52 protein-coding genes are annotated in these 53,738 nt (G+C 70.5%); 33 read left to right on the forward strand and 19 right to left on the reverse strand.

The window, feature by feature from the left end; genetic code table 11:
- The 3 genes from ABR571_RS14995 to ABR571_RS15005 all read left to right on the forward strand — a co-directional run.
- Window positions 1–198, forward strand: a 198-nt coding sequence (locus ABR571_RS14995) for an aconitase family protein (RefSeq protein ID WP_409454009.1), incomplete at its 5' end; no start/stop codon positions are given.
- 9 nt (window positions 199–207) lie between these two features.
- Entirely contained in the window at window positions 208–801 is a 594-nt protein-coding gene (leuD, locus tag ABR571_RS15000; protein WP_409454010.1) for a 3-isopropylmalate dehydratase small subunit, read from the forward strand.
- A gap of 114 nt (window positions 802–915) precedes the next feature.
- Window positions 916–1,626 (forward strand): HU family DNA-binding protein, encoded by a 711-nt coding sequence (locus ABR571_RS15005; protein WP_409454011.1) that lies wholly within the window; start codon window positions 916–918, stop codon window positions 1,624–1,626.
- Window positions 1,627–1,675: 49 nt separating this feature from the next.
- On the opposite strand, the gene ABR571_RS15010 is transcribed toward ABR571_RS15005, so the two are convergent.
- From ABR571_RS15010 to cofC, 3 genes are read right to left on the reverse strand one after another with little or no spacing between them, the layout of a single operon-like run.
- Entirely contained in the window at window positions 1,676–2,590 is a 915-nt protein-coding gene (locus ABR571_RS15010; protein ID WP_409454012.1) for an NUDIX hydrolase, read from the reverse strand.
- Window positions 2,591–2,592: 2 nt separating this feature from the next.
- The gene (locus ABR571_RS15015) at window positions 2,593–4,728 is read right to left on the reverse strand and encodes an RNA degradosome polyphosphate kinase (RefSeq protein WP_409454013.1); all 2,136 of its coding nucleotides are present in this window, start codon (window positions 4,726–4,728) and stop codon (window positions 2,593–2,595) included.
- Window positions 4,729–4,745: 17 nt separating this feature from the next.
- A complete protein-coding gene (gene cofC, locus ABR571_RS15020) occupies window positions 4,746–5,357 on the reverse strand; it encodes a 2-phospho-L-lactate guanylyltransferase (protein ID WP_409454014.1) in 612 nt (203 codons plus the stop codon).
- Between the two features lie 83 nt (window positions 5,358–5,440).
- Here cofC and ABR571_RS15025 point away from each other — a divergent pair, with 83 nt between their 5' ends.
- Genes ABR571_RS15025 through ABR571_RS15035 form a run of 3 tightly spaced genes read left to right on the forward strand, consistent with a single transcriptional unit; the run spans window position 5,441 to window position 8,365 of the window.
- Window positions 5,441–6,220, forward strand: coding sequence for a lysophospholipid acyltransferase family protein (locus ABR571_RS15025; protein ID WP_409454015.1), 780 nt, complete (start codon window positions 5,441–5,443; stop codon window positions 6,218–6,220).
- A 10-nt stretch (window positions 6,221–6,230) separates the two neighbouring features.
- The gene (locus ABR571_RS15030) at window positions 6,231–7,232 is read left to right on the forward strand and encodes an NAD(P)H-dependent glycerol-3-phosphate dehydrogenase (protein WP_409454016.1); all 1,002 of its coding nucleotides are present in this window, start codon (window positions 6,231–6,233) and stop codon (window positions 7,230–7,232) included.
- Between the two features lie 47 nt (window positions 7,233–7,279).
- On the forward strand, window positions 7,280–8,365 hold the full coding sequence (locus ABR571_RS15035) for a D-alanine--D-alanine ligase family protein (RefSeq protein ID WP_409454017.1): 1,086 nt from the start codon (window positions 7,280–7,282) through the stop codon (window positions 8,363–8,365).
- A 14-nt stretch (window positions 8,366–8,379) separates the two neighbouring features.
- Here ABR571_RS15035 and ABR571_RS15040 read toward each other — a convergent pair whose 3' ends face one another.
- Together ABR571_RS15040 and ABR571_RS15045 are read right to left on the reverse strand one after the other, a co-directional pair.
- Window positions 8,380–10,029: an alpha-amylase family protein gene (locus tag ABR571_RS15040; protein WP_409454018.1), complete on the reverse strand. Its 1,650-nt coding sequence runs from the start codon at window positions 10,027–10,029 to the stop codon at window positions 8,380–8,382.
- A gap of 144 nt (window positions 10,030–10,173) precedes the next feature.
- Window positions 10,174–10,665, reverse strand: a complete 492-nt coding sequence (locus ABR571_RS15045; protein ID WP_409454019.1) for a carboxymuconolactone decarboxylase family protein — start codon at window positions 10,663–10,665, stop codon at window positions 10,174–10,176.
- A gap of 64 nt (window positions 10,666–10,729) precedes the next feature.
- Here ABR571_RS15045 and ABR571_RS15050 point away from each other — a divergent pair, with 64 nt between their 5' ends.
- Window positions 10,730–11,782 carry a GAF domain-containing sensor histidine kinase gene (locus ABR571_RS15050; protein WP_409454020.1) on the forward strand — a complete coding sequence of 351 codons (1,053 nt, stop codon included), beginning with the start codon at window positions 10,730–10,732 and terminating at the stop codon, window positions 11,780–11,782.
- An 18-nt stretch (window positions 11,783–11,800) separates the two neighbouring features.
- Here ABR571_RS15050 and ABR571_RS15055 read toward each other — a convergent pair whose 3' ends face one another.
- Window positions 11,801–12,598, reverse strand: coding sequence for a DUF5995 family protein (locus ABR571_RS15055; protein WP_409454057.1), 798 nt, complete (start codon window positions 12,596–12,598; stop codon window positions 11,801–11,803).
- Between the two features lie 195 nt (window positions 12,599–12,793).
- Here ABR571_RS15055 and ABR571_RS15060 point away from each other — a divergent pair, with 195 nt between their 5' ends.
- Window positions 12,794–14,515: a PAS domain-containing protein gene (locus ABR571_RS15060; RefSeq protein ID WP_409454021.1), complete on the forward strand. Its 1,722-nt coding sequence runs from the start codon at window positions 12,794–12,796 to the stop codon at window positions 14,513–14,515.
- A gap of 11 nt (window positions 14,516–14,526) precedes the next feature.
- Here ABR571_RS15060 and ABR571_RS15065 read toward each other — a convergent pair whose 3' ends face one another.
- The 8 genes from ABR571_RS15065 to ABR571_RS15100 all read right to left on the reverse strand — a co-directional run bounded on the left by ABR571_RS15065 (window position 14,527) and on the right by ABR571_RS15100 (window position 22,705).
- Window positions 14,527–15,510, reverse strand: coding sequence for a hypothetical protein (locus ABR571_RS15065; protein ID WP_409454022.1), 984 nt, complete (start codon window positions 15,508–15,510; stop codon window positions 14,527–14,529).
- A complete protein-coding gene (locus ABR571_RS15070) occupies window positions 15,503–16,036 on the reverse strand; it encodes an RNA polymerase sigma factor (protein WP_409454023.1) in 534 nt (177 codons plus the stop codon). The genes ABR571_RS15065 and ABR571_RS15070 overlap by 8 nt, the downstream gene beginning before the upstream one ends.
- A gap of 58 nt (window positions 16,037–16,094) precedes the next feature.
- Complete coding sequence (locus tag ABR571_RS15075; protein WP_409454024.1) at window positions 16,095–16,490, reverse strand: DUF3037 domain-containing protein; 396 nt, start codon at window positions 16,488–16,490, stop codon at window positions 16,095–16,097.
- On the reverse strand, window positions 16,487–17,296 hold the full coding sequence (locus tag ABR571_RS15080; protein ID WP_409454025.1) for a HipA family kinase: 810 nt from the start codon (window positions 17,294–17,296) through the stop codon (window positions 16,487–16,489). The genes ABR571_RS15075 and ABR571_RS15080 overlap by 4 nt, the downstream gene beginning before the upstream one ends.
- A gap of 99 nt (window positions 17,297–17,395) precedes the next feature.
- On the reverse strand, window positions 17,396–18,028 hold the full coding sequence (locus tag ABR571_RS15085; protein WP_409454026.1) for an NADPH-dependent F420 reductase: 633 nt from the start codon (window positions 18,026–18,028) through the stop codon (window positions 17,396–17,398).
- Window positions 18,029–18,079: 51 nt separating this feature from the next.
- Window positions 18,080–19,198, reverse strand: a complete 1,119-nt coding sequence (locus ABR571_RS15090; protein ID WP_409454027.1) for a CaiB/BaiF CoA transferase family protein — start codon at window positions 19,196–19,198, stop codon at window positions 18,080–18,082.
- A gap of 104 nt (window positions 19,199–19,302) precedes the next feature.
- Entirely contained in the window at window positions 19,303–21,459 is a 2,157-nt protein-coding gene (locus ABR571_RS15095) for a 3-hydroxyacyl-CoA dehydrogenase NAD-binding domain-containing protein (RefSeq protein ID WP_409454028.1), read from the reverse strand.
- Window positions 21,460–21,493: 34 nt separating this feature from the next.
- The gene (locus ABR571_RS15100; RefSeq protein WP_409454029.1) at window positions 21,494–22,705 is read right to left on the reverse strand and encodes an acetyl-CoA C-acetyltransferase; all 1,212 of its coding nucleotides are present in this window, start codon (window positions 22,703–22,705) and stop codon (window positions 21,494–21,496) included.
- A 152-nt stretch (window positions 22,706–22,857) separates the two neighbouring features.
- On the opposite strand from ABR571_RS15100, the gene ABR571_RS15105 reads away from it, so the two are divergent.
- Together ABR571_RS15105 and ABR571_RS15110 are read left to right on the forward strand one after the other, a co-directional pair.
- Window positions 22,858–23,574: a MerR family transcriptional regulator gene (locus ABR571_RS15105; RefSeq protein ID WP_409454030.1), complete on the forward strand. Its 717-nt coding sequence runs from the start codon at window positions 22,858–22,860 to the stop codon at window positions 23,572–23,574.
- 104 nt (window positions 23,575–23,678) lie between these two features.
- The gene (locus ABR571_RS15110; protein ID WP_409454031.1) at window positions 23,679–24,569 is read left to right on the forward strand and encodes a hypothetical protein; all 891 of its coding nucleotides are present in this window, start codon (window positions 23,679–23,681) and stop codon (window positions 24,567–24,569) included.
- A gap of 42 nt (window positions 24,570–24,611) precedes the next feature.
- Here ABR571_RS15110 and ABR571_RS15115 read toward each other — a convergent pair whose 3' ends face one another.
- A complete protein-coding gene (locus ABR571_RS15115) occupies window positions 24,612–25,142 on the reverse strand; it encodes a DUF3515 domain-containing protein (protein WP_409454032.1) in 531 nt (176 codons plus the stop codon).
- A 76-nt stretch (window positions 25,143–25,218) separates the two neighbouring features.
- Complete coding sequence (locus tag ABR571_RS15120) at window positions 25,219–25,455, reverse strand: Lrp/AsnC ligand binding domain-containing protein (protein WP_409454033.1); 237 nt, start codon at window positions 25,453–25,455, stop codon at window positions 25,219–25,221.
- Window positions 25,456–25,626: 171 nt separating this feature from the next.
- Here ABR571_RS15120 and ABR571_RS15125 point away from each other — a divergent pair, with 171 nt between their 5' ends.
- Together ABR571_RS15125 and ABR571_RS15130 are read left to right on the forward strand one after the other, a co-directional pair.
- A complete protein-coding gene (locus ABR571_RS15125; protein ID WP_409454058.1) occupies window positions 25,627–26,565 on the forward strand; it encodes a thiamine-phosphate kinase in 939 nt (312 codons plus the stop codon).
- Between the two features lie 32 nt (window positions 26,566–26,597).
- Window positions 26,598–27,077: a GNAT family N-acetyltransferase gene (locus ABR571_RS15130; RefSeq protein WP_409454034.1), complete on the forward strand. Its 480-nt coding sequence runs from the start codon at window positions 26,598–26,600 to the stop codon at window positions 27,075–27,077.
- Window positions 27,078–27,140: 63 nt separating this feature from the next.
- Here ABR571_RS15130 and rpmB read toward each other — a convergent pair whose 3' ends face one another.
- Window positions 27,141–27,332: a 50S ribosomal protein L28 gene (gene rpmB / locus ABR571_RS15135; RefSeq protein ID WP_409454035.1), complete on the reverse strand. Its 192-nt coding sequence runs from the start codon at window positions 27,330–27,332 to the stop codon at window positions 27,141–27,143.
- Between the two features lie 175 nt (window positions 27,333–27,507).
- On the opposite strand from rpmB, the gene ABR571_RS15140 reads away from it, so the two are divergent.
- The 15 genes from ABR571_RS15140 to ABR571_RS15210 all read left to right on the forward strand — a co-directional run bounded on the left by ABR571_RS15140 (window position 27,508) and on the right by ABR571_RS15210 (window position 44,509).
- Entirely contained in the window at window positions 27,508–29,073 is a 1,566-nt protein-coding gene (locus tag ABR571_RS15140; protein WP_409454036.1) for a DAK2 domain-containing protein, read from the forward strand.
- Between the two features lie 10 nt (window positions 29,074–29,083).
- Window positions 29,084–31,276 (forward strand): ATP-dependent DNA helicase RecG, encoded by a 2,193-nt coding sequence (gene recG / locus ABR571_RS15145; protein ID WP_409454059.1) that lies wholly within the window; start codon window positions 29,084–29,086, stop codon window positions 31,274–31,276.
- 109 nt (window positions 31,277–31,385) lie between these two features.
- Window positions 31,386–31,949, forward strand: a complete 564-nt coding sequence (gene rsmD / locus ABR571_RS15150; protein ID WP_409454037.1) for a 16S rRNA (guanine(966)-N(2))-methyltransferase RsmD — start codon at window positions 31,386–31,388, stop codon at window positions 31,947–31,949.
- Entirely contained in the window at window positions 31,946–32,461 is a 516-nt protein-coding gene (gene coaD, locus ABR571_RS15155) for a pantetheine-phosphate adenylyltransferase (protein ID WP_409454038.1), read from the forward strand. Before rsmD ends, coaD begins: the two co-directional genes overlap by 4 nt.
- Before the next feature lie 13 nt (window positions 32,462–32,474).
- Window positions 32,475–33,200: a hypothetical protein gene (locus tag ABR571_RS15160; RefSeq protein WP_409454039.1), complete on the forward strand. Its 726-nt coding sequence runs from the start codon at window positions 32,475–32,477 to the stop codon at window positions 33,198–33,200.
- Window positions 33,201–33,411: 211 nt separating this feature from the next.
- Window positions 33,412–33,870 carry a YceD family protein gene (locus tag ABR571_RS15165; RefSeq protein WP_409454040.1) on the forward strand — a complete coding sequence of 153 codons (459 nt, stop codon included), beginning with the start codon at window positions 33,412–33,414 and terminating at the stop codon, window positions 33,868–33,870.
- A gap of 5 nt (window positions 33,871–33,875) precedes the next feature.
- Window positions 33,876–34,055, forward strand: a complete 180-nt coding sequence (gene rpmF, locus ABR571_RS15170) for a 50S ribosomal protein L32 (RefSeq protein ID WP_409454041.1) — start codon at window positions 33,876–33,878, stop codon at window positions 34,053–34,055.
- A 20-nt stretch (window positions 34,056–34,075) separates the two neighbouring features.
- On the forward strand, window positions 34,076–34,798 hold the full coding sequence (rnc, locus tag ABR571_RS15175) for a ribonuclease III (protein WP_409454042.1): 723 nt from the start codon (window positions 34,076–34,078) through the stop codon (window positions 34,796–34,798).
- 9 nt (window positions 34,799–34,807) lie between these two features.
- The gene (gene mutM / locus ABR571_RS15180) at window positions 34,808–35,701 is read left to right on the forward strand and encodes a bifunctional DNA-formamidopyrimidine glycosylase/DNA-(apurinic or apyrimidinic site) lyase (protein ID WP_409454043.1); all 894 of its coding nucleotides are present in this window, start codon (window positions 34,808–34,810) and stop codon (window positions 35,699–35,701) included.
- Between the two features lie 216 nt (window positions 35,702–35,917).
- Window positions 35,918–36,103, forward strand: a complete 186-nt coding sequence (locus ABR571_RS15185; protein ID WP_409454044.1) for a hypothetical protein — start codon at window positions 35,918–35,920, stop codon at window positions 36,101–36,103.
- Window positions 36,104–36,233: 130 nt separating this feature from the next.
- Window positions 36,234–39,821 (forward strand): chromosome segregation protein SMC, encoded by a 3,588-nt coding sequence (smc, locus tag ABR571_RS15190; protein WP_409454045.1) that lies wholly within the window; start codon window positions 36,234–36,236, stop codon window positions 39,819–39,821.
- A gap of 82 nt (window positions 39,822–39,903) precedes the next feature.
- The gene (locus ABR571_RS15195) at window positions 39,904–40,896 is read left to right on the forward strand and encodes a L,D-transpeptidase (RefSeq protein ID WP_409454046.1); all 993 of its coding nucleotides are present in this window, start codon (window positions 39,904–39,906) and stop codon (window positions 40,894–40,896) included.
- 91 nt (window positions 40,897–40,987) lie between these two features.
- Window positions 40,988–42,145, forward strand: a complete 1,158-nt coding sequence (gene ftsY / locus ABR571_RS15200; RefSeq protein WP_409454047.1) for a signal recognition particle-docking protein FtsY — start codon at window positions 40,988–40,990, stop codon at window positions 42,143–42,145.
- A 143-nt stretch (window positions 42,146–42,288) separates the two neighbouring features.
- Window positions 42,289–43,320 (forward strand): L-threonine 3-dehydrogenase, encoded by a 1,032-nt coding sequence (gene tdh / locus ABR571_RS15205; RefSeq protein ID WP_409454048.1) that lies wholly within the window; start codon window positions 42,289–42,291, stop codon window positions 43,318–43,320.
- Between the two features lies 1 nt (window position 43,321).
- Window positions 43,322–44,509, forward strand: coding sequence for a glycine C-acetyltransferase (locus ABR571_RS15210; protein WP_409454049.1), 1,188 nt, complete (start codon window positions 43,322–43,324; stop codon window positions 44,507–44,509).
- Window positions 44,510–44,589: 80 nt separating this feature from the next.
- Here the strand turns inward: ABR571_RS15210 and ABR571_RS15215 are convergent, their stop codons facing one another.
- Window positions 44,590–45,363, reverse strand: a complete 774-nt coding sequence (locus tag ABR571_RS15215; RefSeq protein WP_409454050.1) for a MerR family transcriptional regulator — start codon at window positions 45,361–45,363, stop codon at window positions 44,590–44,592.
- 122 nt (window positions 45,364–45,485) lie between these two features.
- Entirely contained in the window at window positions 45,486–45,686 is a 201-nt protein-coding gene (locus ABR571_RS15220; RefSeq protein WP_409454051.1) for a hypothetical protein, read from the reverse strand.
- A gap of 66 nt (window positions 45,687–45,752) precedes the next feature.
- On the opposite strand from ABR571_RS15220, the gene ABR571_RS15225 reads away from it, so the two are divergent.
- The 6 genes from ABR571_RS15225 to ABR571_RS15250 all read left to right on the forward strand — a co-directional run.
- Window positions 45,753–45,959: a hypothetical protein gene (locus ABR571_RS15225; protein WP_409454052.1), complete on the forward strand. Its 207-nt coding sequence runs from the start codon at window positions 45,753–45,755 to the stop codon at window positions 45,957–45,959.
- A gap of 164 nt (window positions 45,960–46,123) precedes the next feature.
- Window positions 46,124–47,509, forward strand: coding sequence for an ammonium transporter (locus ABR571_RS15230; RefSeq protein ID WP_409454060.1), 1,386 nt, complete (start codon window positions 46,124–46,126; stop codon window positions 47,507–47,509).
- Window positions 47,506–47,844 (forward strand): P-II family nitrogen regulator, encoded by a 339-nt coding sequence (locus tag ABR571_RS15235; RefSeq protein WP_409454053.1) that lies wholly within the window; start codon window positions 47,506–47,508, stop codon window positions 47,842–47,844. Before ABR571_RS15230 ends, ABR571_RS15235 begins: the two co-directional genes overlap by 4 nt.
- Window positions 47,819–50,146, forward strand: coding sequence for a [protein-PII] uridylyltransferase (locus ABR571_RS15240; protein WP_409454054.1), 2,328 nt, complete (start codon window positions 47,819–47,821; stop codon window positions 50,144–50,146). Before ABR571_RS15235 ends, ABR571_RS15240 begins: the two co-directional genes overlap by 26 nt.
- A 54-nt stretch (window positions 50,147–50,200) precedes the next feature.
- The gene (locus ABR571_RS15245) at window positions 50,201–51,550 is read left to right on the forward strand and encodes a hypothetical protein (protein ID WP_409454055.1); all 1,350 of its coding nucleotides are present in this window, start codon (window positions 50,201–50,203) and stop codon (window positions 51,548–51,550) included.
- A 235-nt stretch (window positions 51,551–51,785) separates the two neighbouring features.
- Window positions 51,786–53,738, forward strand: a 1,953-nt coding sequence (locus ABR571_RS15250; protein ID WP_409454056.1) for a glutamate synthase central domain-containing protein, incomplete at its 3' end; no start/stop codon positions are given.

Genomic DNA, 53,738 nt, shown 5'->3' on the forward strand with positions numbered 1-53,738 from the left:
GAGTGGCGGCAGGCCGGCTGCTCGATGTGTCTGGGCATGAACCCCGACCAGCTGGCTCCGGGCGAGCGCAGCGCCTCGACGTCGAACCGCAACTTCGAAGGGCGCCAGGGCAAGGGCGGCCGCACGCATCTCGTGTCGCCCCTGGTCGCCGCCGCAACGGCCGTGACTGGCCACCTCGCCAGCCCAGCTGACTTGTAGGAGACCCACATGGACGCATTCACCGTGCACACCGGAACTGCGGTTCCGCTGCGCCGCAGCAACGTCGACACAGACCAGATCATCCCGGCCGTCTACCTCAAACGGGTGACGCGCACCGGCTTCGAGGACGGGCTGTTCAGCGCCTGGCGCGTGAACGAGCCCGACTTCGTCCTCAACCAAGCGCAGTACGACGGCGCGACCGTGCTGGTCGCCGGACCCGACTTCGGCACCGGCAGCTCCCGCGAGCACGCGGTGTGGGCGCTGCTCGACTACGGCTTCAAGGTGGTCGTGTCGCCTCGGTTCGGTGACATCTTCCGCGGCAACTCGCTCAAGGCCGGACTGCTCACGGTGGAGCTGCCCGAGAAGATCGTCCAGAGGTTGTGGGACGACATCAGCGACGATCCGGCGACGCAGGTGACCGTCGACCTCGTCGACCGCCAGGTGCGGTGGAGCGGCGAGGTGCACGACTTCGCGCTGGACGACTACACGCGCTGGCGGTTGATGGAAGGCCTCGACGACATCGGTTTGACGCTGCGCCACACCGACGCCGTCGATGCGTACGAGCACACTCGCAAACCCTGGCTGCCGACCGCGACCGTCTGACTCGAGCAACAAATCTCCTGCGACACAGCCTGAGCACGTTGTTCACCGCAGTCCAACCGCATAGCGTGTCGAAGCGAACGACCATCGTGGCCGACACACGTCCCGGGAGGACCCGTGCCAAACAAGGCTCAGTTCGTCGAGATGCTCGCTGAGCGTCTTGACGGCGACAGGAAGCGCGCAGCAGCTGCGCTCGACGCGGTGATCGACAGCGTCTATGCCGCGATCTCGCGTGGCGAGAAGGTTGCGATCACCGGCTTCGGCGTATTCGAGCGTCGTGACCGCGCTGCGCGCACCGCACGCAACCCCGCAACGGGCGCGCGGGTGGACGTCGCCGCGTCGCGCGTTCCGGCGTTCCGCGCCGGTGCCGAGTTCAAGGCGATCGCCAGCGGTGCCCGCGACTTCACGCAGGAACGCACCGCCCGGGCGCAGGCCGCTGTCAGCAAGGCCGCCGACACCGTGCGGGATGCGCCGGCCCGGGCCGCCGCTGTGGTGAGGGACGCGCAGGACCGTGCGACGGCCGCAGTGCGCGACGCGGCCGACGCGGTGCGCGAAGCGCCCGGTCGCGCCGCGGCCGCGGTGAAGAAGTCGCCGTCGACCGCGGCGGCGGGCAGTTCCGCGCCGGCCAAGAAGTCGGCGGCCAAGAAGTCCGCGCCGGCCAAGAAGTCGGCGGCGAAGAAGGCGTCGAGCGGCAAGTCTGCGGCCGGCCGCACGCTGGCCTCCGATGGTCCCAGGAAGGCGGCCAAGAAGGCAACGGCCAAGAAGCTGGCCAGCAAGTCACCGGCCAAGAAGTCGGCCGCGAAGAAGGCTCCGGCCAAGAAGAAGTAGCCCGCGCTGCGCAGAGGGGGCGTCGGCCGCGGCCGGCGCCCCTTTCGCGTCAGCTCGACACGTCGCGAGTGGCGCGAGTGGCGCGAGTGGCGTCGTCGTAGTAGTCGGCGGACACGACGGTGCCGTCGACGACCGACAACGCCCAGGCCGCGCCTTTCTTCGTGTCCGTGTCGCGCAGTCCGCGACCGAGCCGGTCGACGAGGCGCGGGATCGTCGTGCCCTGGCTGCAGACCACCGTCACGCGGCCCGGCTTGGCCAACGACATGAGCGCGTCCTCACTGGCCGACGGCGACGCGGCGTGCGACCGGTCGGCGAAAACCGGATCGACCTGGACGTCGAGACCCAGCCGCTCGGCGAGGGGCTGGACGGTGTCGATGCAGCGGACGAGGTCGGCCGAGACGATCCGGTCGGGCGCGAAGAAGGCCAACAGCTCGGCGAGCCGCCGCGCCTGCGCCTGCCCCGAGAGGTCGAGGGGCCGGTCGTCGTCGTCGCCGGCCCAGTCGCCTCGCTTGCCGGCCCTGGCGTGGCGGACGAGCAGGATCACCGAGTCGGGAATCGGCACCGCGGCGAAGTCGGCCATGACCCGGCGGTCGACGTCGTAACTCAGCCGGTCGCGCGCTGCCTTGGGCCGCAGCCACTCGACGTCGTCGATCTCGGCGCCTGCGCTGAATTCGCCCCCGACATGGCGCATCACCCAGTAGGTGAGCGACTTGCGTCCGTCGGGCACGGTGTAAGTGACGTCGCCGATGCGTCGCGACACGGCGACGTGAGACCCGAGCTCCTCGGCCACCTCGCGCACCGCGGCGGCGAGCTCGGTCTCGCCGTCCTCGAGCTTGCCCTTCGGCAGCGACCAGTCGTCATAGCGAGCGCGGTGGACGAGAGCCACCTCGACGTGGCTCTTACGCACCCGCCAGACGACTCCGCCGGCCGCGCGGATCTCCGACGCCGCTCCCCGACGCAGCACGCCTACTCGCCGCGGTCGGCCAGCCGCTTCATCAGCAGCTCTTGATAGTCGGTTTGGGCACGGCCGGAGCGTACCCACTTGCCGTCGCTGTGCAGGTCCCAGGCCGCCGTGTCCTCGTCGAAGGCGAGATCGAGGCAGTCGTCGAGGTGGGCCCGGGCCTGCCGGTCGGACACCCGGCACAGCACCTCGACCCGGCGGTCCAGGTTGCGGTGCATGAGATCGGCCGAGCCGACCCAGAACTCCGGGTCGCCGCCGCCACCGAAGTAGTAGATACGCGAGTGCTCGAGGAAGCGGCCGAGGATCGAACGCGCCCGGATGTTGTCCGACAGCCCGGGAACGCCGGCGCGGATCGTGCAGAACGTGCGCACCAGGAGCTCGACCTTCACACCCGCCTGCGACGCCCGGTACAGCGCGTCGATCGTCTGCTCGTCGACGAGATGGTTGGTCTTGAACCGGATGTGGGCGGGGCGGCCGCTGCGGGCGAATTCGACCTCACGCTCGATGCGTTCGAGCAGCCCGGCCCGGATTCCCTGCGGGGCCACGAGCAACGAGCGGTACTCGGTCTGCCGCGAGTAGCCCGTGAGGACGTTGAACAGGTCGGTCAGATCGGCGCACACCTCCTCGTCCGCCGTGAACACGCCGAGGTCCTCGTACGCCCGAGCCGTCTTCGGGTTGTAGTTGCCGGTTCCGATGTGGGCGTAGCGCTTGATCTGATTGCCTTCTTGCCGGACGACAAGCGCGGTCTTGCAATGGGTCTTGAGCCCCATGAATCCGTAGACGACGTGACAGCCGGCGCGCTCGAGCGCTCTCGCCCATTTGATGTTGGCCTGCTCGTCGAACCGGGCCTTGATCTCGACCAGCGCCACGACCTGCTTGCCGGCCTCGGCCGCGTCGATCAGCGCGTCAACGATGGGGGAGTCACCGGACGTGCGGTACAGCGTCTGCTTGATGGCGAGTACCCGGGGATCGGCGGCGGCCTGCTCGATGAAGCGCTGCGTGCTCGTGGCGAAGGACTCGTAGGGATGGTGGACCAGGACGTCGCCGTCACGCAGGGTGGCGAACACCGACTTCGGGGTTTCCCCCTCGGCGAAGCGCGGGTTCGTCAACGGCATGAACGGACGCTCCTTGAGCGCCGGCCGGTCGATGTCGTACACCTGCTGCAGCGCGCTCAGGTCGAGCAGCCCGCGGATGCGCAGCACGTCGTCGGGCTCCACGTCGATCTCGCTGACCAGTAGTTCGACGACCTCGTCATCGATGTCGTCGGCGACCTCGAGCCGAACGGCCGGGCCGAAGCGGCGGCGCATGAGTTCGCGCTCGAGGGCTTGCAGCAGATCCTCGTCGCGGTCCTCATCCACCTCGAAATCGGCGTTGCGGGTCACCCGGAACAGGTGATGCTCGACCACCTCCATGCCGGGGAACAGCATCGACAGGTGAGCGGCGATCAGGTCTTCGAGCGGCAGGTACTCCGCCTCGACCGGACTCTGCGACACGACGACGAAGCGCGGGACGTTGTTGGGCACCTTCACCCGCGCGAAGCGCTGGATCTCACCGTCCGGATCGCGGACGAGCACGGCGAGGTTCAGCGACAGACCGGAGATGTAGGGGAAGGGATGGGACGGGTCGACGGCCAGCGGGGTGAGGACAGGGAACACCTTCATCTCGAAGTACTCGGCGAGACGGCCCTGCTCCTCGTCGTCCAGGTCGTCCCAGCGGCGGATGTGGATGCCCTCGGACTCGAGCCCGGGTGCGACGACCTCCGCGTAGCACCGGGCATGCCGTTCGACGAGTTCCCGGGTGCGGGCCGAGAGCGCGGTCAGAACCTCGCGGGGGGACAGGCCGTCGGCCGAGCGCACCTGCAGACCCATGTCGGCCCGGCGCTTGAGCCCGGCGATGCGCACCATGTAGAACTCGTCGAGGTTGCTGGCGAAGATCGCCAAGAACTTCAGCCGTTCGAGCAGTGGCTGGTCGCGGTCCTCGGCCAGCGCCAGCACGCGCTCGTTGAAAGCGAGCCAGGACAGCTCGCGGTTGGCAAACCGGTCGTCGGGCAGATCGTCGACGTGCTGGATCCCGGCGGTGTCCTCGTCCTCAAGAGCGGAGTCGGTCGCGGTGATGTCCGTCGTCGTCAGGGCTTCGCTCACCGCTCAATGATGCCCCGTCAAGATGAACGGACGGGAACCTCGGCCGCACGGAGCACCGCGGCCGTCGCGGCTCCGAGTCCCAGGCCGGCCGCCTCGCGCAGGTCCTCGGCGGTGTCCACGTCGTGCCGCAGGCCCCGGCCGCCCTCGAGTTGCGCGCCCCCGTCGGCATGCCGGGCGGCCGAGCCGGCGCCGAACCGGGGGTCCAGCGAGGTCCCGGGCGTCACCGCCAGCAGTGTGGTGCCGGTGCCCGGGGCGTCGGCCACGAAGGATCGGGGGTGCTGGGCCGCAGCCGACAGCGCCGCTGCCAATTCGTCCGGGCGCAAGGCCGGCAGATCGCCCACCAACGCGACGATGCCGTCCTCGGGCCAGGATCGGGCCGCGTACTCGGCGGCTTCACGCAGCGCCGCGTTCAGGCCCGGCTGCCGTTGCACGAGCGCGTCCGGGTCGCCCATGCGATCGGTGACGACCAGGACCCGGGCGACGCCCTCAGCGGCACCGGCGGCTGCGAGGGTGTCGGCCCGGATCGCCTCGACAAGGTGGCGGTGGGCGGCGGCGTCGGCGCTGGCGGGCAGCAGCCGGCTCTTCGCCTCGGGAAGTGCCTTGGCCGGGATGACGACGGTCCAACGCACGGTTGGGAGTCTACGAACCCGGTGGGTGCCGGGCGTCACGGGTCGATACGGCAGACTGCATCGGGGACCGAGAGGAGTAGCGGGTGGCGAGGCTCCACAAGTTACGCAGGCCGGGGCACGGCGAGAAGCTGGGCTTCGGCTGGCGGGTCGTCTGGTGCATCCTGTACTACCCGGTGTCCGGAGCGTTCAAATCCCGTTACCGCAACATCGAGCGGATTCCCCAGCAAGGGCCGATGATCATCGTCGTGAACCACGTGTCACACGTGGACCCGTTCCTGATCGCCAAGTTCGTTTTGGACGCCGGCCGGGTCCCGCGCGTGCTGGCCAAGGAGTCGATCTTCGACGTCCCGGTCGTCGGCGCGGCCATGCGGACGATGGGCCACATCCCGGTCAAGCGCGGAACGGTCGACGCCCGCCAGTCGCTGGCGGCCGCCGTCGACGCGCTGCACGCCGGCAAGGTGATCGTCCTGCACCCCGAGGGGACCGTCACCCGTGACCCCGAGGGCTGGCCGATGAACGGCAAGACCGGCGCCGCCCGGTTGGCCCTGCTCGCCCCGGACGTGCCGGTCATCCCCGTCGCCCAGTGGGGCGTGCAGGAGAAGTGGGATTTCTACAACAAGCACGTCCGCCCGTTGCCGCGGGCCAAGCACGTCATGTCGGTCGGCGAGCCGATCGACCTGAGCGCCTGTCGCGGCGTCAACCCCACGCCGAAGGTGCTGCGCGAAGTGACAGACGTGATCATGCGTCGCCTGCGCGACGACGTCGCCGCGCTGCGCGGGCAGTCGGCGCCGACCGGCGAGCTGTACCGCTGGCGGCGCAAGTCCGACGGCCTCGAAGCGACCGATCCGGGCGATGCGGCATGAGGCCACGACAATGACCCGCGCCGCGGTGCTGGGTGCCGGTAACTGGGGGACCACGTTCGCGAAGGTGCTGGTCGACGCGGGTAACGACGTCACCCTTTGGGCGCGCCGGCCCGAGCTCGCCGACGACATCAACGCGGTCCACCGCAACGACGACTACCTGCCGGGCATCGAGCTGCCGCCGGCACTGGTCGCCACCCACGATCCGGTTGCCGCCCTGCGCGGTGCCGACCTCGTCGCCTTCGCCATCCCGTCGCAGTCGCTGCGCGAGAACCTCGCCGCCTGGGCGGCACACCTGCCCCCGGACGCGACGCTCGTGAGTCTCATGAAGGGTGTGGAGCTCGGCAGCGCGAAGCGGATGAGCGAGGTCATCGCCGAGATCTCCGGCGCGCCGGCCGAGCGGATTGCCGTCGTCAGCGGACCGAACCTCGCCCGCGAGATCGCGGAGGAACAACCGACCGCCACCGTCGTCGCCTGCGTGGACGAGGCCCGGGCCGAGTCGGTGCAAAAGCTCTGCGGCACGTCGTACTTCCGTCCCTACACGAACTCCGACGTCGTCGGCTGCGAGCTGGGCGGAGCGGTCAAGAACGTCATCGCCCTGGCGTGCGGGATCGGCCAGGGGATGGGTTTCGGCGACAACACCGTCGCGTCGATCATCACCCGCGGCCTGGCCGAGACGGCGCGGCTCGGTGAGTGCCTCGGCGCCGATCCGTTGACGTTCGCCGGTCTGGCCGGGCTGGGAGACCTGGTGGCCACCTGCAACTCCCCGCTGTCCCGCAACCGCAGCTTCGGCGAGCGTTTGGGTCGCGGCGAGTCCCTGGATGAAGCGCAGGCGGGCACGCGGGGACAGGTCGCAGAGGGGGTGAAGTCGTGCCGGTCGGTGCTGGAGCTGGCCAAGAGGCACGATGTCGACGTGCCCATCACCGCCGCCGTCGAGGCGGTCTGCTTCAGGGGCATGACTCCGCCGCAGATGCTCGAGCTGCTCATGTCGCGCTCGATGAAGTCGGAGAGCTGATCCGAACCCCTTGGGTAGGGTCGGACCGTGAGCGAGCGTAGCGAGCGTTGACCGTGAGTCGGCGGATCCGGGTGGCGGTGGTGTACGGCGGCCGCAGCAGCGAGCACGGCGTCTCGGTGGTGTCGGCCGGCAGCGTCCTGGCCGCGCTCGATCCGGCCAAGTACGAGGTCGTCCCCGTCGGGATCACTCCGTCCGGGCAGTGGGTGCTCACCGACGCGACCCCGGAGTCGCTGCAGATCAGCGAACGCACGCTGCCCGAGGTCGAGAAGGGCACCAACGTCGTCATCTCTCCCGATCCGTCGTCCTCGACGCTGGTCGCCGTGGACCCCGGGGAGGCGGTGACCTTCCTGGAATCGGTCGACGTCGTCTTCCCTGTGCTGCACGGGCGCTTCGGCGAGGACGGCACGATCCAGGGACTGCTGGAGATGGCGGGCGTTCCCTACGTGGGCCCGGGCGTCTTCGCGAGCGCCGCGGGTATGGACAAGGAGTTCACCAAGATCTTGCTTCGGGCCGCCGGTCTCGAGGTCGGCCGGTTCGCCGTCCTGCGCCGCGGCCGGCCCTACTCGGCCGTCGACCTGCATCCCCTCGGCCTGCCGGTCTTCGTCAAGCCTGCGCGAGGCGGCTCGAGCGTCGGCATCAGCAAGGTCGACGACTGGACGGACCTCGATGAGGCGGTGCAGCTTGCGTTCGCCCACGACTCGAAGGCGCTGATCGAGGCGGCGGTGACCGGCCGCGAGATCGAGTGCGGCGTCCTGGAGAACGCCGACGGCCTCCCCGAGGCGAGTGTTCCCGCCGAGATCCGGCTGCGACCCGGCCACGACTGGTACGACTTCGATGCGAAATACCTCGACGACGCGTGCGAATTCGACATCCCGGCGCAGGTCTCGGCCGAGGTGATCGCCGACATCCAGGACGCGGCCTGCCGGGCGTTCACCGCGCTCGACTGCAATGGGCTCGCCCGCGTCGACTTCTTCGTCACGCCCGACGACGTCGTCGTCGTCAACGAGATCAACACGATGCCCGGTTTCACGCACATCTCGATGTATCCGAAGATGTGGGCCGCGTCCGGCGTCGACTACCCGACGCTCGTCGATCGATTGATCACCGCCGCGCTGCGCCGCGGCGTGGACTGACCCGGTCGATCCTGCTAGCTGCCCCGACGCAGGCGCAGCCAGCGGTACCCGTAGGCGCCGAGCGCAACCTTCGAACGGTCCCCGGTCACCGGCGAATACTCGGAATCGGCGAACACCTCATGGGGATCCCGGCCGAGGTCGACCGAGCCGAGGTCGAGCGAGACCGGCGAATCGGCCAGATTGTGCAGAAGCAAGATCGCGCCCTCGGGCGCGTCGAACCGATGAACCAGTACCGAGCGGGGCACCGGTACGTCGACGACATCGGGTGTGCCCACTCCGATCTCCGGACACTCGCGGAGGACGTCGATCAGCTGTTGGAACCACCGCAACAGGGATTCCGGATCCCGGCTCTGGGTTCGGACGTTCACCTTGCCCGCTGCGTAGGTCCCGCGGTTCAGCACCGGCCGTACGAGTTTCGCCGGCGGCGCGGTCGAGAACCCGGCGCTGGGCCCACCCTCCCACTGCATGGGAGTACGGATCGATTCGCGCCCGTCCAGTCGTAGGTTTTCCCCCATGCCGAGTTCCTCGCCGTAGCGGAGCACGGGAGTACCCGGCATCGTGAACTGCAAGGAGTAGGCCAGCTCGATGCGTCGCCGCTCGCCGGCCAGCATCGGAGCCAACCGACGCCGTATGCCGCGGTTGTAGATGCGCATGTCGGGCTTGGGCGCGAAGGCGGCCATGACGTCGTGGCGCTGCTCCTGGGTCAGCTTGCTGAGGTCCAACTCGTCGTGGTTGCGCAGGAACGTCGCCCACTGGGCCATCGCCGGCATGCGGGGCATGTCGCCGAGATATTCCACGAGGGGCTCCGCGTCGCTGCGGGCCAACGCCAACCACAGCTTCGCGTTGAGGTCGAAGGCGAACATCATGTGCGCGCGGTCGTTCGGACCGTCGGCGACCGCCGCGCAGTAGCTGGCCACGTCCTCGCGAGCCACGTTGGCCTCGCACAGCAGGACGGCATCCGCGCTGTGCCACTGCACGTCCTGGCGCCAGTCGTTCAGGATCGTGAAGTCCAGTGGACCGGGATCGACATCGGGCGAGACCTGTTCGAGCACGAACGGCGCGGCGTCGATCCGGAAACCGGAGGCACCGAGCTGCAACCAGAAGGCCATCACCTTCTTGATCTCTGCCCGGACCGCGGGGTTGGACCAGTTCAGGTCCGGTTGGAAGTCGTAGAAGCGGTGGAAGTACCACTGCTTCGCGACCGCGTCGCAGGTCCATGTCTCGGTCTGCTCGCCCGGGAAGACGATCCCCTGCCGCCGATCGGCCGGTTCGTCACGGCTCCACACGTACCAGTCCCGATAAGGCGATTGCGGGTCGCTGCGAGCGGACTGGAACCACGGGTGCTGATCGGAGGTGTGGTTCACGACGAGGTCGAGCAGTAGCCGGATGCCTCGCGCCCGCGCCTGTAGCGCCAGCTCGACGAAGTCGCCCAGGGTCCCGAGGCGTGGGTCGACGCCGTAGTAGTCGCTGATGTCGTAGCCGCTGTCGCGTTGAGGGGAGGGGTGTATCGGGTTGAGCCACAGGCAGGTGACGCCCAGCCGGGCCAGGTAGTCCAGCCGGCTCGTGAGACCGGCCAGGTCACCCCAGCCATCTCCGTTCGAGTCCTGGTAGATGTCGACGTCGAGGCAGTAGACAACTGCCTCCTTGTACCAGCGCTCGGACACCATTGGCTCCTCGGTCAGGCCCGGTTCATGTCTTCGGGTGCGGGCGCCCGTGTTCGGTGACGACGCGCTCGACCCGGCGGTCCGGCAGTAGCCAGATGAGCGCCTTCAGCATGCTGTCAGGTTACTGGCGAGCCAGTGCTGCGCCTATGTGTCGTGCAGGACCAGGTGGCACGACTGTGCGACGTCGAGCACGCGCATCAGCCGGCCGTTCCCGAGCCACATGCCGCAGCTGACCCCGAGCGCAAGGATCTCCCCGTCGTCGAAGTGTTCGTGCGCGCGGGCCCAGAAGTCCTCGTCGGCCCGCAGGCCGCGGTGGTCCTGGGCGAATCGCTCGGCGAACTCCGCCGCGATGCGCTCACGCGCGCTGTAGCCCGGCCAGGTGCGCCACTCGAGGACGTGATCGTAGAACGGCTCGTCGGCGCCCTCGGCCTCGCCGTCCGCCTCCCGGGTGTGCCGGCAGACCTGACACTCGTTGTCCTCGGCGATGCGCATGCGGGCGATCTCACGGACCCGCAGCGGGAGCTCGCTGTGGTTGTAGACGGCGTCGGCCAGTCCGCCGACCGCCTTGGCCAGCCGGGGACGCGGGGCCAGCCAGCCGGCGAGGTCGTTGTCGCTGCCGCTCGCGATGCGGGACATGGCCCGAGCGTAGCGGCTGGCTAGAACACGTTCCACTTCGTGCCGACGCGAGTACTGTCTCGGCGTGCCCGGGCATGGACTCGACCTCATCATGCGCAGCGCCATGCACGGGGCGCAGGGGGACTTCGCGCTGGTCGCGCTCCGGGCCGATCAGGAGCGCCTCATCATCCAGGCCGGAGCCGGACCGCTGGCCGAGAACATGGTCGGCAATCTGATGGCCATCCGCGACAGCGTCGCCGCTCCGGTGCTGTTGACGGGTGCGCCGCTGCTGGTCGCGGACTATCCCCGGCAGGGTGCAGCGGCGCCCGACGTCCGCGCGCAGATCGGTTCGGTCATCATCGTCCCGCTCGTCGCTGAGGAGCGGGTCGAAGGTGCGCTGGCCGTGGGCCGGCTCGCCGGCCGTGCGAGTTTCGCCCAGGCGGAGCTGGATGACCTGGCCGATTTCGTCCACCGCACCGGCACGGCGCGAGAACTCCAGGGTGCGCGTGAGGAGCGCCGGGCCGCCCGTCTCGTCGAAGAGCGGTCACGAATCCGCGACGACCTGCACGACAACGTGATCCAGGAACTGTTCGCCGCCGGCATGGCGCTGCAGGCCGCGGCCACTCGCATCGACGACGCCGAGGTGCGCGACCTGGTCACGGCGCAGGTCGACGCGCTGGACGCGACGACCACCCGGATCCGGTCCTTGATCAGCGACATGCCGTCGAGCGGCCTCGACGCTCCCGCGTTGCCGCTGCCGAAGCGGGTGATCGCGATCGTCGACAGCATGACCCCCGCCCTGAAGTGCCTGCCGACCGTCGTGTTCGGCGGCCCGGTGGAGTCGACCGTTCAACCGAACATCGCCGGTGATCTGGAGGCGGTCCTCCGCGAAGCTCTGTCGAACGTCGCGCGGCACGCACACGCGTCGGCCGTGCACGTGCGAGTCGTGCTGGACGGCCACACGTTGACCCTGTCCGTGATCGACAACGGTCGTGGGCTCGGCGACCCGGGGCGCTCGAGCGGGCTGGCGAACATGCGCCGTCGGGCCGTTCGGCATAACGGCAACCTCAGCGTCTCGGGCGCTCCGGGGGGCGGCACCGAACTGAAGTGGAGCGTCGAAGCGGGAGGCGCCCTCTGACGCGCGAACCGGGCGACGTCAGTTGATCTTGTTGCCGTACGGGGTCGGCGTACCCATCGGATACGGGCCGGGTGCCGTGTCGCCGTTGTGGGCGGCGCAGTAGGCGTCGCGCGCTGCGTTGCCTCCGCCACCGAGAAGCGGCAGGGGATTGACCGCGAACGAGGTCAGGAAGTTGCGCGCGATGACGTTGCTGCTGTTCTCGATGTTCTGGGCAACCACCGCCCGCGCGGCGTCGTTCGGGGCGGCGGCCAGCAGTTCGGCATTGCGCCACGCTCCTTCGCGCCAGGCCGACACCATCTGGAACGTCAGGTAGTTGACGAGCGGGTTGGTCGTGTCGTCGATGGTCGGATCGAAGCGCTGAGCCTCCTCGGCCAGCAGCGGAGCCGTGTCGTCGTTGAGCCACCTCTCCACGGCGTCGTAGTCGGCCTTGCCCGAAACCCCGCTCGAGTTGACGAGGCCGGAGGCGTACAGGACGAACGGCAGGTCCCGGTTGATGTGCGCGTTCATGCCGAGGAAGAGATCGCCGGCGCCGGTCACCGTCTTGTTCTGCGCCGCGTCGAAGGCGTACAGCCATGCTTGCGGCACGCCGGCCCGGTTGCCGCCGGCCCAGTTGTAGTACGCATCGGTGTAGTACCGAGCGAAGATGGCGTCCATATGGTTCATGTACGGGACGTCGCTGTAGTACCCGGGCTGGTCGCGCGTCCACCCGTAGGTCTGGGTCATGCGGATGTAGGCAAGGGGGAAGATCGCGAGATGCGAGCAGGACTGCGCGTTGCCCGTGAAGACCCGGAGCTCTTCCTTGAGCGTTGCGTTCAGGCAGTTCGGCCCACCGGCGGCACAGTCGTTGTCGCTTCCAGGGACGAGCTGATCGGGTCGTGTGTGCGTCCCCGTCCGCCGCCGACACCACTACCTACACCCCTTGGTCCTCGCTACTGCCGGGCTGGAGAAAGGAGCAGGACAGATGGTGCCGAGCGGGTCCCCTTAGTGTCAAGATGCTGTTAAGGTATCGCCGTGCGAACGCGTTCACCGGCCGGGCAAATGCATCTGAATCAGACCAGTTTCAGCGACGAGCTCCTCGAGCTGCTCGACGCGCTGCCTGCTTCAGTTGCGCTTTGGGACCGCGACGTGCGACTTCGCTATGGCAATCGGCGTTCTCTGACCCGGTTCAACCGCCCCCACGAAGAGCTCCTCGGCGCCCACCTCTCCCACCTCGTGCAGCGGCATGCCGTGGAGATGAGCGCCCAGTACATCGACGGTGCGTTGGCCGGGCAGCCGACCCAGGTCGAGCGAGCGATGGTCGGGTCGGACGGGCAGCGCTACAACGCCCATCAGGTGACGCACATCCCCAACATCGTCCGGGGCACGGTCTACGGGTACTGCGCACTGGCGGTCGACATCACCGCCTCCATCGAGGGCTACGAACTGGCGCGGCGCGCTCGCGAGCAGGCCGCCCTGCACGCCGAGCGCGCCCGCATCGTGGGCGACCTCCACAGTCACCACGTGGTCGACGACCTCGGGTCGGCCCTCGAGCGTCTCGACGCCGCGCTGGAGCTTGCCGCCGACACACTGCCCGTCCTGACCACGACCGCCGACGCGATCGAGCGAACGATCGGCGAACTACGCGCGACCGTTCGGGCGTGGATGCACACCGGGCTCCGGGACGAGGAACCGCGGGTGAGCTTTCCGAACGCGTCCCAGGCATCCATCGATGTCGAGGTGTCGGCCGGCGTGCCCTGGCCTCCGGACATCACCGGGCGGGGCTGGTCGGCCGATGAGCTGTGCGCGCTGCTCGATCTCATCCCGGCCGAGATCGCGATCTGGGACACGTCCTTCCGCAATGTGTTCGCCAACCGCGCGGCCGTGCGTTGGTTCGGCCGGGCCGACCGTGCGGAGGTCGCCGGCGTCCACGCTCAGGACCTCCTCGGCCCGGAGCTGTACATGGCCGCGAACATCGCGTATTCGGAGGCTGCACTTCTCGGTGAACCGCAGCAGTTCGACCGCACGGTGGTGCACCCCAGCGGGCTGCGTCACCTTCAGGTGTACTGCGCACCGCGGATGCACGGCGACGAGGTGACAGGTATCTACAGCTTCGTCGTGGACGTCACCCACCGGGTCGAGGCTGAGCTGGCCCTGCAAGAGGCGCGGGCTGAGCTCGCTGCGGCTCGGGAGCGGGAGCGGATCGCCGACGACCTGCACAATCTCGTCATCCAACGGCTGTTCGCGGCCGGTCTGGCGGCCACGTCACCGGCCGACGTCGCCGACGCGCAGGTCCGCGCCGTTCAGGACGGGATCCTCGCCGCACTGGACGACCTCGAGGCCGCGATGACGACGCTGCACGAGAACGTGGCACTGCTCGACCTGTTGCCCGACCTCGTGCACGTCGTGCACGCGGCGACGCAGCCGCGGGGCATCGCCGCGACCGTCGAGAACGTGGGCTCGGTGGAGTACGTGCCGGCCGCGGCCGGAGTCGAACTGCTCGCCGCCGCCGAAGCTGCTCTGGCCGACGTCGCCGCGCATTCCGAGGCGAGCCACGTCGTCGTCACGATTGCGGCCGACGCGTCGAGTGTCTGGCTGCGCGTCGCCGACGACGGGCGGGGGCTCGGCGGCGACGCGACCGGCCAGGGCATGGCCGAGATAACCGCACGTGCCGAACGGCTCGGTGGCACCTGCACCTGGCGGGCCAACGAGCCGTCCGGGATCGTCCTCGACTGGCGGATCCCCACGCCCGAGTGATCGCGCAGTGATCAGTGCAGGCTGCGGGCGACCGCCAGCAGGTCCTGCTCGTCCAGCACGGTGCCGGTCGCAGCACCTCGGATCCCGCCGACGTCCGAGCAGACCTGCAGCCCGCTGTCGGGCGTCGGTGCCCAGGTCACGCACCGCGTAGTGGCGGTCTCGGTCACCGTGGCGTCATGCCCGTCGACGGTGGTCGTGTCGACGACGGCGGCGCCGGGGACGACGTCGGCCGACGGTGCCGCGACCACGGTCAACCGGTCGCCGGCCGCGTTACGGTAGAACCGCCCCAAGGTGATCGGCGACAGTGCCCCAGGACGATAGTCCAGCGTGGCCGACGACATGGGGTCGGTCGCCTGCGGGTAGGGCTCCGAGTAACCATCTGGGAGGTAGCCGGCCGACGGCACGATCGTGGTGAACACCGCGATCGGCTTGCCGGTGGCCGCGTCGACCAAGCGCCGGGAACCGAGCGGCGTGTCCGTCCCGAGCACCGCGGCAGTGTAGGGATCGCTTCCACACCCGTGACCGACGCTGACCGGTGGGCGCGTGGGAGCGGCGCCACCTGAGACGGATACCTCGATCTCCTTGGCCGGGACGGCGCTGCCGCTCTCGAGCGTGCGGCTCGTCAAGAGGACGGTCACCTCGGTCGCGGTTTCCTGCACGCTCACGTCCGCCTGCTGGCAGGTCCCCGCCGGTTGGCTGATCACGATCATGAGCTGCTTGGGCGCATTGGAGGTGGCCGAGGTGATCGCGCCGATGATGGACGGCGCGTCCGACGGGCCGCCCGACGCCGGAGTGGCGGCCTGGTGCGAGTCCGATCCGCGGGCAACGGCGACGAGCCCGGCGCCGCCGGCGACCACGACGACGACTGCGGCCGCCGCCCACCACGCGGTTGACGGCCGCCGAGATCGCGTCGCCGCGGCGAACGCGGCGGCGAAGTCGGGTACTGACGGGGTCCGATCGGCGTCGGCCCGCAGCCGGGTGTCGAGGTCAGTCATCGCGGTAGTCCTCTCCGAGTTCTCGGCGTAGCCGGGCTCGGCCGTCGGCGAGCGTCGACTTGACGGTGCCGGCGCTGCAGCCCATCGCCTCGGCGATGTCGGCGACCGGCAGGCCGGCGTAGTAGTGCAGGGCGACCATGGTTCGTTGCCGTTTGGTGAGTCGGAGCAGTGCGCGGCGCAGATCGACGTCACCCTCGGTGTCGATCGAGGCAGCGGTGCCGTCGAGGAGCACGGCATCGGACCGGACGCGGCGGTATCCCTTGCGCGCCTGGTCGGCGACGATCGCGAGTAGCCAGTTACGCGCCGTGCCGCGCTCCGGGTCGAACTGTGACCACTTGCGCCAGGCCGCGGACAGGGCTTCCTGCAGCACGTCCTCCCACTGCCCGGCCGGGGAAAGCACCCGCGCGAGCCGGGCCATGTCTGGCCAGTGCGGCTCGGCGGTCGACGCGAAGGCGCGCTCCTGCGCGCTGGTTCGCGCCGCGGGACGGCCGGAGGCGATCACGTCGATGTCTTTGATCGCTTCCACACCCCTATCTACCCGCGCGGGGCCCGATCGGTTGGGTCGGCGCTCGGGCGAACCGCGCTCACCCGGGTACGGGCATGACCAGGACCTCGAGCAGGTGCAGCAGCTCGGCCGCCGGATCGGCGGTGAGTCCGGTGTGTACCGGTCCGGGCTGCACGACCGTGCTGCGCGGTGCGGTGAGCCAGCGGAACCGCCGCCCGATGTCCTCGGCCGCGGCGGGGCCTGCGCCCGAGGCGGTGCAGGTGTCGGCCAGCGAGTGCAGGACGGAGTCGATCTGGGCGACGTCGGCGTCGGGATGCAGGTTCTGCAAGCGCGCGGCGTCCAGGTGTACCGCGGCGCCCAGGTAGTCCAGGTCGCGGCAGTAGACCAGCACGCCGGCGTTGATCGACTCGCCGCGTTCGACCCGCGGGACGACCCGCAGCGTCGCGTACTCGAACGGGAAGCGGGCGCCGGTCATCGCAACCGCCATGGCCGAGCGGCGCGGCGCTCCCGGCGCTGCGGCCCGGCGGCGACCGCGTCACGAAGCGGGGGCAACCAGCCGTCCCGCGCGGCCAGCCGCGACCGGAAGAAATCGAGGTAGGCCGCACGCACGTCGGCCGGTGACCCGAAGCCCGGCTCGCCGGCCAACCACTCCTCGGGGACCTGGTCGACAGCAGCGGCGACCACCGGATCGCTGATCGTCAGTTGGCCGGCGGCGCCGAGGTCGGGCTTGGAGCCGATCAACACGTGCTCGCTCGCGTCGTAGGGGCGGGCTGCCGCCTGCTCGGCGGAGGGCCAGTTGTGGTGGAACGTCAGCGCCGCGCCGTGGTCGATGAGGTACGGACGGCCGTGCCAGAACAGCATGTTGGGGTTGCGCCAGGACCGGTCGACGTTGGCCACCAGCGCGTCGAACCACAGCACCTGCCCGGCGAAGCCCGGGTCGATGTCGAATGCCTTCGGGTCGAGGTCGAGGGCACCGGGCAGGAAGTCGACACCCAGGTTGAGCCCGGCGCTGGCCCGAAGCAGGTCCTGCACCTCTTCGTCCGGCTCGTTGGCCGCCAGGACGGGATCGACCTCGACCGTCACGAGAGCGGGGACGGGCAGGCCGAGGGCAGCGGCCAGCGAGCCGACGATCACGTCGGCGATCAGTGCCTTGCGCCCCTGGCCGGCGCCGATGAACTTCACGACGTAGGTGCCCAGGTCGTCGGCCTCCATGAGCCCGGGCAGCGAGCCGCCCTCACGCAGCGGCGTGACGTAGCGCGTCGCGGCGACCGAAGGGAGCACGGTCCCGGAGCCTAGTGGCCTCGCGGAGTTCGTCGATCTTCCTGCATCTCCAGCCTGGTCGGGCTGCTGCTGTAGGAAGATCGTTCTGCAGTGAACTGATCAGCTTGCCGCGGCCAGTGCCTCGCGAAGTTCGTCCGCCGTCAGAGGCGCGCCGTACGCGGGCTGGTCACGGTCGAATCGGCGCCCTTCTGCGAGCGGCCCGGCGTCGACGACATCGAAACCGAAGCCCTCGATGAGGTCGCGGACGAACTGCTTGGCACCGTCGTCATCGCCGGCGATGGGCAGTGCGCGCCGGTTCGGCGTTCCGGCCGGCCTGGCGTGGTCGCCGATCTCGGCCGCGCGGATGCTGTTGAAGGCCTTGACCACCTTCGCGCCGGCGAGGTGCTCGGCCAGCTTGCCGCTCGCGGTGGCCGCGCCACCGTCGACGTCGGGGTAGTGACCGTCGCGCTCGAAGTAGTAGTTGTTGGTGTCGATGACGATCTTGCCGACCAACGGCTCCACCGGCACCTGCGGGTAGTTCTTGAAGGGAATCGTCACGACGACGATGTCTCCGGCGGCAGCGGCCTCGTCGCTGGTCGCCGCCCGCGCCTGCGGTCCGAGTTCGGCGACCAGATCGGCCAGCGTCTCAGGGCCGCGTGAGTTGCTGAGCACCACCTGGTGCCCGTGCGCGATGGCCTGCTTCGCAATTGCGTGACCGATGTGGCCGCTGCCGATGAACCCGATCGTTGTCATGGCCGCACAACGCGGTGCGCGGCGAGTGCTATTCCGGTCGCCGGTCCCGGTTCAGGCGATCGCGCCGGCGTTGCGGAGTTCGGCCAGTTCGCTCTCGCCGTACCCGAGCTGCGCGAGGAGGTCCGCCGTCGAGCTGCCGATCTCCGGCACCGGCCCGGCCGCGCCGGGCGTCACCGAGAAGCGGGGCGCGGGACCGGGCATCGGCGCGCCCGCCACCGACGTGAACGAGCCGCGAGCCACGTTGTGCGGATGTTCGAGCGCCTCGGCCAGCGTGAGCACGGGCGCCACACAGGCATCGAGCGGCTCGAACACCGCGGCCCACTCATCGCGCGTCCTGGTGCGAAACGTCTCGGCGAGCACCTTCTTGCACTCGTCCCAGTCCTGCGGGGCATACGGCGTGGGGGTGCTCGCCTCGTCCAGCTGCAGCGCGGCGAGGAGCGCTGACCAGAACTGCGGCTCGATCGCGCCGACCGCCACCCACTTGCCGTCCGCGCATTCGTAGCAGCGGTAGTTCGGCGCGCCGCCGTCGAGCATGTTGGCCTCGCGCTCGTCCTTCCACCCGCCGCGGGAGACGAACGTGCGCGTCATCGAGCCGAGGTAGGACGCACCCTCGGTCATCGCCGCGTCCACGACCTGCCCCTCGCCGGTGGCCCGTGCGTGCAGCAGCGCGGCGAGCAGGCCGGTCGCCAGGAACATCGCCCCGCCGCCGAAGTCGGCGACGTAGTTGGCCGGGGGAACGGGCGGTCCCTCGGCCGGACCGATGCCGTGCAGCAGCCCGGTGATCGCGAGGTAGGTGATGTCGTGCCCCGCTGTCGGGGCGAGCGGGCCCGACTGCCCCCAGCCCGTCATCCGCCCGTAGACCAGCCTCGGGTTGGCGGCCAGCACTTCGTCCGGGCCGAGGCCCAGCCGTTCGGCGACGCCGGGCCGGAAGCCCTCGATCAGGGCGTCGCACGACGCGGCCAGCTTGAGCGCGACGGCGGCGCCGCCGGGCTTGCGCAGGTCGAGCGCGATGGAGCGGCGACCGCGGCCGAGCGGGCTGGCGGCCAAGGCATCGCCCAGACCCGCCGCGCCGGGCAACCGGTCGATCCGGATCACCTCGGCGCCCAGGTCGGCCAGCAGCATGCCGAGGAAGGGCACCGGCCCGATGGCCGGCAGCTCGAGAACTCGCACTCCGTCAAGCGGACCGGCCACAGCCACCCTCACCTTTCGACGTTGTCCCGGCCCCGTCCGGACCTACGCGGACGAGGCCGGGACAACTCGCGGAGACCTGGAGGTCAGAACGTCTCGTTGTTCTCGGCCTTCTTGCGCAGCAGCGGGTTCGGCTCGAAGCGCGCGCCGTACTTCGCGGCGAACTCGTCGGCGCGGGCGACGAACGCCGCCACGCCGCCGGGGAAACCGTTGATGTACTGCAGCACCCCGCCGGTCCACGGCGGGAAGCCGATGCCCATGATCGACCCGATGTTGGCGTCGGCCGTCTCGATGATGACGTTCTCCTCGACGCAGCGCGCCGATTCGACGGCCTCGATGACCAGCATCCGCTCCTCGAGCTCATGGATGTCGACCTTGGACGGGTCGCCCTGGATCGGGAAGTGCTCGGCGAGCCCCGGCCACAGACCGGTGCGCTTGCCCGACTCGTCGTAGTCGAAGAAACCGGCGCCGCGCAGGCGGCCCGGGCGGCCGAGCTCGACCATCTTCTCGACGATCGCCTCGGCCGGGTGGGCGACGTAGCCGTCGCCCGCGGCCTCCTTGGCCTCGTTGCGGATCTTGAGGAACAGCTCGAGGTTGAGCTCGTCGGCCAGCTGCAGCACCCCGACCGGGTAACCGGCCTGCGTGGTCGCCTGCTCGATCGTCGACGGGGCGATGCCCTCACCCAACATGGCCAGGCCCTCGTTGACGAACGTGCCGATGACCCGTGAGGTGAAGAACCCGCGGCTGTCGTTGACGACGATCGGCGTCTTCTTGATCTGGGCCGAGTAGTCCAGCGCGCGGGCGAGCGCCTCGTCCGAGGTCTGCTCGCCGCGGATGATCTCCAGCAGTGGCATCTTGTCGACCGGAGAGAAGAAGTGCAGCCCGATGAAGTCCTGCTTGCGCTGCACGCCGTCGGCCAGGATCGTGATCGGCAGGGTGGACGTGTTCGAGCCGAGCAGCGCGTCCGGGTTGACGACGCCCTCCGTCTGCTGGAAGACCTCGTGCTTGAGCGAGACCTTCTCGAAGACCGCCTCGACGACGAGGTCGCAGCCGGCCAGCGCCGCGTAGTCGTCTGTCGGCGTGATCCGGGCGAGGATCTCGTCGGCCTTGTCCTGCGCCATCTTGCCGCGCGACACCGCCTTGTCGAGGATCTTCTGTGAGTACGCCTTGCCCTTCTCGGCCGCTTCGAGGGAGACGTCCTTGAGCACGACGTCGATGCCGTTGCGCGCGCTGACGTAAGCGATGCCGGCGCCCATCATCCCGGCGCCGAGCACGGCGACCTTCTTGGCCGGCCGCTTCTCGAAGCCGGCCGGGCGCGAGCCGCCGCCGTTGATCGCGTTCAGGTCGAACCAGAACGCCTGGATCATGTTCTTCGCCGTCTGACCCTTGGCCAGGTTGACGAAGTAGCGACCCTCGATCGCGAGAGCGGTGTCGAAGTCGACGGTCGCCCCCTCGACGGCGGCACACATGATGTGGTGCGGCGCCGGCATCGGGGCGCCCTTGAGCTGCTTGCGCAGGTTGCCGGGGAACGCCGGCAGCATGCCGGCGACCTTCGGGTTGGACGGGGCGCCACCGGGCATCCGGTAGCCCTTGGCGTCCCAGGGCTGCTCGGTGGCCGGGGTGGCCTTGATCCAGTCGCGGGCCTTGGCCAGCATCTCGTCCGGCGTCGCGGCCAGCTCGTCGACGATTCCCAGCTCGACGGCCTCGGCGGGCTTGTAACGCGTGCCCTGCAGCAGGACCTTCATCAGGCCGTCGGCGATGCCGAGCAGCCGGACGATGCGCGTGACGCCGCCGGCGCCGGGCAGCAGGCCGAGGGTGACCTCGGGCAACCCGAACTGCGACTTCGGGTTGTCGAGTGCGATGCGCCGGTTGCAGGCGAGCGCGATCTCGAGGCCACCGCCGAGCGCGGCGCCGTTGAGCGCCGCGACGGTCGGCTTACCGAGCTTCTCGAAGCGCCGGAAGTCGGCCTTGATCTTCTCGACGCCGGCCGCGAACTCGTGCGCGTTCTCGTCGGTGACCTGGGCCAGCAGCTTCAGGTCACCGCCGGCGAAGAACGTGTCCTTCGCCGAGGTGACGATGACGCCGGCGACCGTGTCCTTCTCGGCCTCGAGGCGGTCGACGACCGAGGCGAGCGACGAGCGGAAGTCGTCGGTCATGGTGTTGGCCCGCTGGTTCGGGTCGTCGAGGGTCAGCGTGACGATGCCGTCCGCGTCCTGGTCCCAGCGGATCGTGTTCTCAGACATGTATGTGGTCTCTTCCGTTGGTTTCGGTCGCGGGTCAGATGCGCTCGACGATGGTGGCGACACCCATGCCGCCGCCGACACACAGGGTGGCCAGGCCGTAACGCAAATCGCGCCGCTCGAGCTCGTCGACCAGCGAACCGAGGATCATCGCGCCGGTGGCGCCGAGCGGGTGGCCCAGGGCGATGGCGCCGCCGTTCACGTTGACCTTCTCGTGCGGGACGTTCAGGTCGCGCATGAACTTCATGACGACTGCGGCGAAGGCCTCGTTGACCTCGAACAGGTCGATTTCGTCGACGGTCAGGCCGGCCTTGGCCAGCGCCTTCTGGGCCGACGGCGCCGGGCCGGTCAACATGATCGTCGGCTCGGAGCCGACGACACCGACCGAGACGATCCGGGCCCGGGGGGTGAGCCCGTTGCCGGTGCCCGCCTTCTCGCTGCCGATCACCATGACCGACGCGCCGTCGACGATGCCGGACGAGTTGCCCGGCGTGTGGACGTGGTTGATCTTCTCGACCCAGTGGTACTTCTGCAGAGCCACGGCGCCGAATCCGCCCATCTCGGCGACGGCGGCGAAGGAGGGCTTGAGGCCGGCCAGCGTCTCCACGGTGGTGCCGGCGCGCGGGAACTCGTCATGGTCGAGCAGCACCTGGCCGTTGAGGTTGACGACGGGAACGATCGAGTTGGCGAAGGTGCCGTTCGCGATCGCCTTGGCCGCGCGCAGCTGCGACTCGGCGGCGAAGGTGTCGACGTCCTCGCGGCTGAAGCCTTCCAGCGTTGCGATCAGGTCGGCGCCCACCCCCTGCGGGACGAAGCCGGTTGCGTACGCCGTCTCCGGGTCCTGGGCCCACGGTCCGCCGTCGGAGCCCATCGGCACGCGCGACATCGACTCGACCCCCCCGGCGAGGATGAGGTCCTCCCAGCCCGAACGCACCTTCTGGGCGGCGATGTTGACGGCCTCCAGGCCGGAGGCGCAGAAGCGGTTGAGCTGGAAGCCCGGACCGGAGGTCTCGTACCCGGCGGCGAGCGCCGCGGTACGCGCGATGTCGGCGCCCTGCTCACCGACGGGGGAGACGCAGCCCAAGATGACGTCCTCGACGTTGGCCGGGTCGAGGCCCACGTTGCGCTTGCGCAGCTCGTCGAGCAGCCCGACCACGAGGGAGACCGGCTTCACGCTGTGCAGCGAGCCGTTGGCCTTGCCGCGGCCGCGCGGTGTCCGCACGGCGTCATAGACAAATGCTTCGGTCATGTTCTGTTCCGTCCTGTCTGGTGCTGATCGTGCGGGGCCGGTGCTGGCCGGGGAGCGGACTGCTGGTGCCTGATACTCCCAGTCTTACTGTCACAGTCGCCAAGTGCCAGTGATTGTGTCCCTGTGCACCCGGAACCGTCTACGCTCGGCGCGTGAGCAGCGTGGAGGCGGCGATCGACGGGGAGTTGACCGTCGACGAGCTGGCGGCGCGTACCGGGATGACGGTACGCACGCTGCGTTTCTACGCAAGCGAGGGGCTGTTGCCGCCGCCACAGCGGCGCGGCCGGGTCGCCTACTACGACGCGCGGCACCGGCTGCGTCTCGACCTCATCCGGACGCTGCAAGAGCACGGCTACACCTTGTCGGCGATTCAGCGCGTGTTGGCCCGGATCCCGGAGAACGCGACGCCGGCCGAGTACGCGGTCCAGAGCGCGGTGCTGACGCCGTGGCTGCCGGACCAGACAGAGGAGCTGGACCGCGCCGGTCTGGAACGGCGGATCGGCCAACGGATCGAGGACGAGCAGGTCGACTACCTGGTCGCCGTCGGCGCGCTGGAGCGGCACGGGGACGGGATGTTCCGGGCTTCACCGGCCCTGCTCGGCCACGCCGCGGAGCTCATGCGGCTACCCGTGCCACAGTCGGTGCTGCGTGAGTCGGCCGAGATCATCGACGAGCACGCGACCGCGGTGGCCGACGGGCTGACCGACCTGTTCGCGCGCGCCATCTGGGGGCCCTACCAGCGCGGCGAGATAGATCACGAGCAGGTGGTGGCGATCCTCGACCGGATGCGCCCGCTGGCGCTGCAGGGGCTGCTCGGCGCCTTCGCCCGGGCGGCGGACGCCGCCGCCCACCGCCGCCTCGAATCCTGACGCGCTACCGACATGCAATAGCGGCGCGGCCGCCCCGCTATTGCACGTCGGTCCGTCGTCCACAGGCCAGTCCGGGCCGGCAGCCACCGCGAGAGGCTTGTCGAGTGGCTGGGTATGCCCTGAACGATCCGCGGTTGATCATGACGTGGACGGAGCTTCGAGCCCGCGGTTGGTCGCCGGACGCCATCCGCGCGCAGGTTTCCGCCGGCCGCTGGCGCCGTTGGGGATACGCGATCGCCCTGCACAACGGACCGCTCACCAGGCAGCAACGCTGGCATGTGGCCCGTGTCCACGGCGGACCGCGAGCCCTGCTGAGCGGATTCACCGCCGCCGAGGCATTCGGCCTCAGCGGCTGGGAGCGGGAGACCGTCGACCTGGTCGTTCCCCTCGGCGCCCGGCGCAGCTCACGGTGTCCGGTCGCCTTCCGGCTGCACCGGCGACGCGAGTGGAGCGAGGTGCGGTTGGCACCCCAGCGCGGTGTGCACCACCGAGCTGACGCCATGGTGGTCGCCGCGAGCACCTTCGACTCGCCGCGCCCGGCCTGTGGGCTGTTCGCGGCCGCTGTTCAGCAACGCATAGTGCGACCGGATGACCTGTCCGATTCACTGGCCCGGATGTCGCGAACCCGTCACCGCGCGGCGCTGACGAGCGCGGTGGCCGACATCGCACAGGGTGCCGACGCGCTGAGCGAGATCGACCTGGTGCGGCTGTGTCGCCGCTTCGAGCTGCCGGCGCCGATCCAGCAGGCCGTCCGGAAGGAGCGCGGGGGTCGCCGTCGCTACCTCGATGCGAGCTGGCGGCGCCGCGACGGCCGCCTCGTGGTGGTCGAGGTCGACGGCGCACTGCACCTGAGCGCAAGACGCTGGTGGGACGACCAGCTGCGGCAGAACGAGATCACCCTCGACGACGCACTGGTGCTGCGCTTCCCGAGCGTGATCGTAAGGACCCAGCCCGGCGTCGTGGCCGCGCAGCTTCGCCAGGCGCTGTTGCTCTGACCTGCGATCGCGGGCTCACAACCCCGCGATTGCATGTCGACCTCATTTGCGGCGGGTGCAGAGCTTGTCGGGGTCGGGTTCGTCGGGATCGGTGCTGCACACCGGCGGCAGCGCCTTGGCGATCGCGGTCGCCAGCGGCGGCAACACCGTCCCGCCCTGGTACTTGGTCGGCACGGTGATCGAGATGTACGGCCCGCGGTCGACCGTCGTGTAGACGTTGCCGTCCCGGCTGCGGGTCACGTCGAAGTAGGGCCCGGCCAGGTCCCCGCCGTTGATGAACTCCGCGCTCGAACCGGCTGTCAGCGACTTCGGCCGGTCGACGCCGCAGCGCAGCACCACCGCCGGATCGCCCCAGGCCGCGACGTACGGCGATTCGGTGTGGACGACCCGAGGGTTGAGGGCTCCGAGCTGCACCGGTAACTCGGCCAGCACCTTCGCGCACGGAGCCGCCTCGGCCGCACCGAGCGGCGGCGCCGGGGCCGTCACCGGGGGCGGCGCGCCGGCCGTCGGATCGGTCGTCGAGTCCGAACCCGAGCCGCCGCCGCCGAGGGCGACGATGCCGATCGCGACCACGGCGACGAGCGGCAGGGTGACGCCGGTGGCGATGAGGGCCGCCCGGCGGTGGACGGGATCTATCGCGGGACTCCGGTCAGAGGTGGACGACCGGGCAGGTCAGCGTCCGGGTGATGCCGGCGACCGACTGCACATTGGCGACGACCAGCTTGCCGAGCTCGTCGACGCTGGCCGCCTCGGCCCGCACGATCACGTCGTAGGGGCCGGTGACGTCCTCGGCGCTGGCGACGCCGGCGAGACCACTGATCTGCTGGGCGACCGAGGCGGCCTTGCCGACCTCGGTCTGGATGAGGATGTACGCGCTGACGCTCACGTGCCTGCCTTCCGAATGACTCGCGGCCCGGCGCGCCGTCCGGCCGTTCGCGGCGCGTCCTAGGCTCGTCGAGATGTGCGGACCGGTAGAACGTAGCGCAGGCGCGGCTCCGGCAGTCCCAGTCATCACCGCCCTGGGCCCGAACCCGTCCGCCCGATTGTAAGGAGCAAGATCATCACCGTTTCCGACGCCGGCGAATTCGGGCTGATCGCGCGCGTCACCGAAGGCCTCGAGACGGTCGAGAGCACCCTGATCGGCCCGGGCGACGACGCAGCCGTGGTGGCCGCGCCGGACGGCCGGGTCGTCGCATCCACCGATCTCCTCGTCGAGGGCCGGCACTTCCGCCGCGACTGGTCGACGGCCGAGGACGTCGGGCACAAAGCCGCCGCGCGCGCGTTCTCCGACATCGCGGCCATGGGTGCCCTGCCCACCGCGTTGCTCGTCGGCTTCGCCGCTCCGGGCACGCTCGAACTGTCGTGGGTGGACGGGCTGTTGGCGGGCCTGCGCCAGGAATGCGCGCACGTCCAGGCCGCCATCGTCGGCGGCGACGTCACCGCTGCCGACTGCATCACCATCGCGCTCACCGCGCTCGGGGACCTGCAGGGCCGCCCGCCGGTCACCCTCGACGGGGCGGCCCCGGGGGACTTGGTGGCGCTGTGCGGACGGGTGGGCTGGGCGGCAGCCGGGTTCGCCGTCCTCGGCCGCGGGTTCCGGTCGCCGGTGCAGGTCGTGGCCGCGCACCGCCGTCCCGAACCTCCGTACTTCGAAGGGCCGAACGCGGCTGCCCTCGGTGCCACCGCGATGACCGACGTCAGCGACGGGCTGGTGGCCGATCTGGGACACGTCGCGGCCGCGAGCGGGGTGCGGATCGACCTGCGGGCCGACACGCTCGATGTGCCGGCCAAGCTGCGCGAGGTGGGCTCGGCGCTCAACGTCGACCCGATGGTCTGGGTACTCACCGGCGGCGACGACTACGCCCTCGCCGCCACCTTCCCCAAGGGGACCGACCTCCCCGAGCCGTGGCGGGTGATCGGCACGGTCGCCGAGGGCGAGGGCGTCCGGGTCGACGGGCGGCGGTGGCCCGTGGGCGGTCACGAGCACTACCGCTGAAGCGTGTCGGGCCCGGCTCGTATGGTTCCGACGTGCCGTTCGAGATCGAGATCCGTCCCTACGACGACCCCGACGTGACGCGACTGGTGGCCGAGGTGCAGGCGGAGTACGTCGTCATGTACGGCGGCCAGGACGCCGCAACGGTCGACCCGGCCGAGTTCGCGCCCCCGGACGGGCTGTTCCTGGTCGGCCTGCTCGACGGGGTCGCGGTGGCGACGGGCGGTTGGCGCCGCCTGGCCGATGCCGAGGGTCAGGCCGAGATCAAGAGGATGTACGTCGTCCCCGCTGCTCGACGGCGCGGGCTGGCCGAGCGGGTCCTCGCCGAACTCGAGCGGACCGCGGCCGAGGCCGGGCTCACCTGCCTCGTGCTCAACACCGGTCCCGAACAGCCGGCCGCGGTCGCGATGTACGAGCGCAACAGCTACGCGCCGGTGACCCCGTTCGGCCACTACGCCTGCCACCCGCACGCGCTGTTCTTCGGCAAGGCGCTGCCCGCGCCGCAGTTGCGATGAGCCGGGAAAGCGAACGGCCCGCCTCGCAATGCGAGACGGGCCGCGAAGCGGTCGGGATGGGGCTCAGCCGCGGGTGACCTTGCCGGCCTTGAGGCACGAGGTGCACACGCTCATCCGACGGCGGATGCCCGGAGCGACGAGCGCCCGCACGGTCTGCACGTTGGGGTTCCACCTGCGGTGGGTACGGCGGTGCGAGAACGAGACCGACATGCCGAAGCCCGGCCCCTTGCCGCAGACATCGCAGACGCTGGCCACTGGAGACTCCCTGTTGATCGATCAAGACGAGTTGATTGACGAATCCGCGCGCACCCGAAGTGATGCGGGGCAACCGGAGAAGTCTAACGTCTGCGGCTCGTCGCATCCAAACCGCCCGGATTCGCCGGGCCGGACAAGTATCCTGCGCGGACAACGGGTGCCGAGAGGGGGACCAGTGCTCGACGCGCTCGATGCCGACGCCGTGCGCCGGTGGAGCCGCAGCGCGGTCGACCTGCTCGAGACGCACCGCGCCGAGATCGACGCCTTGAACGTGTATCCGGTCGCCGACTCCGACACCGGCAGCAACCTGGTGACGACGCTGCGCTCGGCCGACGCCGCCCTCGGTGCGGCGCAGCCGGCGAATGCCGGCGCCGCACTGGCCGAGATGGCCGTCGGTGCAGCCCACGGGGCACTCGGGAACTCCGGGTTCATCGTGTCGCAGATTTTGCGTGGCCTGGCCGATGCGACCAGCGGCGACCTCGACGCCCCGGCGATCACCGCCGGCCTGGACCGCGGAGCCGAGCTGGCCCGCACGGCGGTGGTCACCCCCGTCGAAGGGACGATCCTCACCGTCGCCCGCGCCGCGAGCGACGGCGCGCTCGGAGCCACCCTGGGTGAGATCGTCGTCAACGCAGTCCGGGCCGCCGACGTCGCGTTGCAGCGCACGCCGAGCCAACTGGCCGACCTCGCGCAGGCCGGGGTGGTCGACGCGGGTGGCCGAGGGCTCGTCGTCCTGCTCGAGGCGCTGGCCCGCACGATCACCGGCGTCGTCACGCCCATCGCCCCGGTCCGCGTGCCGCTTCGGTCGGCGTCGGCCGCCCACGGGGAAGGCGGCGACTTCGCCTTCGAGGTGCAGTACCTGCTCGAGGCATCGTCGGGCGCTGTGGACGTCCTGCGCGATGCGCTGGCCGACCTCGGCGACTCGGTCGCCGTCGTGGCCGTCGGAGAAGGCGTGTGGAACGTTCACGCACATGTCGACGACGTCGGCGCGGCCATCGAAGCAGGGGTCAACGCCGGGCGTCCCTACGAGATCTCGGTCGTGCGCTTCTCCGACCAGATGCGTGACGCCGCCCAGCGCGGCGCGATCGCCGTCGTGGCAGTCGCACCGGGCGTCGGCCTTGCCCACCTCTTCGAAGCTGAGGGCGTGCACGTCGTCGAAGGGGAAGGCGACAGTCCGCCGTCGGTCGACGCCGTGCTCGACGCGATCCGGGCGACCGGCGCGCGCGACGTGGTCCTGCTGCCCAATGCCGCGCGCGTCTCAGGGGTGGCCGAACAGGCCGCCGAGCGGGCGCGGGCACAGGGCAACCACGTGTCGGTCGTCCCCACCCGGTCGCCGGTGCAGGGCCTGGCCGCCATCGCCGTCCACGACCCCACCCGCCGCTTCGACGACGACGTCATCGCCATGGCCGAGGCGGCGGCGGCGACGCGGCACGCCGAGCTGACGGTCGCCCGCACCGAGGCGCTGACCGCGGTCGGCATCTGCCAGCCCGGCGACATCCTCGGCCTCATCGACGACGACGTGGTCGAGATCGGGCGGGGCATGCTGGCGGTCGCGTTCACCGTCGTCGACCGGCTACTGGGAGTCGGTGCCGAGCTGATGACGGTGCTGGTCGGCGCCGACGCGCCACCCCGGACCGGAGACCAGATCAAGGCGCACGTGCGCGAGCGCGCTCCGTTCACCGACGTCACCATCTACCTGGGCGGCCAACCCGACCACCCGGTGATCATCGGCGTGGAGTAGCTCCGTGCCCATGCTCGATTCGAAGCTCGCCGACACCGTCGGCGGTCGCACCGCGAAGGCGCTCGAGAAGGCCTTCGGCATGCAGACGGTCGCGGACCTGCTGGCCCACTACCCGCGCCGGATGGCCGAACGCGGTGAACTCACCGAGCTGTCCTCGCTGCGCGTGGACGACGACGTGACCGTCGTGGCCGACGTCCGCACCACCGCGGTCAAAGGCCCGCCGGCGAACCCGCGACTCGAGGTCGTCGTCGGCGACGGACCGGACAAGTTGCATCTGGTCTTCTTCGGCCGCCGGAGCACCTGGCGCAAGAACGAGCTGCAACCGGGTGCGCGCGGGTTGTTCTCCGGCAAGGTTGGCGTGTTCAACGGCACGCGCCAGCTCGTGCACCCCGAGTACGTGCTGTTGCGCGGCGATTCGCTGGACGAGACCGCGGCCGACGTCTACGCGGGCCGGCTGATCCCGATCTATCCGGCCACCCAGTCGGTGCGCACCTGGGTCATCTCCAACGCTGTCCAGCAGGCGCTGCAGGTGCTCGACCCGGTACCGGACCCGCTCGACGCCGAGGTCCGGGCGCGCCGCGGCCTCTTGTCTCTCGACGCCGCCCTGCGGGCCATGCACGAGCCGGACGACCGCGAGCAGTGGGCCGCCGCCCGCCGGCGGCTGGCCTGGGACGAGGCGATGGGCGTCCAGCTCGCGCTGGCGCAGCGGCGCTGGCTGGCCGGCGCCAACCCGGCCGTTCCCCGTCGCCGCAGGAGGGGCGGCCTGCTCGACGCGTTCGACGCCGCGCTGCCTTTCACCCTGACCGCCGGGCAGCGGGAGGTCGGGGACCTGGTCGCCGACGAGCTCGGCCGCGATCACCCGATGCACCGGCTGCTCCAAGGCGAGGTCGGATCGGGCAAAACGGTGGTGGCCCTGCGCGCGATGCTGCAAACCGTCGACGGCGGCGGCCAGGCCGCCCTGCTGGCGCCGACCGAGGTGTTGGCCGGCCAGCACGCGCGCACCCTCGACACCCTGCTCGGACCGCTCGCCCGCGGCGGCGAGCTCGGCGGCAGCGAGACGGCCACCCGCGTCGCCCTCCTGACCGGCTCGCTGCCCGCCGCCGCGCGCAAGCGTGCGCTGCTCGACGCGGCGGGGGGCGCGGCCGGCATCGTCGTCGGCACCCACGCGCTCATTCAGCAGCACGTCAGCTTCGCCGACCTGGGTCTGGTCGTCGTCGACGAGCAGCACCGCTTCGGCGTCGAGCAGCGGGATGCGCTGCGGGGCAAGGCCACGACGCCGCCCCACGTGCTGGTCATGACCGCCACCCCGATCCCGCGGACGGTGGCGATGACGGTGTTCGGCGATCTCGAGACGTCGACGCTGTCCGAACTGCCGGCCGGGCGGGCGCCGATCGCGACGAGCGTCGTGCCGGCTGCCGAGAAGCCGGGCTGGCTCGACCGTACGTGGCAGCGGATCCGCGAAGAGGTCGCGGCCGGACGGCAGGCCTACGTCGTCTGCCCGCGGATCGGGGAGGGCGGCGATCTCGCCGACTTCGACGCCGAGCTGGCCGACTACGACGACGGAGAAGGTGTGGGTGACCGCCAGCGGCGGCCGCCGCTGGCGGTTAAGGAGGTGCTGCCGATGCTCAGCGAGGGACCGCTCGCGGGGCTGCGGCTCGCACCGCTGCACGGTCGGCTGACCCCGGAGGACAAGGACCGCACGATGGTCGACTTCGCGGCCGGACGGATCGACGTCCTGGTCGCGACGACGGTGATCGAGGTCGGCGTCGACGTCCCGAACGCCACGGTGATGGCCGTGCTGGACGCCGACCGGTTCGGCATCTCGCAGTTGCACCAGCTGCGCGGCCGGGTGGGTCGCGGCGGCCATCCGGGTCTCTGCTTGCTGGTCACCGACGTCGTGGGCGACGCGTCGGCCCGCGAACGGCTGGATGCGGTGGCCGCCACCACCGACGGTTTCGAGCTCGCGCGCCTCGACGTGCAGCAGCGCCGCGAGGGCGACGTGCTCGGCGCGGCGCAGTCGGGACGCCGCCGCCAGCTCCGGCTGCTGTCCCTGCTGCGCGACGAGGACCTCATCACCGCGGCCCGGGCCGAGGCGAGTGACATCGTGGCCGCGGATCCGACGCTGGCCGAGCATCCGCTGCTGGCTGCCCAGGTGGCCGCGCTCGTCAACGACGACCAGGCCGAGTACCTGGAAAAGGCGTGAGCACACAGGTCGAACGGTCGGCGTGTGGCGACGCAGCGGGTTACCGGCGGCGTGTCGCGCCCGCCGGCTGGCCACACACGGGAACGAGTGGGATCGGCGGGGTCGACCCATGAGGATTGTCGCCGGGTTGGCCAAGGGCCGCCGGCTGGCCGCGCCGGCCGACGCCACCCGGCCGACCTCCGACCGCGCCCGCGAGGCCTTGTTCAACTCGCTGGCCGCACTCCTGGACCTCGACGGGATCCGCGTGCTCGATCTGTTCGCCGGCACCGGAGCGGTCGGCCTCGAGGCACTGTCACGGGGGGCGGCCGAGGCGGTGTTCGTCGAATCCGACCGCGCGGCCCTCGACGTCCTGCGCCGCAACGTCGACGCGGTGGGCCTGCCCGGCGCCACCGTCGTGCGCCGCCCGGTGGCCGCGTTCCTCGACGGCGCACGCGAGGCCCGGGAAGACGCCCGCTTCGATTTCGTCTTCGCCGATCCGCCGTACGCACTGGACGACGCGGCACTCGGCGCCCTGCTGACCAGCCTGGTCGACGGTGACCACCTCGCCGAGCACGCCGTCGTCGTCGTCGAGCGGTCCGCGCGGGGCGCCGGTCCGGACTGGCCGACCGGGATCACACCGATTCGCGACCGGCGCTACGGCGAGGGCGTCCTTTGGTACGGTCGCCGACAATGAAACCGCCCGCCGCAGACGGCACCGCCAAGGTCCGCCGGGCTCTGTGCCCGGGGTCGTTCGATCCGGTCACCAACGGCCACATCGACATCATCGGCCGTACCGCCAGCCTCTACGACGAGGTGGTCGTCGCGGTCTTCGTCAACCAGTCCAAGTCCGGGCTGTTCAGCGTCGACGAGCGCCGCGAGATGCTGCTCGAGGTCACGTCCGCCTACCCCAACGTCACCATCGACACGTTCGAGGGCCTGGTCGTCGACTACTGCCGCGCCCACGACATCCCGGTCATCGTCAAGGGCCTGCGTGCGGTCAGTGACTTCGACTACGAGCTGCAGATGGCGCAAATGAACCGGGGCCTGGCCGGGGTCGACACGCTGTTCATGCCGACCAACCCGGAATACAGCTTCCTTGCCTCTAGCCTGGTCAAAGAGATCGCGAAGTGGAGCGGCGACGTCTCCTCGCTCGTTCCACCGAACGTCCTGAAGATGCTGAAGGAGCGCAACAGCGCGACGAGCTAGGCGGGGGTTACGGATGAGCACCGACGAGGCCCTGCGGCGCACGGACGAACTGCTGAGCGAACTCATCGAGATCGTCGAGACGGCCCGTGCCGTCCCGATGTCCGCGTCCTGCGTGTTGCCGCGCGAGCGGATCCTCGACCTGCTGGACGAGCTGCGCGAGGTCCTCCCCCCGGAGATGGACGAGGCGCGCACGGTCATCGCCACCCGCGACCGTGTGCTCAAGGACGCCTACTCCGCGGCCGCCGAGCTGCGCGAGCGGTCCGTGGCCGACGGCGACGCGGTTCTGGCCGACGCGCGGCACCGTGCCGAGGCGGTCCTCGCCGACACCGACCAGCAGGCCGCCGCAATCGTCGCCGCCGCCCAGGCCGAGCACGGCCGGCTGGTGTCGGCCACCGCGGTGCACCAGGCCGCCGCCGCCGCCTCGGCCGCTCTCCGCGAGGACGCCGAGGCCTACCAGGCCCAACTCAGCAGCCAGGCTCAGGGCTACGACGCCGAGATCCGGGCCGACGCCGACCGGTACGCCGCCGAGGCCCGTACCGAGGCCGAGCGCTACGCCACGAAGCTGACTGCTGATGCCGAGAACTACGCCGAGCGCACCCTCGACGAGCTGTCGGCCGTCCTGCACAAGGCGGCCGCCACGGCCGAGCAGGGCCGGACCGCGCTGCGCCAGCGGCGGGCCGGCGCGTGGACCTCGGACGGCCCCCGCGAGGGCGACGAGCGAGCGCCGATTTCGGCCTGAGGCCCCCGCTGGGTAGGCTGGACGACGGTCTCAACCCGACCAGGTTCGTCTTCGCATGCTCGAGAACACCACACCGATGCCCCAGCCGCACACCACTCCGCGCAGTCCGTTCCTATTCGACCTGCGCGAACTGGGCCGCGGACCGGGGTGCCTGAAGGATTATCGGCGTTCTGTTCCCGCGCCTGCGGGGCTCGGACTTGATCTCATCGGAGTGCCGGAAGGTGCTCCGCTCGCACTGGATGTTCGGCTGGAGTCGGTCACCGAGGGCGTGCTCGTCACGGGCACGGTCACGGCCCCGCTCACCGGTCAGTGCGGGCGGTGCCTCGACCCGATCTCCGACGAGCTGGTCGTCGACGTTTGTGAACTGTTCGCCTATCCGGACAGCGTCACTGACGAGACGACCGAGGCGGACGAGATCCATCGGATCGACGGCGACCGCCTCGACGTCGAACCGGTGGTGCGTGACTCGGTCGTCCTCGGCCTGCCGTGGACGCCGCTGTGCCGGCCTGATTGCGCCGGTCTCTGCCCCACTTGTGGGCAGCGGCTGGACGATCTGCCGGCCGGGCACACGCACGACCTGCTCGACCCCCGCTGGGCGGCGCTGGCGAAGTTCACCGACGCCGGCGGCTCGCCCGACCAGCGCACCAACAGTTCAACTAGTCAGGAGTAGACGACGTGGCCGTTCCGAAGCGCAAGATGTCGCGCAGCAACACCCGAGCCCGCCGATCGCAGTGGAAGACGTCGGCGCCGACGCTCGTGCGCTGCCCGAACCGCGCCTGCGGCGAGATGGTGCTGCCGCACACGGCGTGCTCCAACTGCGGCCAGTACGACGGCAAGCAGGTCCTGGCGGTCTGAGCCCGTGCGGCTCCGTACCGATGCAGGGAACACCCGAGCTCGCTGACCAGAGAGGGTTGGCCAAGGCACTCGGCGTCGAGATCGACGCCGAGTTGCTGCGTCGTGCCCTGACCCACCGCTCCTACGCCTACGAGCACGGCGGCCTCCCGCACAACGAGCGGCTGGAGTTCCTCGGCGACGCCGTGCTCGGCATCGTCATCACCGACACCTTGTACCGGGCACATCCCGACCTCACCGAGGGCCGGCTGGCCAAGCTGCGAGCGTCCGTCGTCAACATGCGAGCCCTCGCCGGCGTCGCCCGCACCGTCGGCCCCGAAGGGTTGGGCAGCTACGTCCTCCTCGGACGGGGCGAAGAGGCGACCGGCGGCCGCAACAAGGCGAGCATCCTCGCCGACACGCTCGAAGCGATCCTCGGCGCGGTGTACTTCCAACTGGGGCTCCCGGTTGCCGCCCGGGTGATTCACCAGCTCTTCGACGAACTGCTCGGGGACGTGGCCACCGCCGGCGCCGGCCTGGACTGGAAGACCAGCCTGCAGGAACTCACCGCCGAGCGCGGCCTCGGTGTGCCCGAGTACGTCATGTCCGCGGCCGGCCCCGATCACGAGAAGACCTTCACCGCGCAGGCCCAGGTGGCCGGCGAGCTGTTCGCCGCGTCGTCGGGCAGCAGCAAGAAGGAGGCCGAGCAACTGGCGGCCGAGACGGCGTGGCGGACGATCTCCGGCCGCGACTCCGTCGCTCGCTGAACGCCGTCCGTGCCCGAACTTCCTGAGGTCGAGACCGTCCGACTCGGGCTGCAGCGCTGGGTCGCCGGCCGCACCGTCGCCTCCGTCGAGGTGCGGCACCCGCGCGCGGTCCGGCGCCATCTCGGCGGCGGCCCCGATCTGGCCGCGCGTCTCGCCGGGCTCACCGTCGAGGCGGCCTCGCGTCGCGGGAAGTACCTGTGGCTGCCGCTCGCCGGGCCGGAGGGAGCACGCGGCGAGAGCCTCATCGCCCACCTGGGCATGAGCGGGCAGCTGCTCGTGCAGCGGCCGGACGCGCCGGACGAGAAGCACCTGCACGTGCGGGTCCGGTTTACCGACGGCGGGTCCGAGCTGCGCTTCGTCGACCAGCGGACCTTCGGCGGTGTCCTGCTGGACCGCCTGGTTCCGGCCGCCGACCGGCCCGAGGAGTCGATCCCGGAGCAGATAGCGCACATCGCCCGCGATCCGGTCGACCCGCACTTCGACGACGCGCTGTTCACCGCCCGTCTGCGGCGGCGCGACTCCGAGCTGAAACGGGCCCTCCTCGACCAGTCGCTGGTGTCAGGGATCGGCAACATCTATGCCGACGAGTCCCTGTGGCGTGCCCGGCTGCACGGCATTCGGCGAACCGGCGCGCTGACCCGGCCGGTCGTCGCCCGGCTGCTGGAGGAGGTTCGCGGTGTCCTCGCCGACGCCATGTCGGCCGGCGGGACGTCGTTCGACGCCCTCTACGTGAATGTCAACGGCGAGAGCGGGTATTTCGACCGGTCCCTGGCCGTGTACGGGAAGGAGGGAATGCCGTGTCCGCGGTGTGGGACGCCCGTCCGCCGGGCGTCGTTCATGAACCGTTCGAGCTTCTTCTGCCCGACGTGCCAGCGTCTCCCGCGCCGACCGAATGTCCGATAGGCGGAGTTGACCGGGCCGTTACCTCGGTGAGACCATGGATCGACCGACGGGAGCCTCGCCTGGCCGGCGCAGGGGCCCTGATCCGGGGTACATCGGATCGGGATCCACAGCCGGATTCGGCGCCCTCCCGCCTGCGTCACACAATGGCAGCGTCCAGGGCCAGCGGGCACCATCCGTCGAAGCCCGGGACACACAGGGGAAATGAAGGGTCGCCACATGGCACGCGCCCTGATGGGACACGTCGGTTCGCCCGGACAAGATACTTTGGCATTCGAGATCGCGCGGCTGCGCCGCCGAGTCACGGAGCTGGAGGCAGAGGTGACCCGGTTGCGGGAAGGCAGCGCCGAACTCGACCTCGAGCTGCATCGGATCGCCGAGGCGTCCGAACCAGCGCTGGCCTGACCTGCACGTCGCGCCCTCTCGGCGTCGCCGTCCTCGCAGGGTAGGTTCGGTGCGGCATCACTCCGGCCGGCGTCGTTGCGCCGCTCGGACCGCGCCGAACCGTGCTGACATGCGCTGATCCAGGAGTTCCGTGCACCTCAAGTCGCTGACGCTGCGGGGCTTCAAGTCCTTCGCATCGGCAACCACCCTGCGCTTCGAGCCGGGGATCACCTCCGTCGTCGGCCCGAACGGCTCGGGCAAGAGCAATGTCGTCGACGCCATCGCCTGGGTTCTCGGCGAGCAGGGCGCCAAGGCGCTGCGCGGCGGCAAGATGGAGGACGTCATCTTCGCCGGCACCGCCGGCCGCCCCCCGCTGGGCCGGGCCGAGGTCACGCTGACGATCGACAACACCGACAACGCGCTCCCGATCGACTACACCGAGGTGTCGATCACCCGGCGGATGTTCCGCGAGGGCACCAGCGAGTACGAGATCAACGGCGAGAGCGCCCGGCTGCTCGACATCCAGGAACTGCTGTCCGATTCCGGCATCGGCCGCGAGATGCACGTCATCGTCGGGCAGGGGCAGCTCGACGCCGTCCTGCAGGCCCGTCCGGAGGAGCGTCGCGGGTTCATCGAAGAGGCGGCCGGCGTCCTGAAGCACCGCAAGCGCAAGGAAAAGGCGCTGCGCAAGCTCGACGCAATGCAGGCTAACCTCACCCGGGTCACCGATCTGACCGCCGAGCTACGCCGCCAGTTGAAGCCGTTGGGCAAGCAGGCCGAGATCGCCCGCCGGGCGGCCGGCGTGCAGGCCGAGCTCCGGGACTCGCGGCTGCGCCTGCTCGCCGACGACCTCCTCGTGCTGCGGGCCGAGCTCGAACGCGAGGTCGCCGACGAAGAGGCCATCCGGGCCCGCCGCACCCAGGTCGAGACGGCCTTCGAGGAAGCCCGCGAACGCGAGGCCGCGCTGGAGCAGCAGCTCGCAGGCGACGCGCCGCTCGTGGCCCGAACTCAGGACACCTGGTACCGCCTGTCGGCGCTCGAGGAACGATTCCGCGGGACGGCGTCGCTCGCTGCAGAGCGCGCGCGCCATTTGTCGGCCGAACCCGAGGAGGTGCGCACTGGGCGCGACCCGGAGGCGATGGAGGCCGAGGCGGCCGAGGTGCGCCAGGACGAGGACCGGCTGCAGGCCGAACTCGACGCGTCACACGCTGCGCTGACCGAGGTCGTCGGCCAACGGCAGGCCCTGGAACGCCGCCTCGTCGACGCCGAACGCGCCGTGGTCGCCGCGGTGCGCGCCGTGGCCGACCGGCGTGAGGGCCTGGCCAAGCTGGCCGGACAGGTCAATGCGCTTCGGACCCGGGCGACGGCCGGACGCGACGAGAGCGAGCGGCTGTCGGCCGCCGCCGCCGACGCCCGCGAACGGGCCGAGCAGGCCGAGGCCGAGCTGGCTCGGGTCCAGGCCGAGGTCGGCATGCTCGACGCCGGCGAGCTGGGCCTCGACACCCGTCACGAGAACGCTGTGGCGGCGTTCGGGGCCATCGAGGCGAAGGTGCGCGAGCTCACCGCGGCCGAGCGCGAGGCCGAGCGGGAACGGTCCACCTGGACCGCCCGCGCGGACGCCCTCGTCGTCGGTCTCACCCGCAAGGACGGCACGGCCGCGCTGCTCGCCGCCGGTCCCCGCCTGCCCGGTGTGCTCGGATCGGTCGCGGATCTGCTGACCGTCGCGCCCGGACACGAGGCTGCCGTGGCGGCGGCCCTGGGGACGCTCGCCGACGCGGTGGCCGTCGACTCGCTCGGCGACGCCGTCCAGGCCCTCGAGATCCTGAAAGCCGAGGACGGTGGCCGCGCCGGCCTGCTGGTCGGTGCGGCCCGGACCGATACGGCGGCCGACCGGTCGCTGCCGGCGCTGCCGCCCGGCGGGCTTTGGGCGGTCGACGTCGTCCAGGCGCCGGCCGGGCTGCGCGGGAGCGTCGCGTCGGCGCTGGACCGGGTGGCCATCGTCGCCGACCTCGCCGCCGCCGCCGCCCTGGTGGCTGATCATCCCGACGTCCGCGCCGTCACTCCGGACGGTGACGTGCTGGGCGCGCACTGGTCGGCGGGCGGGTCGTCGTCGGCCCCGTCGGCCATCGAGATCAGCGCAGCCGTCGACGAGGCGCGCCAACGTGCCGACGAGGCCGCCGCCCGTCACGAGCGATTGCACGCCGAGCTGGCCGCGGCGCGGGCCGAGTCGGCCGCCAAGCGCAACGACGTCGAGATCGCGCTCGAGGCGCTGCACGAGTCCGACGCCAAGCTCTCGGCGGTGGCCGAACGGCTGGCCCAGCTGGGCCAGGTCGCCAGCTCGGCCGCGGCCGAGGCCGCCCGCATGGACGGGGCCCGGGCCAAGGTCGACGACGCGCGGGATCGCGACCTCACCGGGCTGGCCGAGCTCGAGGAGCGGCTCCAGCTGGCTGAGTCGTCGGCCGGCGAGCCGGACGAGCCGGACACCGCCGATCGCGACGCGTTGCAGCTCCAGGTCGGCGCGGCGCGGCAGGCCGAAATGGAGGCCCGGCTCACCGTCCGCACCGGCGAGGAGCGGGTGCGGGCCATGCACGGGCGGGCCGATCAGCTGCTTCGTGCGGCCGAGATCGAACGCACCGCCCGTCGACGCCAGCAAGAGGCGCGCGAGGCACGCGCTCGCGGCGCCGTGGTTGCCGGTGAGGTCCGCGATGCCGCCCGGCAGGTGTTGAGCCGGATCGGCGAGTCCGTCGCCGCCGCCGCCGCTGCCCGCGACGATGTGCAACGCGCCCGGACCGGGCGCGAGGCCGAGCTGACCACGGTCCGTGTCCGGATCCGTGAGCTGGCCGACGAGCTGGCCCGGCTGACCGACGCCGTCCATCGCGACGAGGTGATGCGCGCCGAGCAGCGGCTGCGGATCGAGCAACTGGAGGCGCGCTCGGCCGAGGAGTACGGCGTCGAGGTCGAGACTCTGCTCGCCGAGTACGGGCCCGACCAGCCGTGCCCGCCGAGCGCGATCGAGACGGCGGAGTACGAGCAGGCCCGCGAGCGCAGTGAGGACGTCGTCGCCCCCCGGCCCGGTCCGTACGAGCGCGCTGTCCAGGAGAAGCGAGCCGCGCGGGCCGAGCGCGACCTCGCTCTGCTCGGCAAGGTGAACCCTCTGGCGCTCGAGGAGTTCGCCGCCCTCGAGGAGCGGCACCAGTTCCTGTCGACGCAGCTCGAGGATCTCAAGCAGACGCGGCGGGACTTGCTGACCGTCGTGAAGGAGGTCGACGAGCGGATCCTCGAGGTGTTCACCAGCGCCTACAACGACGTCGCTCGCGAGTTCGAGATCGTGTTCGCCGCCCTCTTCCCGGGCGGTGAGGGACGGCTCGTCCTCACCGAACCGGACGACATGCTGCTCACCGGCATCGATGTCGAGGCCCGGCCGCCGGGGAAGAAGGTGAAGCGGCTGTCTCTGCTGTCCGGCGGGGAGCGCTCGCTGGTCGCTGTCGCGCTGCTCGTGGCGATCTTCCGGGCCCGGCCCAGCCCCTTCTACATCATGGACGAGGTCGAGGCGGCGCTCGACGACACGAACCTCGGCCGCTTGCTCGACCTCGTCGAGCAGCTGCGGGAGAGCAGCCAGATCATTCTCATCACCCACCAGAAGCGGACGATGGAGATCGCGGACGCGCTGTACGGGGTGACCATGCGTGGCGACGGGGTGACCCAGGTCATCAGCCAGCGGCTGCGGGAGGTCGTCTGAGGGCTCCTCCGCGGGGGTTGCCTGCCTGTGACATCAATTCGCCGGTTGGTGCCCCAGGGCGGGGTTCGCCTACCGTGGTGGGGTGTACAAACCTTTCTCGTCGCGGTCGACCCGCCTGGTTCTGGGCCTGACGACCACTGTCGGCCTGCTAGTGAGCGCCTGCTCCTCGGGAGGATCTCCCGCCACGCGGACGGTCACCAGGACCGGCGCGAACGGTTCGGTCAGCACCAGCGTCTCGTCCTCGGGCGCCAGCTCGACCGTCGCGTCGACCACCGCCCCCGCGGCGGCGCCCGTCCACATCAAGCTGCTCAACAGCGACAACTCGACCTACGGCGTCGGCATGCCGATCATCGCGTTCTTCTCCAAGCGGATCACGAGCGGCAAGGCCCTGCAGAACGCCACGAAGACCACGGTGAACGGGCAGCCGCTGAACGGTGCGTGGTACTTCGAGACCTCGAGCTATTACCGGGGCTACCCGATCGAGGCGCACTGGCGCCCGCAGGCGTACTGGCCGGCGCACGCGACCGTCCACGTGACGATCCCGGCCAAGGGGCTGTCGGCCGGCAAGGGACTCGCCTTCGACGACAGCCTCACCCTCGACTTCTCAACGGGCGCGCGGAACATCTCGACGGTCGACGACGCCACGCACAAGATGACGGTGACCACCGACGGGAGGAGCTACGGGGTATTCCCGGTCTCCCTCGGCGCAAACCGCACACCGACCGCCCACGGCATCAAGGTGATCATGGAAAAGGGTCGCAGCATCTGCATGTCGGGCCCGGGCTATCACGAGTGCGGCGTCAAGTACACGCAGCGGCTGACCTATGGCGGTGAGTACCTGCACTCCGCGCCGTGGAACATCTCGAACATCACCCACGGAGTCGACTCGTCCAACGGCTGCACCAACCTGCTGCCCAGCGACGCGCAGCGGCTCTACGGGTTCCTCCAGGTCGGCGACGTCGTCGAGTACCCGAACGCCAACGGCCCCTCGATGCAGCTCGGCGCCGGGTACGGCGACTGGAACATCAACTGGGGGACGTGGCAGTCCGGCGGCCTGGTGTCCACCACCGCCTGACGCTTCGGTGTGAGGACCTCTCGCTGCCCTCGGCCGTCGGCCGGGGGCAGCGTCGTTCGTGCGGCCCTATTCCGGCTGACAGGATGAAGGCGTGGTCTACCTCTATATCGCCCTGGCCGTTGTCGTCCTCGCGATCGTGCTGGGCGCCGCCCTGGTCGTGCCCCGACGGCGATCCGGCCGCCTCCAGGTCCCCCCGCCGCCGCCGCGCATCGGTGGGGAGGCGGAAGGCGCCGCGAGTTCGGTCGGCACCGCCGTCCAAGTACCGCCAGAAGCCCCGGTAGCGACTGAGGCTCCCTCCGCCCCTGCCGTACCCGAACTCGACGTCCCCGAGCCGACCGCTGGCCGGTTGCTTCGGCTGCGCGCCCGCCTCGCCCGTTCGCAGAGCTCGCTCGGCCGGGGGCTGCTGTCCGTACTGTCGCGCGACAAGCTCGATGACGACGCCTGGGACGAGGTGGAAGAGGCGCTGCTGACTGCCGATGTCGGCCTCGGTGCCACCACGGAGATCGTCGACCGGCTGCGCACCCGCACGAAGGTGCTGGGCACCCGCTCACAGGGCGAGCTGCGGGCGTTGCTGGCCGAGGAGCTCGTCGCGGCGCTGCAGCCCGACCTCGACCGGACACTGCACTCGACGCCGACGAGCGACCGTCCGGCCGTGGTCATGGTCGTCGGCGTGAACGGCACCGGCAAGACCACGACGTGCGGGAAGCTGGCGCGGGTGCTGGTGGCCGACGGCCGCACAGTGCTGCTCGGCGCGGCGGACACCTTCCGCGCCGCCGCCGCCGACCAGCTGGCCACGTGGGGCTCGCGGGTCGGCGCCGAGACCGTGCGCGGGCCGGAGGGCGGGGACCCGGCCTCGGTCGCCTTCGACGCGGTGAAACAGGGGACCGAGCGCGAGGTGGACACCGTCCTCATCGACACCGCGGGACGGCTGCACACCAAGGTCGGCCTCATGGACGAGCTCGGCAAGGTCAAGCGGGTGGTCGAGCGGCAGGGCCCGGTCGACGAGACGCTGCTCGTGCTCGACGCGACCACCGGCCAGAACGGGCTGACTCAAGCGCGGGTGTTCACCGAGGTCGTCGACGTCACCGGCATCGTGCTGACCAAGCTGGACGGCACGGCCAAGGGCGGCATCGTCATCAGCGTGCAGCGCGAGCTCGGCGTGCCGGTGAAGCTGATCGGGTTGGGCGAGGGCGCCGATGACCTGGCGCCCTTCGATCCCGAGCAGTTCGTCGACGCTCTCCTTGGATAGGCGCTCGGGGACTTCGTCCCTCGCGCCGGGCCGCGGCGCCTGAAGACCCCGGCTTCCCTCCTCGCTCGCTCCTTCGTCGCTTCGGCTCGTCGGTCCAGCCGGGGTCGCGCCGCGGGCGCGGGCTGCCCGGCATGATGGGCGGCATGCTTGCCCTCTACAAACCGAGCGCGGCGGCGGGGTTCGAGCTCGTCGAGCGCCCGGAGCCGTCGGCCGCTGCGCACGAGGTCAAGATCCGGGTCCTGCGCACCGGGATCTGCGGGACCGATCTCCACATCGAGTCCTGGGACGCGTGGGCGGCGGGAGCCGTCGATGCGCCGCTGATCCCGGGCCACGAGTTCTGCGGCGAGGTCGTCGGGATCGGCGCCGACGTCCGCGACGTCCGGGTCGGCGACCTGGTTTCCGGCGAGGGGCACATCGTGTGCGGCACCTGCCGCAACTGCCGGGCCGGGCGGCGCCACCTGTGCATCCGGACGTCGTCGGTCGGCGTCAACCGCGACGGAGCGTTCGCCGAGTTCGTCGTCCTGCCCGAGTCGAACGTCTGGGTGCACCACACGCAGATGGATCCTGATTTGGGCGCGATCTTCGATCCGTTCGGCAATGCGGTGCACACCGCGCTGTCGTTTCCGCTCGTCGGTGAGGACGTGCTGATCACCGGCGCCGGCCCGATCGGACTCATCGCGGCCGAGGTCTGCCGGCACGTCGGCGCGCGGTTCGTCGTGATCACCGACGTGTCGCCGTACCGGTTGGAGCTCGCCCGCTCGATGGGCGTGGACCTCGCACTCGACGTCTCGAGCGAGTCGGTCGCCTCGGCCCAGAAGCGCCTGGGCATGGTCGAAGGCTTTGACGTCGCGCTCGAGATGAGCGGCCATCCAGCCGCCCTGCCCGACATCATCACCAACCTCAACCACGGCGGCCGGATCGCCATGCTCGGCCTGCCCAGCACCCCGATCGAGATCGACTGGGCCAAGGTCGTCAGCCACATGATCACGATCAAGGGCATCTACGGCCGCGAGATGTACGAGACGTGGTACGCAATGAGCGCAATGCTGCGCTCCGGCCTCGACATCTCGGCGGTGATCACCCATCGGTTCAGCGCGGTGGACTGGGCCGAGGGCTTCGCGACGGCCCGCGGCGGACAGTGCGGCAAGGTCGTTCTCGACTGGACGGAGCTCTGAGATGGCGTACGGAACAGTGCGCGACGGACTGCGCGGAACGCTGGACGAGATCCGCGAAGCCGGGCTCTACAAGCACGAGCGCGAGCTCGCGTCACCGCAGTCGGCGCACGTTCGGGCCGGCGGGAACGAGGTCCTGAACTTCTGCGCGAACAACTACCTCGGATTGGCCGATCACCCGGACGTCGTCGCGGCCGCCCGCCAGGCATTGGACGACTGGGGTTTCGGAATGGCCAGCGTCCGCTTCATCTGCGGCACCCAGACCCAGCACACTGCGCTCGAGCAGCGGCTGTCGCAGTTCCTCGGTACCGAGGCGACCATCCTGTTTTCGTCCTGCTTCGACGCCAACGGGGGCGTGTTCGAAGTGCTGCTGGACGAGCACGATGCGGTGATCTCCGACGAGCTGAACCACGCCTCGATCATCGACGGCATCCGGCTGTCGAAGGCCAAGCGGCTGCGCTACCGCAACCGGGACATGGTGGATCTCGAGAACACGCTGCGCACATCGGCGACCGACGCGAGGCGCCGGTTGATCGTCACCGACGGCGTCTTCTCGATGGACGGTTACCTGGCCCCCTTGGACAAGATCTGCGACCTGGCCGACCGGTACAACGCGCTCGTCATGGTCGACGACTCGCACGCTGTCGGGTTCATGGGGCCGTCCGGCGCTGGAACGCCGGAACTGTTCGGGGTCCAGGACCGGGTGGACATCAACACCGGCACGCTGGGCAAGGCGCTGGGTGGTGCGTCCGGCGGGTACGTGAGCGCGCGGGCCGAGATCGTCGAACTACTGCGGCAGCGCGCGCGTCCCTACCTGTTCTCGAACGCCGTGGCCCCGTCGGTGGTCGCCGGCTCGATGGCGGCCATCGAACTCGCGGCGTCCGGGGGAGCGCAACGCGACCGGCTGCACGCCAACGCCGCGCTGTTCCGCCGGCTGATGACCGAGGCCGGCTTCGACCTGCTGCCCGGCGAGCATCCGATCGTGCCGGTGATGTTCGGCGACGCCGCGGTGGCCGGCCGGGTTGCCGACGCCATGCTCGACTCGGGGGTCTACGTCATCGCCTTCAGCTACCCGGTGGTGCCGCACGGCAAGGCGCGCATCCGCGTCCAGCTGTCCGCGGCGCACTCTGAAGACGACGTCGCGACCTGCGTTAGCGCGTTCGTCGCTGCGCGCGACAAAGTGACCGGCTGACCGTCGCCCCACTTCCCGCTTTGCACCTTTCAGGGCTGCTCAGCGGGCCGTTTTACCACCCTGAAAGGTGCAAAGCGGAGTCAGGACAGGGCGGCGTCGCAGTTGGCGAGGATCGCGGCCGAGACGTACTGCGCCAGTCCCGGTACGACCGCGTCGTAGGCGGCCCGGAACCGCTCGTCGGCGAGGTACATCTCAGCCAGACCCCGGTGCTGGTCGTAGCCGCAGTCGTAGAACCACCGCGTGATGTAGCGCCGGTGCTGCTCGGCCAGTTCGCGGGCGAGCGCACTGGAGGGCGGCGTCCCCGCCCGGAAGGCCGCAGCGAAGGCACGTAACCCCTCGTCCCCTTCCTCCTTCAACCGGACCCAGCCGACCTTCGTGTACGTGGTCGTGCGGCGTTGGGACTCCTTGTACGTGTCGCTCTCGCCCCATCTTTCCCGCGCCTCATCGGCCCAGTCGGTGCTGACCTTGTCGGTGCCGAAGACCTCGAACTGCTCCTGCGGTGTCAGCGACATGCCCATCTGCCTGGCCTCCATCTCCTTCTCGAGTGCGTCCAGCAGGTCCTGCTGCCGCCCGATGCGTTCGCGCAACATCCGGTGCTGGTTGCGCAGGGGTGCGTCGGTGCCGCGGCCGGGATCGGCCAGCATCGCCGCGATCTCGTCCAACCCGAAGTCCAGCGCGCGATAGAACAGGATCGTGCGCAGCCGCTCCAGGTCGGGCGAGCCGTAACGGCGGTGACTGGCGGCGGTCCGCTCCGTCGGGCGGAGCAGGCCGATGGCGTCGTAGTGGTGCAGGGTGCGCACCGACACCGACGCGAGTTCGGCCAGCTCGCCCACGGAGTACGTCTGGCTGGTCATGCGACAACTGTGCAACCTGACGTCGCGTGAGGTGCAAACCTGATTTCCTGCCGAGTTGCCCGCGCTTGCCCACGTCATGGTGTGGCGAGGCATGGACAACTTGGGTGGGACTCCGTGGGACGTCAGCGCTTCAGGCGCTTCATCACCAGCAGGTGGTGGACGTAGGCGCCGGCCAGGGCGGGGATGAACAGCAGGGCGAGCGGGCCGCCGCCGAGCACCGTGCCGACGATCGACAGCAGCAGGGCGGCGACGACCACGCAGGCGTAAGCGAGCAACCAGGGATTCGCCGCCCAGGCGGTTCGGTACTCGAACCAGGTGTTCACGCGCCGACAGTAGCGTCCGAGCTCAGGGTCAGCCTGCGTCCGCTCCGCACCTGGCAGTATCGCTGCGTGGCCTCGTTCTGGCGCGATCCCGTCGTGCTGACCTTCGTCGGCGAGGACAATCGCCCCCTGGGCCGGCTGACCAACCCGCCGCACGTTCCGCGAGTCGGGGAGAACGTCCGGCTCGCCGACGTGCCCCATGTCGTCGCCCGAGTCGGCTACGACGTCGCGGGCGGCGAGTTGACGGGCATCTGGGTGGTTTGTCGACCGGCCTGAGCGACAGCTCACAGGCGGACCCCGCGGTTGGTTACATGTCTGAAACGTGGCCTGCGCATTCGCGTAACACCGCAACACGACGCTGACGGCGACCTGAGCGCTCCCCTCCGGGGAAGCGCCATCGGACCTATCCGGACGAGGGGAAGCCTTACGTGTCGCACCTCATGCTCGCCAGCGATCTGGCAGTGAAGTACGTTCCGCTGCCCGACAAGCAGATCGACTCGGGCGCGACGGCGTGGATCCTCGCGTCATCCGCGCTCGTGCTGCTCATGACGCCGGCGCTGGCCTTCTTCTACGGCGGCATGGTCCGCGCAAAGCACGCGCTGACGATGCTGCTGCAGAACTTCGCGGCCATCGGCGTCGTCAGCGTCACCTGGATCCTCATCGGGTTCACCTGGGCATTCAGCGGTGACGGCAAGTACCTGGGCGATCTGCACTTCGTCTTCCTGAGGCACATGGCCGACGAGGTACCGACGCTCGGCAGCGCCCAGCTCATCCCGACGCTGTGTTTCGTCGCGTTCCAACTGACGTTCGCGATCATCACGCCCGCGCTGATCACGGGCTCGACGGCCGACCGGTGGAAGTTCGGCGCGTTCGTCACGTTCGTGGCCGTGTGGTCGATCGTCATCTACGCGCCCGTCGCCCACTGGGTCTTCGACGCGTACGGCTGGCTGAACCGCTCGGCCATCGAGCCGGGCAATCACTTCTTCGCCGAGGACTTCGCCGGTGGAACCGTCGTGCACATCAACGCGGGTGCGGCTGGCCTGGCCATGGCGATCGTGCTGGGCAAGCGCAAGGGCTGGCCGAAGGAGCAGATGCGCGGACACAACATCCCGTTCGTCCTGCTGGGCGCCGGGCTGCTGTGGTTCGGCTGGTTCGGCTTCAACGCCGGCTCGGAACTCGGCGCCGACAGCGTCGCCAGCGCAGCGTGGGTGAACACCAACACCGCGACGGCCACCGCCCTGCTCGGCTGGCTCGTCGCCGAGAAGCTGCGCTATGGCAAGTCGACGGCGCTGGGTGCCGCGTCCGGTGCCGTCGCCGGGCTCGTCGCGATCACGCCGTGTGCCGGTTGGGTCAGCCCCATGGGATCCATCTTCATCGGGTTCATCGCCGGCTTCCTCTGCGCGTTCGCCATCAGCCTGAAGAACAAGTTCGGCTACGACGACTCGCTCGACGTCGTCGGTGTTCACTTCGTCGGCGGGTGGATCGGCACCCTGTCGGTGGGCTTCTTCAGCACGACCGGCACCAACTCGCTGGGCAACGACGGCATCCTGTACGGCGGGGGCGGCCACTTCGGGGGCTGGAACCTGCTGCTGCACCAGTTCCTGGCCGCCGGTGCGGTGACGATATTCTCCTTCGTCGGGACGCTGATCATCGGCTACGTGATCAACATCTTCATCAAGAACCGGGTTCCCGAGGAGTGGGAGGTCGAAGGCCTCGACACCGCGATGCACGGAGAGTCGGCCTACGACTGGGGCGGCGTGGGCACGTCCGGCCAGTTCGGCAGCCACACCGGTGCGGTTGCCACCAAGGAAGGTGTTCTCGCATGAAGCAGATCACGGCAGTGGTCAAGCCGTTCAAGCTCGACGACGTGAAGGCGGCGCTCGAGGTACTCGGTGTGCAGGGCCTCACGGTCAGCGAGGTACAGGGCTTCGGCCGCCAGCGCGGTCACACCGAGGTCTACCGCGGCGCCGAGTACACCGTCGACTTCGTGCCGAAGGTGAAGATCGAGGTGATCGTCGGCGACGGTGACGTGGACAAGCTGGTCTCGGCCATCGTCGAGGCGGCGCGCACCGGCAAGATCGGTGACGGCAAGGTGTGGGTGACATCGGTCGAGTCGCTGGTCCGGGTCCGCACCGGTGAACGCGACGCCGACGCCATCTGAGTCGCTCCGCGAGTTCCGGGCCGGCGTTCTGCGCCGACCCGGGCTCGTCGGGGCCCCGCTCCGCCAGGAACTGTCCGACGGGTACGACGAGTGGCTGCGCGGAGTGCTCGAGCCGCGCGACGGCGTCGCGCTGGTCGCTGTCGGCGGACTCGGCCGGCGCGAGCCGGCGCCGCACTCCGACCTCGACCTCGTCCTCTTGCACGACGGCAAGGTCGCCGGGTTGGCCAAGCTGGCCGACGCCATCTGGTACCCGATCTGGGACAGCAAGCTGTCCCTCGACCACTCCGTCCGCACACCGGAGCAAGCCGTCAGCGTCGCCAAGGACGACCTCAAGGCGCTCCTCGGGCTGCTCGACATCCGGCACATCGCCGGTGACCCTGGCCTCACCGGGCGCGTGCGCGGCAGCGTTCTCGACGTCTGGCGGTCGACCGCGGTCAAGCGGCTGCCGGAGATGAAGGCGATCTCGCGGGAGCGGTGGGGCCTGGCCGGTGAGGCGGCCTTCCTGCTCGAGCCGAACCTGAAGGAATCGCGCGGTGGGCTGCGCGACGCGCAGGCGCTGCACGCCCTCGCCGCGGCCCAGCTCGTCGACTATCCGGTCTGGGTGCGCGAGGCGTATCCGGTGCTGCTGGACGCGCGCGGTGAACTGCAGCGCATGGCCGGCCGGGCCGAGGACGTCCTGCGCCAGCAGGAGCAGGACGGCGTGGCCGCCGCTCTCGGCTTCGTCGACACCGACCGTGAGCAGGGGCGGGACGCATTGTTGCGCCGGGTCAACGAAGCCGCCCGCTCGATCGCGCACGCTCTCGACCTCGCATGGCGGCGGATCGAGTCGACGCAGGCCCGGGCTCCGCGCCGCCGGTTGTTCGGGTCCGTCCGGCCCGGCCCGGAGCGCGTCGGGCTGGCCAAGGACGTCGTCGAGCAGGACGGCGAGGTCGTGCTGGCTCGCGACGCCGACCCGTGGTCGGATCCCGGGCTCACCATGCGCGTCGCTCGCGCCGCCGCCGAGCACGACCTGCCGATCGCGCCGTTCGCGCTCGAACGGCTGGCGTCGGAGTCGGCACCGGTGCCGCGGCCGTGGCCCAAACCGGTGCTCGATGACTTCCTGGCCGTTCTCGGTGCCGGCCAACCGGCGATCCCGGTCCTGGAATCCCTCGATCAGGCCGGACTGCTCGTTGCCCTGATCCCCGAATGGGACGCGGTGCGCTGCCGGGCGCAGCACAATCCGGTGCACCGGTTCACCGTCGACCGGCACCTGCTCGGCACCGCGGCGGCGGCCGCCGAGCACGACGGCGACGTCGACCGGCGCGACCTGCTGCTCGTCGGCGCGCTGCTGCACGACATCGGCAAGGGCTTCCCCAGCTTTGACCACTCGGTGAGCGGCGCCGAGCACGCCGCCGTGATAGCCGAGCGGATGGGCTACTCCGGCGTCGACCACGCGATGATCGTCGGCCTCGTCCGCCACCACCTGCTGCTGCCCAACACCGCTACCCGCCGCGACCTCGACGACCCGATGACGATCACCATCGTGCGCGAAGCGGTGGGCGACTCGTCCGAGCTGCTGGACCTGCTGCACGCTCTCGCCGTCGCCGACGCAGCTGCCACCGGACCGGCCGCGTGGAGTGACTGGAAGGCGGCCCTCATCGCCGACCTGGTCGCCCGGTCGCGGGCCGCCGCGAACGGCAGCCGGCAACCCGCGACCGCGCCGCTGGACGACGAGCGGCGCGAGCTGGCCGAGCGCGGCGAGCTGGCCGTGGTCGTGCGCCCGGGCGAGGTCGTGATCGCCGCACCGGACGAGACCGGCACGCTGTACCGCAGCGTCGGCGTCCTGGCCCTGCACGCGCTCGACATCCGCGAGGCGTCGATCCGCACACACGGCCACATGGCGGTGAACCGCTTCGTCGTCGAGCCGCGGTTCGGGCAGATGCCCGACCCGGTGCTCGTGCGCAGCGATCTCGCCCGTGCCCTGAAGCGCGAGCTCGGCCTGGCCGAGAAGCTGGCCGAGAAGGAGCGGACGTATTCGCGCCGCCCGCCGGGAGCCGCCCACCGGCGTCCGTCCCTCCTGTGGTTCGACGACGCCACGGACGCGACCGTCATCGAATTCCGGGGCGAGGATGAGATCGGGTTGCTGTTCCGGATCACCGCGGCGTTGGAACGGGCCGGTCTCGACGTCCGGTCGGCGCGGGTCTCGTCGGTCGCAGGCGCGGTCGTCGACGCCTTCTACGTCACCGACCGCGACGGGAAGCCGATCCCACCAGAGGCGCGTCCGGCGCTCGAGACCGAGTTACGCTCGGCCTGGCCTCGGTGAGCCCCGTCATCGACTGACGGTTTCGTCCCGCGCGCAGGCGGTGAGACTGCCCGCATGCGCACCGTCGAGGGACCGATGCAGCGGCTGGCCGTGCTCGTGGCGGGCGCCGTAGCGCTGACCGTGCCCTTCGCGGTTTGCGCGCAGGCCGACCCGAGCGATGACGCGGTCAGCGCGCTGAGGAGCGCCTCCGTGTACGTCGGCGCCGATGCGCCCAAGATCGACAAGACAAAGCTCGGCGAGGACACCCTCGGTGAGGTGAAGGTGGCGATCCTGCCGACCGGCGGACCGAACCCAGTGTCGGTCGCCCGGTCGATCGGGCAGCGTCTGGATCCGGACAAGAAGGGCCTCACCGTCCTGGTCTTCGAAGGCCACAGCTACGGCACGGCGTCGAGCTCCCACTGCGGCGCGGCCACGGCAATCGACAACGCCGTCGAGAGCAACCGTTCCCAACTGCAGTCCTCGGACGACGTGACGAGCACGGTGATCGACTTCGCCGCCGCGGTGCGCAAGGCGCCCAGCGCCTCCGGCGGCTGTGACAACTCATCGAGCGGGAACACCGACACCGGCAGTGGCTCGACCAGCGGGTCCGGCCACTCGAAGGGGTCCGATCACACCGGGACCGTGCTGCTCGTCCTGCTGTTGTTGCTCATCGCCGGCGTCGCCTACTACGTGCACTCCCGCCGCCGGCGCGCCCGGGAACGCGCCGCACGGACGCTCTCCGATGCCCGCGCGCAGGTGACTCCGTACTACGACCGGCTCGCCAACGAGGTGAACACCATCAACCCCGGCAGCAACGCAACAGCCCGCCAGGCGATGGCCGACGCGAGCGAGCGGTTCAGGTCGGCCGGTGGGCAGCTGGCCACGGCCGATTCCCTGGAGAAGTACGCGCAGGCCCGGCGGACGACGCTCGAAGGCCTGTACGCCGCCCGCACGGCCCGGACGGCGCTCGGGCTCGATCCGGGACCGGAGTTGCCGCCCATCGCCCAGGGCACCGGCGACCAGCTCAACCAGCCGCAGGAGGTCACTGTCCAGGGGCAGACCTTCCAGGGCTACCCCGACTACCGGCCGGGCGCGCCGTACTACTACGGCGGCGGCTACGGAGTGCCCGGCGGCTGGTACGGCGTGCCGTTCTGGGAGACCTTGTTGCTCGGCAGCGTCCTCACCGGCGGGTTCGGCGGGTTCGGCGGTGGCTGGGGCGGTTTCGACGCCGGGTACGGCACCGGCTACGACGCGGGCTACAACGCCGGTGAGGACGCCGGCGACAACGGCAGCGGCAACGACTACGGCAGCGGCTGGGGCGACAGCGGCGGCGGCGGCGACTGGGGTGACGGCGGCGGTTGGGGCGACAGCGGGGCCGGTGGCGATTGGGGTGGCGGAGGCGGCGACGGCGGCGGCAGCTGGTGAGTCCCTCGGTTCACACCCGTACCCGCCGCTGACTCGGCGGTGGGACCGCGAATTAGCGACGGATACGGATGCAAAGGGGGTTTGACGTTGCTCACACGCAACTCGGTGCAGGCTTGCGAAACGTGCCGGTAACCTAGGAGCAGCTGCGCGGGCCGATGTCGTCCCGGCGGGAGTCCACTGTCGAACTCCCGTTGGAAGCTGAGAAACGCCAACATCGCCCACGACAGGAGTACGCATGACGCGTCCGTTCTCCGCCGTGCCCGAGGCCCAAGGCCTGTACGACCCCCGGTTCGAGCACGACGCCTGCGGCGTCGCGTTCGTGGCCGATCTGCACGGACGGGCGTCGCACCGGATCGTCGAGCAGGCGCTGACCGCCCTTCACAACCTCGATCACCGCGGGGCCGCCGGCGCTGAGCCGTCCTCGGGCGACGGCGCCGGCATGACGGTCCAGGTGCCGGACGCGTTCCTGCGGGCGGTGGCCGGCTTCGACCTGCCGCCGCGCGGCACCTACGCCGTCGGCAACGCGTTCGTGCCGGTCGACGACGCGTCGGCCACGCAGGCGGTCGGGCTCGTCGAGGCAGTCGCCGCCGAAGAGGGACTGACCGTCCTCGGCTGGCGGGCCGTGCCGACGCAGGCCGACGGGCTCGGGCCGACTGCCCGCAGCGTCATGCCGCAGTTCCGCCAGCTCTTCGTCGCCGGCGAACCCGGCGAGGGCGGCATCGAACTCGACCGCCGGGTCTACGCCTTGCGCAAGGTGGCCGAGCGGCGCGCCCGCGAGGCGGGGGTCGAGCTGTACTTCGCGTCGCTGTCGGCCCGCACGCTGGTCTACAAGGGCATGCTCACGACCGACCAGCTCGGTGTCGTCTTCCCCGACCTGACCGACCCGCGTTTCGAGAGCGCCATCGGCCTGGTGCACAGCCGGTTCTCGACGAACACGTTCCCGTCGTGGCCGCTGGCCCATCCCTACCGCTACATCGCGCACAACGGCGAGATCAACACCATCCGCGGCAACCGCAACTGGATGCGGACCCGCGAGGCCCTGCTCGAGACCGACCTCATCCCCGGCGACCTCAAGCGGCTGTACCCGATCTGCACGCCCGAGGTCAGCGACTCCGCGTCCTTCGACGAGGTCCTCGAGCTGCTGCACCTCGGCGGCCGTAGCCTCCCGCACGCGGTGCTGATGATGATCCCGGAAGCCTGGGAGAACAACCCTGGGATGGACCCGAAGCGCCGCGCCTTCTACGAGTTCCACTCCTGCCTGATCGAGGCGTGGGACGGGCCGGCCTGCGTCAACTTCACCGACGGGACACTCATCGGTGCAGTGCTCGACCGCAACGGCCTGCGTCCCGGTCGCTGGTGGCAGACCTCCGACGGGCTCGTCGTGCTGGGCAGCGAGTCCGGCGTGCTCGACCTCGACCCGGCGACCGTCGTCGCCAAGGGCCGTCTCCAGCCGGGACGCATGTTCCTTGTCGACACCGAGCGCGGCGAGATCCGCTCCGATGACGAGATGAAGTCCGAACTGGCCGAAGAGCACCCGTACGACGAGTGGCTGCACGCCGGCCTGATGCACCTCGAGAACCTGCGCGCTCGTGATCACGTCGTGTTCACGCACGAGTCGGTCACCCGCCGGCAGCAGATCTTCGGTTACACCGAGGAGGAGCTGCGGGTGCTGATCGCGCCCATGGCCACGTCCGGTGCCGAGCCGATCGGGTCGATGGGCACCGATACTCCGCTCGCGGTGCTGTCCAAGCGTCCCCGGATGCTCTTCGACTACTTCACCGAACTGTTCGCCCAGGTGACCAACCCGCCGTTGGACGCGATCCGCGAAGAGCTGGTCACCTCGCTGGCCGGCGGCATCGGCCCGGAGCAGAACCTGCTCTCACCCAATCCGGCGTCGTGCCGGCAGATCGTCATCCCGCGGCCCGTCATCGACAACGATGAGCTGGCCAAGATCTGGCACATCAATGCCGACGGGGACATGCCGGGCTTCCGGTGCCAGCTGATCGACGGACGGTTCCGCGTCCACGGAGGCGGCGAGGCGCTGGCCGCGGCCCTGGAGCGGGTGCGGCGCGAGTGCTCGGCCGCGGTCGAGGCCGGCGCCCGCATCCTCATCCTGTCCGACCGCGACTGCGATCCCGACCACGCGCCCATCCCGTCGCTGTTGCTGACGTCCGCGGTCCACCAGCAC

Origin of the sequence: Jatrophihabitans sp. (assembly GCF_046262535.1) — a bacterium.
GTDB lineage: Bacteria > Actinomycetota > Actinomycetes > Mycobacteriales > Jatrophihabitantaceae > Jatrophihabitans.

Bases quoted from the DNA above. Each gene is read 5' to 3' on its own strand.
- rnc (WP_409454042.1), top strand. From the start codon at position 34,076: ATGCAGGGAACACCCGAGCTCGCTGACCAGAGAGGGTTGGCCAAGGCA.
- ABR571_RS15085 (WP_409454026.1), bottom strand. From the start codon at position 18,028: ATGACAACGATCGGGTTCATCGGCAGCGGCCACATCGGTCACGCAATT.
- ABR571_RS15210 (WP_409454049.1), top strand. From the start codon at position 43,322: ATGGCGTACGGAACAGTGCGCGACGGACTGCGCGGAACGCTGGACGAG.
- leuD (WP_409454010.1), top strand. From the start codon at position 208: ATGGACGCATTCACCGTGCACACCGGAACTGCGGTTCCGCTGCGCCGC.
- ABR571_RS15235 (WP_409454053.1), top strand. From the start codon at position 47,506: ATGAAGCAGATCACGGCAGTGGTCAAGCCGTTCAAGCTCGACGACGTG.
- ABR571_RS15095 (WP_409454028.1), bottom strand. From the start codon at position 21,459: ATGTCTGAGAACACGATCCGCTGGGACCAGGACGCGGACGGCATCGTC.
- recG (WP_409454059.1), top strand. From the start codon at position 29,084: ATGCTCGATTCGAAGCTCGCCGACACCGTCGGCGGTCGCACCGCGAAG.
- tdh (WP_409454048.1), top strand. From the start codon at position 42,289: ATGCTTGCCCTCTACAAACCGAGCGCGGCGGCGGGGTTCGAGCTCGTC.
- ABR571_RS15160 (WP_409454039.1), top strand. From the start codon at position 32,475: ATGAGCACCGACGAGGCCCTGCGGCGCACGGACGAACTGCTGAGCGAA.
- ABR571_RS15215 (WP_409454050.1), bottom strand. From the start codon at position 45,363: ATGACCAGCCAGACGTACTCCGTGGGCGAGCTGGCCGAACTCGCGTCG.
- ABR571_RS15230 (WP_409454060.1), top strand. From the start codon at position 46,124: ATGCTCGCCAGCGATCTGGCAGTGAAGTACGTTCCGCTGCCCGACAAG.
- ABR571_RS15185 (WP_409454044.1), top strand. From the start codon at position 35,918: ATGGCACGCGCCCTGATGGGACACGTCGGTTCGCCCGGACAAGATACT.
- ABR571_RS15045 (WP_409454019.1), bottom strand. From the start codon at position 10,665: ATGTCCCGCATCGCGAGCGGCAGCGACAACGACCTCGCCGGCTGGCTG.
- ABR571_RS15075 (WP_409454024.1), bottom strand. From the start codon at position 16,490: ATGACCGGCGCCCGCTTCCCGTTCGAGTACGCGACGCTGCGGGTCGTC.
- ABR571_RS15100 (WP_409454029.1), bottom strand. From the start codon at position 22,705: ATGACCGAAGCATTTGTCTATGACGCCGTGCGGACACCGCGCGGCCGC.
- rsmD (WP_409454037.1), top strand. From the start codon at position 31,386: ATGAGGATTGTCGCCGGGTTGGCCAAGGGCCGCCGGCTGGCCGCGCCG.
- coaD (WP_409454038.1), top strand. From the start codon at position 31,946: ATGAAACCGCCCGCCGCAGACGGCACCGCCAAGGTCCGCCGGGCTCTG.
- ABR571_RS15030 (WP_409454016.1), top strand. From the start codon at position 6,231: ATGACCCGCGCCGCGGTGCTGGGTGCCGGTAACTGGGGGACCACGTTC.
- ABR571_RS15065 (WP_409454022.1), bottom strand. From the start codon at position 15,510: ATGACTGACCTCGACACCCGGCTGCGGGCCGACGCCGATCGGACCCCG.
- ABR571_RS15245 (WP_409454055.1), top strand. From the start codon at position 50,201: ATGCGCACCGTCGAGGGACCGATGCAGCGGCTGGCCGTGCTCGTGGCG.